The sequence below is a fragment of the Lactiplantibacillus dongliensis genome (assembly GCF_005405105.1).
Taxonomy (GTDB): Bacteria; Bacillota; Bacilli; order Lactobacillales; family Lactobacillaceae; genus Lactiplantibacillus; species Lactiplantibacillus dongliensis.
Genome location: NZ_BJDK01000001.1, coordinates 57,672 through 115,342 on the forward strand (window position 1 = coordinate 57,672; position 57,671 = coordinate 115,342).

Below are 57,671 nucleotides of genomic sequence, written 5' to 3' on the forward strand. Positions count from 1 at the left end.
TTGCGCGTCACCGGGCAGTTGTAAACTCGCTTCTGGCGTTTGGACGAGGGCGGGGGCCAAGTCTTGGACAAAATAGGCAAAGTTGGGCGCAGTATTTAAGATCAGTGTCAACAGGCTGACTTGCTGTTGATCAACTTGGGCAGCCAGGGCGTGCATTTGTTGGGGCGTGTAGACCATGGCAGTGAAATGGTCCAAGGTTGATGCGGCGCATTGTTTAGTTGGGGTAGCTAAGGTGACGTTAATCCCCAGTTTCCAACTGGCAATTAATAAGACTGGTAAAACGGCGGTGTTATCCAAACTAATCAGTAATTGTTGGCCGGCGCCGACGGATTGCTGTTGCAGGCTGGTGCGACAAAGGGCAATATCTTCCAACAGGTCACCGCCTGTGTACCAGATGCCCTGCGCTTGATTCTTGATAAGGGCAGCTTGGCGATGCAATTGAAGTTGCGTTTCGATTTGGTCGGTTAAAGTGGACATGGCGGAGACCTCCTAGGCTGTAGTCGTTAAGTGGTTATTTTGTTGGGGTGTATTTGGTTTTGCTGATACTTTCCGCGCTGGTGTCAATCGTGTCTAAGACGAGATTTTGAGTGGATTTGGCGGCTAGTTTAGTTGCCCTGGGGGTTAAGTCGTGCTTCACGATAACGGTCGATCGGGTTGCTAAGTCGGTGTCGCGATTGACGCGGGTGACTAAGGCAACTGAGGTTTGAACAGGGGCGGCTGGCTTGGTATCAGCTAAGGCTGTTCCAGTTGTGGCGAATAAAGTTCCGGCGGTCATTAAGGTAATGGTAAGTTTCTTGAATAAGTTTTTCATAGTAATCAGACTCCTTTTAGTTTAGGTTTAGTTAGTGGCTGGCATTAACCAGTCGTTTGATAGTAGTTGGTGGAACTTGCGCCCCATTGGCACCCACAGTTGGTTGCGGCATAGGTCGCGGGCGGTGTCCCAGAATAGCGGATCGCTTAGTTGGTCATCGCTTAGCTTCACTTGGAAGTAGTCACCGTCTTCGGTTTTGGCAATCACCATCGGGTAGAAGACTTTCACCAAATGAACGGCTGTGATGTTTTTAATTTTAGGATCGGTATCTAATAACATTTGCATCGCTCCTTGCTTGACTTGAATGACTATAGTTTACCGGCAAAGCGGACTGGCAACTACCGAGTTTTCGTAAGCGTTAAATAAGAATTTCTTAGAAACTAACTTATTTTTAAATAAAAACAGCCCCAAAACCTGATTTATCAAGCTTTGGGGCTGCTTAGCCAGCTTTAGTTTTTTGGCCAAATAATCGTAAAGAGACTACCGTGGGGATGATTATTGACGATTTTAATGGTGGCTTGGTTTAGCGTGACGAGTTGTTGAACGATGGCTAAGCCGAGCCCGCTGCCTTCAATTGCCTGTGAGCGTGATTGATCGACGCGGTAGAACCGCTGGAAGACGGCGGCTTTTTGGTCGTCTGGAATCCCTTCACCTAGATCAGCCACTGTCAGTTGGATCTGTTGGTCAGTTTGAGTCAGACCCAACGTAATTGGCTGGTCATGTGGCGTATATTTGTGAGCATTGTCGAGCAAAGCCACGATGATTTGTTGTAGCATTTCGGCATTGCCTTTAATGTGAATATTTGAGTCAACGGCAAGTTTTAGCGTCTGTGGCGCTAACAGCGGCTGGTAATGTTCACCTAGTTGTAAGACCAGATAGGATAAGTCTTGGTCGCTAAGTTCAATTTTGGCTCGATCTGCGCGTGAGAGGTGCAATAAATTCTCGATTAAATGTTGCATGCGCAATGATTCTTCATCAATGAAGCTTAGTGATTCGGGCACCACTTCCGGATGGGCGTCCCCGCGACGCCGAATTAAGCTGAGATTGCCGCGAATCGCGGCGATCGGTGTCCGTAATTCATGTGACGCATCCGAAATGAATTGTCGTTCGTGCTGGAGCCGTTGGTTTTGAGCGACTAACAATTCGTTGAATGCTTGGCCCAAATCCGTAATTTCGCGGGGACTATTCGGTACGGTCAAAGTCGGTTGGTCAGCTTCAGGATCGTTAGAGGTGTATTTAGTTTCGTGTAATAAGGCAATGGTCGGCGCACTTAAACGCAGGGCCAACCGATGCGCCCACCAGGTTCCCAGGGCTAACGTTGCCAGCATGACGATGATAATCAAAGCAATCAAGACCAATAAACTATTGATCAAGCGACGGAGACTGACCCAGAGCTGGTACGTATTTTGACCATCTTCTTGCGAATAAGCTAGAAAGAAACCAAATCCACGCACGTAAACCAAACTACCTAGTAACTTGGTCTGGTTTTTAGCAAAAAAGGCCTTGGACGATGGCGATGTTAAGATTGTTTGCTTGTTTTTCGTGGTGGTGGTGAGTGTCGCATCGCTGGTCGTTACGCGAATAAAGGCCGGTTGTTTTGAATTGCGGGTCGTCGTGTTGTTCCAATGAATGAAGCTGGGGACATCTTTAATATTGGCTTGGTGCAGGCTGTTCATTAAATCATGGGCTTCATGCGTGGTATTAATCGTTTGCTGGGTGCCAACGACTAGCAAGATAATGGCACTGATGGCTAAGGTAATGGTTAAAACCAAGCGCTTGACGGCTTGATTAATGAGCTGTTCATACGTTGGCGTGGCAGCTTTTTTAGTTGGCATTGGCGATCGACTCCCTTAATTTATAACCGACCCCGCGCACGGTCTTTATCAACGGGGTGGTATTGTCGTGATCGACTTTGTTGCGTAAGTAACCGACATAGACATCTACAACGTTTTGTTGGCCGAGAAAGTCCGCCCCCCAGACTTGGTCGAGGAGGTCATCGCGCGTGAAGACTTGATCGGGATGGGCTAAGAAGAATTGTAGCAAATCGTACTCACGGTGGGTGAGCTGGACTTCTTCTCCGGCACAAGTGACACGATGGGCTTTGGTATCGAGGGTGACGTCATCTAACTGGTAGATTTGATTCGGTTCAGCTTGGTTTTCAGCTCGGCGCTGAATCACCCGAATACGGGCCAGTAATTCTTCAATCTCAAACGGCTTAGTGATGTAATCGTCGGCGCCGTTATCTAGGCCGGCAACTTTATCGCCAATATAATCACGGGCAGTCATAATGATGACGGGCACTTGGTCGTGTTTACGAATACGTCGCAAGACTTCCATCCCATCAAGCTTTGGTAGCATCCAGTCTAGTAAAATTAATAAGAGGTCGTTTTTATGTTGTTCGTAGCTCGCCATTGCGGTTAAGCCATCATTGGCGACAACCACGTCAAAGTCTTCGAATTGGAGTTCTTTAGTTAAGTATCCCGATAAACTTAATTCATCTTCGACAATTAAAATCGTTTTTTTCATTGTTAGCTCAGTCCTTACTATTCACAAAGTTATCTTGAGTTTAGCATAGAAGCATGGCGTAAATGTGAAGAAGCCATCTTGAAGTCGTGAGTTGGGGACCATGCTGGTTCGTCCAGCGTTAGTGCTTAGGTAGATATAAATGAACGGTATGCTTGGTGCTAGTTGGTTTAAACCGCCACTTTGGTTGGGCCAGAATCGGCTGGAACGTGGTGGCCGCGTTTTGGGTTCAAAATGGCCCATACATTCCAGCGTTTTAGGAACCAAGCGGCAGGCGGATGTTAAAGCGGGCCAAACATTGGCCATAAAAAAAGATCTGATAGTTAATCAGATCAGTTGCTTTCAAATAATAGCGTTTTAACGGGTATGAAATTGCGGATGCAACATCTTGGGATGCTGATGGTCATTGCCGTGGTACTGAATCAGCCAATAATCATTTTGCGGTAGTGAATACCGGGCAATTACATGGGAGACCACGTAACGAACGGTATCAGCATTGGCATTGGTCCATAGACGCCAAGTGGGTAACTTGGCGGAATAGACGCGTTCCCAATCGCCTAAAGCTTGCTCGGCGGCCGATAATGCGACTAACAGGTCAGTCTGCAGGTTTCCAGTTAATTCAATTAAATAACAGTATTCTTGCTGGTGCACTGATTCGGTCTTGATCATAATAGGCAACTCCTTTGGTGTAGATTAGCCTGGCTAACCGCCTAAGCCCATAAACAATCCTTTAAATATATAGTACAACCATTTGACTAATAAGCCTAGTATTTTAATTGACTGTTACTAAAATGTAATACTTACAGTTTCAGTTTAGCTTATTTCTGAGCGCTTTCCCTTGACCTGAAACGCGTTTCAGCGGTTATAGTATAGCTATAAGAACGAGAGGAGATGCGCGTTATGGAGACCGGTATTTTAAAGCAGATTGATTTAAAAACAATGATCGAACGTTATTTTTTTGTTGCGGTTGAACGGCAGGCTGATCAGATTAAAATTTGGTCAACGCAAGCTTTTAAGCCACTGACAGTGACGTTTAATATGCATGAATTACACATTCATCGTCAACGCGCCGAAGCGGCAGTTGCGAATAAAAAATATGAATTTAATGATAATACGGGTGGCCTGGTTTCACAACTGGCGGATTGGCAGCAAGGGGTTAATTTTGCTTAGGCGACTCAGTTGAAGCCGGTATTGTAAGGTTAAAATGGTTTGTAAGGATACTTAAAATAGGCAGAGTAAGCGGTTAAAATGAACAGTTTAAGTAGAAATTATGACAGATGCTCGGTGCTAGTTGGATTAACGTGTTACGCTGGTTGACCCAAAACCGGCTGACGGTCATTTTAACTTATGGTACCTGAGATAAAAAAAGATAGGGGTTCAGAAATCAGCTAAGACTTTCTGAATCCCTATCTTTTTGTCGTGATCCCGGTAGTCGAAATTATCGGCGATCCCACGTTGGCTTAATTAGTCGTATCGGTATAAGTAATGTTGTCTAAGCCGTTCGTATCATAGTTCAAGTTAGTGATACCATCGTAGGTTGTATTGAGGGTATTTAACTTGGTTTCCATATTACTAATCGTTTCGGCTTTCAACCCCAGCTGTTTGCGAATTGCGTTAGAGGTTGCTTGAAGCTTAGCTGTGCTGGCGATCTGGTATGAACTCGTATTGATCCAAGCGGGGGTTTCAATCATTTGGTGTGATTGAATGTGCTTGGTATTGGCACGATCTTTGGTCGCTAAAGCAACTAGGTCATTGAAGCTTAAGTCAGTTCGTAAGTTGTTTTTCAGTGACCCCAATAGCTGATTATAGCGCGTTAAGGTTTTAGTTGCGGCGAGCTTGGTCAAGACGGCTTTCATGACTTGTTGCTGGCGTAATTGCCGGCCGTAGTCACCGCGAGGATCTTGGTAACGCATCCGCGTGTAAGTTAAGGCTTGTTTGCCGGTTAAATGGTGGCGCCCCTTAGTAATGGTGATATGATCATAGCTAACTTTCATCGGACTGGTGATGGTGACGCCACCGACAGCATCCACAATTTGTTTTAAACCACCCATGTTTAAAGTCGCATAATAATCAATTGGAATGTTGAGTAGCCGACTGACACTGGCTTTAGCCATCGTTGAGCCGCCAATATTATAGGCAGCGTTTAACTTTTGGACGTTGGTGGTTTTAGTGCCCACCATTTGCGCCAGAGTATCTCTAGGAATACTGGTGATCACGGTCTTTTTAGTTTGTGGATTAATGGTAACCACCATAATAGTGTCAGAATTACCTTTACTAATGCGACCATCTGCACCGGTATCAGTACCAAGTAATAAGAGACTGATTGGTTGTGACGTTTTTAGTGTACTGCTAATATTACTGCCGGTATAAATCTGATCGGCGTATTGCGCCTTGGCCTGGTGAATCATGATGCCCGCGACGATGGCGATGATGCCAACGACGAGTCCCATGATCCATAATAATGGTCGGCGTTTAGATTGTCCCATATGTTGCATGACTTGCACCCCTCTTTTTGATCCTAATCACTAGGATAACGATAAAATGGGTCATTGAAAAATACTAAAATTAAGTGTAGTTAATCAAAAAAATAAATACCAGTTATCTTGCTTGGATAAGTAACTGTCTAAATACTTGTTTAAGATTTTGAGTTTATTGGTAGGGTTGCGCTTTCATTTGGCTTATACTGAACTTGTAACTAACTGACAAAAGTGAGGTTTTGGAATTGACAGTTTTTAGAGCATTTTCAGCACAGCAAGTTTTAACGGACTTAAAGGCTGAGGTAACGGATGGTCAAGTGTTGACGGATCCAGCTACTTTGAAGCAATTTTCGTTCAGTAAAAGATTAAGTGACGATGATAGTGGCTTAGCGTTAGCTTACGTTGAAGCCCAATCAACGCAAGATATTCAAGGGGCTTTGAAGATTGCCCGTAAATACCATATTGCCGTTGTGCCGCAATCACAAACTACGAGTACTGTTATTGGTTCTGATGGGATTGCCGGCTGCTTGATTTTATCAACTGCTAAAATGAACCATATCTTAGAGATTAGTAAAGAAGATTCTGTGGCGGTTGTCGAACCAGGCGTTGTGAACGGTGATTTAGACCATGAAGCACGCAAACAAGGAATGTTTTATGCCCCCGATCCAGGTTCGAAGCCGATGTCTGGGATTGGCGGCAATGTCGCGACTAATGCCGGTGGGATGAGTACTGTAAAGTATGGCGCGACCAAGGATAATGTCCTTGGCTTGAAAGTCGTTTTGGCTGATGGGCGCGAAATTAAATTGGGCGGTCGGACGTTGAAGCAAGCCTTTGGTTATGATTTAACGCAACTCATGGTTGGTTCTGAAGGGACTTTAGGGATTATCACCGAAGTTATCGTTAAGTTAATGCCGATTCCACTAGGAACACCAGTGATGGGGGTTGCCTTCTTTGACAGCATGACGGCCTTGGCAAAAGCCGTTACTGCGATTCGGATCTCTGGTGTCTATCCAACTATGTTGGAAGCCTTAGATGGTAATACCGTGATTGCCTTGGATCGTTATGAAAAAAACCATTATGCTGATAATAATGGCGCCATGTTGATCTTTAAGTTGGATAACGGTGGCGAGGCCAGCATGAACGTGGTCAAACAGCTATTGGCTGACCAACGAGCCGGTCACGTGACGATTACCACTGATCCAACTGAACAAGCCCAACTTGAAAGGTTACGCCAAGATATGCTACCAGCCGTGTTTGCTGGACAAAACCATATTATGGAAGATATGGCCGTGCCGTTGTCCCAATTAGCCCCATTGATGGACTATATTCAAGACTTAGGTCAACGCTTGGATGTTAAGATTTATACGGCGGGACATGCGGGTGACGGTAATGTGCATCCAACATTGATCTGGCCAAAAGATGTCACGGAAGTCCCAGAAAACGTCATTATTGCGTTGCAAGAGATGTTCCATAAGACCCTTGAACTTGGTGGGACGATTTCAGGTGAACATGCTGTTGGTATGTTGAAAAATCAATGGAATAATGCTGAATTGGGTGAAGATGTTGATCAACTGCAACACCAAATCAAAGCTTTATTTGACCCGATGAATCTATTGAATCCTAAACGGAAGATTAACTAGTAAAGAGTCAGCACCGGGCGCACCATTTGTTTGTTTTGAATGTGCCAATCAATGCTGAGGTGATCGCATGATGTCGCGTTGTGGTTACTTAATGTTTAAAATGGCAACTGGATTAGACCCAGTTGGTTAATAGTTGCGCCTGATGACGATTACCGCTATCATTAGGATTAAATACGGGATGACGCGTGATAGAGGAGGAGATTATTTGGCACCAAAAAGTGCTAACATTCGGCTAGAGTTCGATGCTGAGGTGTTACGTAACGAGATTTTTGATGTCGTTGATTTTGCCAGTTTTGAGCGCTTTTGGCAACGTTTTGAACACTTCTTAGAAGATCGCAAGGTTACTGGCCATTTACATGTCTTGGAAGGACACGGCCTAATTCCGAGTGAGTTCAAAGATGTTGCCGGTAGTTTAGGTTATTTAGCTGGTGGCGAGCCCTATCAGGTTGATTACGACCAGATTATGCGTGACTGGCTAATTACCATTCAGTAGTAAATGAAGTATTGAGAGAGAAAGTTCAACCATTGGAGTGCGAAATTTAGTGAGTAAAGCAAATTCTCAAGCTGACTCAGCTGATCAATTTCTGCCAGCCCCACCGGAGTTGCTGCAAGCGGTTGACCAACTGAAAGCTTATTCGCTGCGCTATGAAGTAGCGATGAAATTGGTTTTGGATAAGTTAGAGTATATTAGTCAAGAATATGAATTAAGGTACGGTTATGCGTTAATTGACAGTAAGCAGTCGCGGATTAAGGCGCCAGAAAGTATTATTGGTAAGCTACAACGGAAGCATTTGCCATTGACGCTAGATGCGATGTTTCATAATTTACATGATATTGCCGGGATCCGACTGATTGTCCGCTTTCTGAGCGATGTTAAAACGGTCGAAGACTTATTAGCAACTCAGGCTGATTTGAAAGTCTTGCGGGTGAAAGATTATATCAATCATCCGAAACCCAATGGCTATCAAAGTTTGCATCTGATTATTGGCGTGCCCGTCTATACGGTTGATGGTCCGAATATCGTTGAAGTCGAGTTGCAGATTCGCACGATTGCGATGAACTTCTGGGCTTCATTGGAGCATGAACTGAATTACAAGAAGAATGTGCCCAACCAAGTGGCCTTACAACGGTCGTTAACGAAGAAGGCCCGCTTGATCACGCAACTGGATCAAGAGATGGACGATATTAAAGAACGCATGTATGATCAAAAAACGGATACCCATTAGAAAAACAGCGTCAGCATGGCCCCTTCGGCCTGCTGACGCTGTTTTTATGGCTAAAACTTGATGGTTATCAAGTCTCGGTGGCGCTTGATTTGTTAGATTGATAAAGGCCTAGTTAGCCAAGAATCAGCTGAACCCCGGCCAGATTCCAGAATAACGGGTCGTCGTGTTTCTGAAAACTGATTCGTATCGGCAAAGCAGATCCATTTTCAGGCTGACCAATAATTTGAAGATCGAATACTTTCACTATTTGTGCTGCCATGATATTTTTGATGCAGCGGTTATTAGCTATCAGTATATCGAATGTTTCACTTTTCGTATAAAGGTATCATTAATTCGTTCATTATATTAATGATACCAAGTAAAAATGCTGGCTCAGCCACTCATGATGAGCGTCGTTGGGCTGGTTAAGTCAAGTGGCGCTGACCCTAAGTTTCAGGTGGTAAATCCGAAATATCTTTTAGTGGTTTGCCACGGTACCACCAGTCATTAATGAAGGTGGCCAATTCTTCTGGCGATTCTTGCAGTCCGGTTTTTAGCCAGTAACGAACGACGCCGACAATGCCGTTCAGGTAATATTCGAACATGTATTGACCTTCACGAACGCTGACATTGCCAATGCGGGCCTGGTTGTGTTCTAAGATTTCCCGTTTCGTTGTTGCAATAAAGTGCATGAGAAAGTCTTGGTCCGTTGTCAGAATAAAGGAAGTTACTGCGTGACGCTTCTTTACGATTTCAAAGATCCCCGTTAAGATGGCGCGTAGTGAGTTGGGGTGCGTATGTTCATTAATCACTGCGAGCAGTTCCTTCGTCGCATCTTGTTCCATTGTATGCATACAGTCTTTGACATCTTCATAGTGCGCATAAAACGTTCCCCGATTGATGTCAGCGGCTTTGCAAACGGCGGTTACCGTAATTTCATTAATGGTCTGAGTATGCAGAAGCTCAATCAAGCTATCTTGAATGAGTCGCTTAGTCATTTGCGACCGTCGATTATTTTTTGTTCCTACCACTTTGTTTTCACCTCATTGTTTGAACAATTCACTGTTAACTGTTTAATTAATGACGAATTTATGAAAATTGTTGGTTGAAATTTCATTCATTTTCATCTAACATGTTGTTATTATTTAAACACATTGTTGATTAAATGTCACGATGTCGTTTTAAGAATCTGATTTAGGGAAGGGATACAGATTGAAAGGGAGCCGTAGACGCTTTATAATTCAGGCGATCGTTTGGTTAGTGGTAATGGTAGCGGCCATTTTCCTATTGCCAAACGTCAGCCAATTGGTCCGCGATAAGGGCCAAACGCAACTGCCAAGCAGTGCGAAGAGTCAAGTTGCACAAGTGATCCAAGATCATTGGGGGCGGAATCAAAATGATACCCGTCAAGTGGTCGTGGTCTTTAGCAATGGCGACTCGCCGTTAACTGACAATCAAAAAGCAGAGATCGATGGGACGATCCAACGCTTTAAAGTTGAAAAGTCAAAATATCATGTGAAATCAATGACAGCTGCCAGCGATAACGCTGCGGCGAAGAAGCAATTGATCTCAAAAGATAAGTCAACTGAGTTATTGCAGTTAATGGTTGGTAAGAACCAGACCGTTGAAAATATGACGAAAAACATCACAGCTGGTGCGAAAACTACCGGTGTGAAGACGTATATTACTGGGAGTGACATCTTAAATGATGACTTTACCCAGGAAACCGAAGCAGGGATTCAGAAGACCGAAATTATTACGGTTATCTTTATCTTTATCGTCTTGACCTTAGTGTTCCGGTCGCCGATAACACCGTTAGTGTCATTATTCTCAGTTGGGTTATCGTTTATCATCTCATTGAGTATCGTGATGAATTTAGTGGATAAGTTTAACTTCCCACTATCGAACTTTACGCAAGTCTTTATGGTCGTCGTCCTCTTCGGGATTGGGACCGATTATAACATCTTACTGTTTGATCAGTTCAAAGAAGAACTCAGTCATGGCGATAGTCCGGTCGCCGCGACTGGGCGGGCGTTAAAGATTGCTGGCCGGACGATTCTCTTTAGTGGGTCCTCGTTATTAATCGGGTTCTCCGCGTTAGGGTTAGCTAATTTCTCAATCTATCGTTCAGCAGTCGGCGTGGCCGTTGCGGTTGCCATCTTATTGATGGTGCTGTTAACGTTGAACCCATTCTTTATGGCATTGTTAGGACCAAAGCTGTTCTGGCCAAGCAAGAAGTTTGCGGGCGGTAGTACTAGTAAGATGTGGCATGGATTGGCGGCCAATTCGGTACGCTACCCATTGATTGCCTTAGTAGTGGTCTTAGGGGTCTCGTTGCCATTTGTCTTAACCTATAATAATCAATTAAATTATGATACGTTAGCGGAATTAAATGATACAATTCCCGCTAAGCAAGGATTCAAAGTCGTTCAAAAGCATTTCTCCAAAGGGACGGCGGAACCATCAACGTTATATATCAAGACGGATCACGCCTTGAATAACGAAAAAGATTTAAAAGTCATCGACGGCTTAACCAAGCAATTGCAACAAGTTAAGGGTGTCAAGACGGTGGCTTCCGTCACCCAGCCAGGTGGCGCGGAAGTCAGTGATTTATACTTGAAGAGCCAATTAGGCACCGTTACCAGCGGGGTGAAGACAGCTGGGAGCGGCTTAACGAAGATCGGTAACGGCTTGGATAGTGCGAACAAGAAGTTGAAGAGTTCAGATATGTCCTCTGGTGTGAGTGGTGCTAAAAAGCTCGCAAACGGGGCGAAGACCTTAGATAAAGGCTTGGTCACTTATACGAATGGTGTTTACACGGTTAATAAGGGTGTCAACAAGCTGAATAATAGCACTGGTTCTTTATCGAGCGGTGTTAATAAGTTAGCTAGTGGCGCTGGTCAAGTTAGCTCGGGACTAAGTACTTTAAATGGTAAAACGGGCACTTTAGCGAGTGGTGCGAGTCAATTAGCTACGGGGTCAAACAAATTAAAATCTGGTTTAGTGACTTATACGAATGGTGTTTATACCGTTAATACTGGCTTGAATCAGTTGAATAGCAAGACTGGGACGTTGGCTAGTGGTGCAAGCCAATTATCAAGTGGTTCTAGCAAACTAAAATCTGGCTTAGTAACTTATACGAATGGTGTTTATACCGTTAATACTGGTTTAAATCAACTTAACAATAGTACTGATTCACTGTCGTCAGGCATCAATACGTTGTCTAGTGGGACTAGTTCATTATTTAATGGGACTCAGTCTTTAACATCTGGCTTGGATACTTTAAATAGTAAAAAGACTGATATTAGTACCGGGACGGCAACGTTAGCTACTAGTGTGTCACAATTACAAAGTGGTGCGTCACAAGTTTCAACTGGGCTGACAGATCTTCAAAGTCAACTTAAAGAGGCTGAAGTTACAGATGAACAGAAAGCAGCGTTAGTGACCTTACAAGGTAAATTAACTGATCTCAATAGTCAAATGAGAAAATTAGCGACGTTAGCACCACAAATTGATAGTGGTAAGAAGTCGATTACTGATTTTTCAAGTGTATTTTCTAATAGTGAACCTAGAATCGCTACTGACTTAACAACGGCGGAAAAGGCTTTGGAAAGTGCATCCAGTGCTGATGCAGCAACGCCAAGTGCTACAAGTACAACTAGCGTTAATGCCAATACAGTTGCTGCCGCCGCAGTTGCTGCCGCTGGTTCGTCAGCGACATCTGAACAAAAATCAGCTATCAATTCTGCGGTTAATTCTGCGGTAAGCGCGCAACAAAGTTCGAATAGTAAGACGACTGCTACAACCAGAGCTGGGAGTACGTCACTTGCACAGGGTGGTTTAGATGCTATTCGTGATGCCCAAGATCAACTGACCAGCATTAATAATGCGGCAGCAGGGTTGCAAAGTGCTGGCACGCAGTTAAGTGCTTTATCTGATATTGGAACTCTAGCTAGTGGTAGTATTGCGGTTAATACGGCTTCGATGAAGACAATCACACAATTACAAACTGCCATTGCTGGAACTCAAAAAGTTGAAGCTGCTTTGGCTGATAATAATGGTCAACCTGGATTGGTCAGTGGTTCAACTCAAGTCTCACAAGGTTTGAGTAAATTGCAAACTGGTGCTGATAAATTGGCTTCACAATTGGGAACTTATACTGATGGTGTAGCTACCGCTGCCGCTGGTGCTGATAAGTTAAATAATGGTGCTTCAAGCTTAAATAGCGGTGTTAGTGAATTAAGTGCAAAGGTACCAACGTTGACGAGTGCAATCAATGCCTTAGCAACAGGTTCCAATAAATTGGTTGCTAATTCAGCATCATTAAATAATGGGGCGTCACAATTAGCTACTGGAACAAGTCAACTAAATGCACAAGTACCAGCCTTAGTTAGTGGTGTTAGCGCCTTAACGGCTGGAACGAATAAATTAGCTGCTAATTCAGCTTCACTAAACAGTGGGGCGGCCCAGTTAGCTAGTGGTACAAATGCATTGAATGCACAAGTACCAGCCTTAGTTAATGGTGTCAGCAAGTTATCAAGCGGGGCTTCTCAAGTTTCAACTGGGATGAACAGCTTGAAAGCACAAGTACCAACTTTAGTTAGTGGTGTTAGTGCATTAGCAGCTGGAACGAATAAGTTAGCTGCTAACTCTGATCAATTAACTGCTGGGGCAGCCCAATTAGCTACTGGTAACCAAACCATGTACACCACGCTCCAAAGCTTAGTTGGCCAAATGTCGACCTTGCAAAAGGGCTTGGCTACGGCTAGTGCCGGGACGAAGAAAGTCAATACCGGGGTTAAATCTGCCAATAGTTACTTAACTGGTGTGAAGAACTCCGATGCAGCGAAGACTTACTATGTGCCAAACAGTGTCTTGAAAGGGAAGACATACAAGCCAGCGTTGAAGGCTTATATGTCCGGCAATAATCACGCCACGAAATTGACGATTGTCTTAAATGATAATCCAAGTTCAAAGGCGGCGATGAACAAGGTAGCTGCGATTCAAACGCAAGCGAAGAATACCTTGAAAGGGACGTCATTAGATGGTGCTACGATTGCCATTGGTGGTCAAACTTCTGAGACTAACGATACCCAAGCGATTGCGTCGAGTGACTTTGTCCGGACGGCGGCGATTATGTTAGTCGGAATCTTGATTGCCTTGATGTTCATTACGCGCTCCGTCTTACAACCGTTCTACATCTTAGGAACATTGCTGTTAGCTTACATCATGTCCTTAAGTCTTACGCGGATGTTGAGTAACTGGTTCTTAGGCCAAAGCATGTTAACTTGGAACACACCGTTCTTTGGTTTTATCATGTTGATTGCCCTGGGGGTCGATTACAGTATCTTCTTGATGATGAAGTATCGTGAGTTCGATAACTCAGCAGCCACGCCAAGTACCCGGATTGTTCGGGCAGCGGCGGTGATTGGGGCGGTTGTCTTGTCAGCGGCCTTGATCTTGAGCGGAACCTTTGCGGCCTTGATGCCTTCAGGGGTCTTGACCTTGATTCAAGTGGCGATGGTCGTCATTATCGGGTTGATTATCTTAGTCTTTGCGATTCCGATTATCATTCCAAGTTTGATTCGCTTAACCTACCCGTTAACGGATCGGATGGAGAATGAAGCGACAGCTGAAAAGCAAACAACGCGGAAACGAAACTAAAAGTTAAATAAGCGTTAGCAGGTATGTTACTGTTAACTTACTGGCGGTGCCGGTTAGCAAGGTTGATGACGTTGCTAGCGGGCACCGTTTTTTTGAGAAAGGAAGTGGCGGGATGCAACGCTGCGATTGGGTCAGTGATAATCCGTTAATGCAAGCTTATCATGACCAGGAATGGGGGCGGCCGCAACATGACGACCACAAATTATTTGAGTTACTCTGCTTGGAGACTTATCAAGCCGGGCTCAGTTGGCAAACAGTTTTGAATAAACGGGCGGCCTTTGAAGATGATTTCTATCACTATGATATTGCGCAGGTCGCGGCCATGACTGAAGCGGATGTTGACCGCTTACTAGGGGATGCCCGAATTATTCGGCATCGGCAAAAGTTGATGGCGACGATTAATAATGCGCAGGTCTTACAGAATTGGCCAGCTGGCTCAACCTTTAATGACTGGTTATGGGCCTTTGTCGACGGTCAGCCTATCCGGCAAGCTTGGGCGCACGCCGCTGAAATGCCAGCGACCAATGATTTGGCCAAACAAGTGTCGAAAGCACTGAAAAAGCAGGGATTTAAATTCGTCGGTCCCACGACGATCTATTCTTTCTTACAAGGGGCCGGCCTGATTAATGATCATCAACGGAATTGTGATTTTGCGCCAGAAAATCAAGGATAATGGGTTAAAAGTTGTCGTTAAGCTCATTGACGGCAACTTTTTTTAATTCATTTGATTGTAAACAATTGAATTTTAGACAACTTAGATGTATTCTATAATCATTGAATGAAAGCGTTATCAAACTTAATTAAAGAAGGCTATTGTCATGAGTAAAACCATTGAAGCATCCGTTGCCATGTTGAAAGTATTAGAAGCTTGGGATATCAAACAAGTGTATGGCTATGCTGGTGGGTCGTTTAATTCAACGATGCATGCGTTGGATGTCGAACAAGCCCGGCTGCAGTATATCCAAGTTCGTCACGAGCAAGTGGGGGCTTTGGCCGCCGCGGCGGATGCCAAGTTGACGGGTAAGATTGGGGTCGCATTTGGGTCAGCGGGTCCCGGCGCGGTGAATATGCTGAATGGTTTATACGATGCTAAGGAAGATCATGTGCCGGTGCTGGCATTAGTCGGACAAGTTGCACATACAAACATGAATTATGACTACTTCCAAGAATTCGCGGAAGAACCGATGTTTAGTGATGTGGCGGTCTTTAATCGCACCATCATGACACCGGAAAGCCTCCCTTATGTGATTGATAAGGCGATTCGCGTGGCGTATAAAGAAAAAGGGGTGGCCGTTGTCACCATTCCGAATGATTTCGGTTACGTTGAAATTCCAGACGTGCCATATGATTCTGCCAGTGTCCCAGCTAATGTAGTTACGGCCCCAGCGATTCCGGCTGACCAAGTGCAGCAAGTGTTAGCGATGATTAAAGCTGCTAAGTATCCTGTCTTCCATGTCGGTCAAGGGTCGCGTGGGGCCACGGCAGCGATGATGCAGTTGGCGGATCGCCTACAAGTGCCCATCATTATTACTGGTTTAGCCAAAGGCGTGATTCCAGATAGCTTTGCTGGCAATATGGGTAGTGCGTATCGTGCCGCTTCTAAAGCTGCTGATGAATTGATGGCGATTACTGACTTGGTCGTTTCAATTGGGGCGGATTATTCGTTTGCACAGATTATGTATACGACCCATCAATTTAAGTACGTCCAAATTGAATTAGATTCCAGTAAATTTGGTCGGCATCATCATTTAGACTATGGGATTAATGGCGATGCCAAAGATTTCATTCAGCAAGCCTTAACGTTGAGCGAACCAGCAGCACCATCGCCATATTATCAAGCTGCCCAAGCTGATATGCACGCGTGGAAGCAATACTTGCAGAAGCTCAGTGATCGCACGACCGATCCATTAGAATATGAACAAGTGTATCGTGAAATCAATCGTGTGGCCGCCGCCGATGCCATCTTTGCGATGGATGTGGGTGATAATACGATTAACAGCTTCCGCTTCTTACAGATGAATCCCAAACAGAAACTGTTAACTTCCGCGTTGTTTGCCACGATGGGGGCTGGGGTACCGGGCGCTATCTCAGCGAAGATGAGTTATCCAGAGCGGCAAGCCTTTAATATTGCTGGTGACGGGGCTTTCTCAATGGTCATGCAAGATTTATTGACCGAAGTGAAATACCATTTGCCAATCTTTAATATTGTGACCTCAAATCAAACCTTGAACTTTATCAAGTCGGAACAAGAGGATGTGCCGCAACCTTATTTTGGGATTGATTTGATTGGTGCCGATTTTGCGAAGATTGCAGAAGGTATGGGCGTTAAAGGCATTAAAGTCACACACTTTGACGAACTTCATGCGGCCTTTGAAACGGCGATGGCGGAAATTAATGCAGGGCGGCCAGTCCTGATTGATTGCAAGATTACGGCTAAGCGTGGGTTGCCGGTTGAAATCTTGGATGTTGATCCTGCCAAAACGTCGGCGGCTTCAGTGGCAGCATTTAAACATCAATATGACGCCGAAGAGTTACAGCCGTTAGCCGCTTACTTTGAAGAATTTGGGGTTAAATAAGCCAAGCATCATTAAATAATCAAGTATGCTTGGTGCTAGTTGGTTTAAATTGCCACTCTGGTTGGTCCAGAATCGGCTGGAACGTGGTGGCCGCGTTTGTGAGCCGAAGAGCGGTCTCACAAGCCGGGCTTTGACTAACCCGGAAAAATCACCGGCTAAGTCAAACGACACCACTGAGCCAATTCTGGCCCGCCCGCCGTTAGTTAGTCGATATTTATAAAATGTTCAATCAATAAATTTAGCTGAGAGGTTGGTTTCTAAAATGCTCAGCCGTGTCGTTGGCCTTAGTGCGAGTGGTCTGCTCGGACTTAGGCCAAGGCCAGTTTTGAAGACCGAACTTTGGCTTCAAAATGGCCCATGGCGTTCCAGCGTTTTAGGAACCAACCGGCAGGTGACAAGTTCAACTAGTACCAAGCGTAATCAAGTCTCCAAGGTGCCAAACGCCGTGATCACGTTTGGCGCCTTTTTTGTGCGCTAAACCCGTTCATCCGAGGGTTAGGTTGAGCTGATTTAAAATAGTCGCTGGCATACCATTGAAAGGTCCTAGGAAGGTCACATTTTGGTTATTTTTATTCGGTATGTTGAGAAGTGTTCAAGACATAGCAGTACGAATACTTATTTTTAAGGAGGGTCAAGCCGTGAATTTTTTCAAACGGGCATGGCTTAATTTGACGGCGAAGAAAGGCCGTTCAATTTTATTAATTCTGGTTACGTCAGCCATCATGTTGTTTGTGTTAGCCGGTCTACTGATTCGGAATGCCGCGGATAGTGCGACGAGTAATGCCAAACGAAGTGTTGGTGCCACTGTCACGCTGTCAGCTAATCGGGCCGCAGCGTTCAAGCAGATGCGCAGTCGTTCGTCGACCAGTAAGACGAGTCGACCGAAGCTAACCACTTCACCAGTCAAGTTAAGTGATGCCAAGCAGATCGCGCAACTTAACAACATTGCTAGCTATAGTGCCACCGTATCGACTTCAGCGAATGCGACCGGTTTCGATGCTATTTCGACATCTGGGAATAGTTCGACTAGTGGTGGCATGGGCATGAAAGGTGGCAGCACTAGCGGTTCTGGTGATATTGCCATCTCAGGGGTCACGTCGACGAGTTCGACGCCAGCCTTTGAAGAAAAGTCCAGCAAGATGACGAAAGGCCGCGGAATTACGACTAGTGATGAAGGAACCAATCATGTCGTCATCGAAAGTGAACTGGCCAAACAGGATAACTTGAGTGTGGGTGATTCAATCAAGTTGAAGGCCACGACTGGGACGAAGAAGACCTATACGATGACCATTGTTGGGATCTATAAAGCCTCGTCTAGCACGAGCACGCAACAAGGTCCTGGTGCCACGGACCCCTCGAATAGTGTCTATACGTCTTATACGTTTGCGAATACGGTCAAAGGGTCGAAGTATCAAAACACCGCTGATTCGGTGACATTTAAGGTATCGAATCCAGCTAAAGTCAGTGCCGTGAAGACGGCGGGTAAAAAGCTGATCAATACGTCTAAATATTCATTAACGACAAATGATAGCAGTTATCAAACGGTGAAAGCGTCGATGGCTAACGTCAAGTCATTTGCCGATAAGATCGTTTGGTTAGTCACCATTGCCGGGACAATCATCTTAGCGTTAATTGTGATTTTGATGATTCGCGAACGGCGTTATGAGATTGGCGTTTTGCTATCACTCGGTGAAGCACGCTGGAAGATTGTGGCGCAGTTCTTCGTTGAAATGGTGATGGTCTTAGTCGTTTCGATTGCAGTTGCCGGTGTCGGTGGTAAGTTTGTTGGCAATCAACTTGGGCAACAATTAGTGTCACAACAGGCGACCACCGCGACAACTAGCAGTACGGCAACGCAGACGAAAGGCGGGCAACCTGGTGTCGGTGGTAGTGCGCCAAGTGGCAATCGTAAGCCTAGCGATAATATGAGTGGCGCCCCTGGTAGTCACACGAGTGGAACGACCACACAAAAGCAAGCCGAATTAGATGTGAGTGTCACCGTCTTCGACTTAGTTGAACTTGGTGGCTTCGGGTTGGCTATTATGTTCTTGTCGATCATGTTAGCCGCCGGTGGGATTCTAAGATTACAGCCGAAGAAAGTGTTGATTGATTAGGAGGACAGGATGCTAAAAACAACTGATTTAGGCTATTGGTATGATCGCCAGGAAAATAGCCTGTTCGAGCACGTTAATCTCGAATTTAAATCCGGAACATCGTATGCGATTGTCGGTCAAAGTGGTTCCGGGAAGACAACGTTCTTGTCATTACTAGCCGGCTTGGACAAGCCTCGTGCTGGTCAGATCGAACTAAATGGCGAACCAATCAATAAAATTGGCCTGAATAATTATCGGAAATCGCACGTGGCGATTGTCTTTCAATCGTATAATCTGTTCAATTACATGTCACCGTTGAATAACTTGTTAACTGCGATGGCGGTGACTGACTCTAGTCATCGTGGTGATAAAGCTTTTGCGGCCGCGATGTTGCATAAGCTCGGGATTACGGATGCACAGATGACTAAGAATGTGCAAAAGCTATCTGGTGGGCAGCAGCAACGCGTGGCGATTGCGCGCACGATGGTCTGTGACGCCAAGTTAGTCGTTGCCGATGAACCAACCGGTAATTTGGATGAGGAAAACACCAAGTATGTGATTGAGCAGTTCCAAAGGATTGCCCATGACCAACATAAATGTGTGATTATCGTCACCCATGAGTCCGATGTGGCGAAAGCTTGTGACCACTCGTATCGGTTGGCGAAACATGAATTTGCCTTAGAAGGTTAAGCATTAGGGAAGCATCTTGATGACCGGTTACGCGGTTGTTGAGGTGCTTTTTGTGTAAAACTAAGCGTTATTTTAATAATGAAATACGGTGACGTTCTGGCTAGAATTAAATGAGTTTAGGTCATTTATTGTCACTAGCAGGAGCGATTATGTGGCATCAGCGTTGGCTGAGGCTAAAGTTATAGTAAGGATGGTTAAGCCAGTGTTGGTAACTGCCTTGATCGTGAGATATGGTTATCAGTGGATCGATAGTGAGGGATTCTTCACTAATGATCAAATCAGATCTGATTGAGGTTGACGATGAAACTCATAAAAATCATTATTTCGAGTCTAGCATTACTTTTTTGTCTTTACGTCACAATCATGTTTGCAGCAGATACGGTGCCGGATATGACCAGAAGGCTGCTATTATTGATGGCTGTCTACTGGTTCATTTTTCCAATATTAATTTGGATACCGATCTTTAAACGAACGGGAGGGCTAACCTTTACCGTCATAATTGGGATGATGGTGATTATGGCAAGTTACCTTATTTTAGGTGATGAGAATTGGCCGCTCTTAATCATGCAAGTGCTGTTATTAGGAAGCCTAAGCTGGTTAAGTTATCCCCATGTGCATAACCAGTAGTTGTTAGTCGTTGTTAACTTGTGGAAAAGTCCTTAGCATCGAAAAAGCACCAGTTATCAACAAGATGAATTGTTGATAACTGGTGCTTTAGTAATTTTTAATTTAAATTAAGCTTGGTTTTAGTACCAGCCATTAGCCAACCAGAAGGCTTTAGCTTTATCCCATGACCCATAACGAGATGCAACATAGTTATTCGCAACTTTTTCTTGGTTAGCTGCGGATAAGTCACCGCCTAATAAGGACTTGGTTAATTGGTATTTACCATAGTAGTTACCGTTAGCAGCGGTGTATGACCCACCGGATTCTTTGCCGGCAATCCAAGCTTTAGCTGAACTGTCATTGGTATTAGTCGTTGTTGCAGTGGTGCTAGTTGTCGTTGTTGCGGTCTTAGTAGCAGCTTTAGCCGCGGTTGTATTAGTGGTAGTCCCACCGACTTCAAGTTTGTCACCAACGTAGATCATGTTAACGTTTGAAAGGCGGTTGGCTTGCTTGATAGCTGCCACGCTCGTGTTGTGAGCACTGGCAATCTTGGCCACAGTATCACCGGATTTAACAGTGACGGTTGATGCGTTAGCTGCGGTAGCAGAAACGGCAAATAAACTAAAAGCGGCGATAGTTGATAAAACGATCTTCTTGATATTCATAAAATTAATTCACTCCTATAAGTTGCAGTGGGTTTCCAAATGGGACTCAAACGCTCGAGTCCACGCGACTTTGACTAGCATTAGTTGAAACGCGCTAACCAAACAATACTGACTAGTATAGCGACCCAGTGTTGCAACTTAATCAATAGGGCGTTACATTTTTTGCTGCAAACTGTAATAAACCGCCGTTTTCGTAATGTTTTGTAACATTTTCAGCAAATTTTCATCTTAATTGTAAAGTTAGGATGTTGAAACCTTTACATAAAAGTGACAGCTTAATCACCAAGAACATACATTCGATTGTTAAGCTAGGATTACTTTAGCAGGGAGGTGGCGGCATGAATTGGACTAGTTTTTCGACGTTGGCAGGCAATGGGACTTGGCAGAGCTTTAAAGATGTTTTCTACTTATTATCCTTGGTGGTTGCGCTACTATTATATCGTGACCATCTGGGTAGCCGGTCATTCGATCGGACTAACTTGTTGTTGGATTATTTTGAAGGACAGGTAGCTAATCAAATTGCTTACTTTAATCATGCGTTTGATCGGGTTTTAAGTGATGGCGATTACCAGTTACTGCTTAGCTATTATAAAGATCATCTTTACCAGGGCGGCCTGGACTCGTTAAATGACCATCATAATGAAGTGACTATTTTCAATTTAGGACAACAATTAGAGGCATTTTCAAAAGAGACAGCCGTCATGATGATTAAAGATTTGGCAAATGTGGACACTATGGTAGACAAACGAGTGGCAGATGATATGCTTAATCAAATAGCTATAAAGTATAGCCAGCAATTAGTCAATAAAGTAATCAGTGAGCGATTTGAACAATTGGATTTTGATTACGATGGCTTATTAACGAAGTTGAATCGGTTAGGATTATACATGACAATGTCTAAACGTATGATTAAATGGTCATTAGTGAGCGATCAGATGGCCGTTATTTTAAAGGGCTTTTGGTCGATTCCTAAGTATCAGGTTATCTTTGAACAGTTGGATAATGGGATTGATTTAAAAGGTGTCAAATTTCTCAAGCACAAGTTTGCCTAATTCTTGAACGGAGGGTTTAAGCCATGATTGAACATAAAGAAGAGGCGTCCCAAATGCCAGCTGATGTTAGGATTAAACGTCAATATACCGCAGCAGAGTTAGCTCGCATTTCAGAACTGACAAAGCCATTGGAGGCACGCTATCGTAATAGCTCAAAATCACCAGCAGAAGTTGACGCCGAGTTATGGGCGGCAGTACGTTCAAAAGGAACGCCAATTGCACATTTTAGCGAACGGAAGCTTTCTTTAAGCGAACGTCTGCGAATTGCTTGGCATCTCTAAATTGAAAAAATGAAGTGGTGATGGCGAAGCGGCTTGGAAGTCAGGACCATTTTGGGGATTCTTCTAATGCTGAGGTCTAAAGATCACTGACCAGTTCTGAATAGGGACTGGTTATTTTTGTGCACAAATCAAAAAAGCACCGCCGCAGCGATGCTTTAAAAAATTGAATTCAGTTTAGTACCAACCAGTTGATTCCCAGTGGGCTTTGGCTGCTGACCATGAACCATAACGGGAGTTAACGTAGTTGTTAGCCACACGTTCTTGGTTAGCGGCGGAGTAGTCGCCGTTTAAGTAGCCGGCGCTTAATTGATATTTACCAATATATTGGCCGTTACGGGCACTGTACGAGCCACCAGATTCTTTGTTGGCAATCCAAGCTTTAGCTGAACCGTCCGCACCAGTTGTGTTGCTAGCGGTCGTTGTAGCTGATGCTTGGGCTTGGTTATTTTGGGCTGTGGTTGCTGATTGATTTTGGGTCGTGGTACTTGGTGTTGCCGTGTTAGCAGGCGTTGTGGTGCTAGAAGCACTCACTGCTGCTTGATGATTAACGGATAACTTTTGACCCACAAAAATCAAGTTAACATTCTTTAAATGGTTAGCTTTTTCAATGGCAGAAATGGTTGTTTGATGAGTTCGCGCAATCTTTGAAACGGTATCGCCGGCTTTAACTGTCACAGTTGCTGCGTTAGCAGTCGCTCCAATGGCAAAAAGACCGGAAGCCGCTGCAACGGTTGATAATAATGCACTTTTAATTTTCAAAGTCATGTACACTCCTGTTTTTTATTCCGAATTTTTTGCTTAGCCCCCGAGTTACCTGCTAAGCATCTTAACTGGGAATAGTATAACTGGTTAGTGTGACAAATGAATAGCAGTTATTTTACGAAATAACTGGCTTTTTGTAATATAAGCCGTTTCTTGTAACATTCTGTAATATTTACCAGTAGGTGGTTGAATAATCATGCTGTGAACAGTTAGTTTTCGGCATTTTAGTTACGGTTATTAAACTGAGCAAACCAACTCATCTCCGTTATGACGGGACCGATAAAAAACCACCCGACCGGTAATTATTGTCGATCGCGTGGTTTTTAGTGGTTTGTGAATTTATAAAAAGCATAAAAATCGTGATAATTGCTGGAAATGTAATCGATTACACTAACAAAATAACACTTACTTTTAGTAATTGATGTGTTCAAGGATTAATCGCCTTTAAGTTCAACAATCCAGTTATCAGCGAGTTTATTCTGGCTAATCTTTTCAGGATGTTGTAATAAGTCGTCATTATAGGCTGTCACGGTACCGCCAACGGGGACTTTAAAGGTTTCCACGGCTTTGCCGCCTTCGAGATCAATCAAAGGATCCCCAGCGTTCAAGTGCGGGGTCTTTGTTGGATAGTCGATAAAGGTAATGTCACCGATATCTTCCTTGGCTTGGTCAGTCAGGCCCAAGATAATGCGATTATGAGACTTGGTTCGTAACCAGATGCCGTCATAAGTCGTGGTAATTGGTGTATGTCGTTCAATCCAGTAGTTCTTCCACCATAACCAAGTGACTTTTAATGCTGAAGCCATGTGTTCATCTCCTGTCTGTAAAGCTATAGTATACCACTTAACCGCTTACAAAAAGGCATTGTTTTTCAAAAATTATCGTCCTATCATAGGGTTAATCATGAACAACTCAAAGGAGGGCTTGCCATGTTCTTTATCGATACCTCGCGCAACGGAAAACCAGTCTATGATCCGATTGTTAATCAGTCCTTGGATAATTATCTCGTTAATGATTTGAAATTACCAGGTCATGGGCTAATCATGTATGTCAACCAGCCGGCTGTGATTGTGGGTGTGAATCAGAATGCATACGCGGAAGTGGACTTACCGTATTTGAAGGCTCATCAAATCAAACTTGTACGGCGAACTTCTGGTGGGGGTGCCGTTTATCACGATTTTGGTAATGTTATTTTTGAAAACATTGTGATCGATGATGACCAATACTTTGGCGATTACCACCACTTTGCCCAACCGATTATCGATGCGCTACACGATATGGGTGCGACGACCGCTGAATTACGAGGTCGCAACGATATGGTGATTGGCGATCAGAAGTTTTCCGGAATGACGATGTTTAAAGTTGGTCAGTCTTATGCGGCCGGCGGTACCTTGATGTATAACTTGGATATGGATGCCGCCAATCAGGTTTTAACGCCAGCCAAAGATAAGTTAGCCTCTAAAGGGGTTCAGTCAGTACACAGCCGGGTCACCAATGTGATGCCGTTTTTGAAGCCGGTGTATCAGCATTTAGCTATTGAAACCTTTAAGCAAGAACTTTTGAAGCGACTATTCAAGGTCGATTCACTGGACCAGATTGAGACGTATCATTTAAATGATCATGATTGGGCCATCATTGATGAACGACTGCAAGGCAAATATGATACCGATGCGTGGAATTATGGGCGTAATCCTGGTTATGACCAGTATGTGTCTAAGCACTATCCTATTGGGACGGTCAGCTTTAACTTCACGGTTACTGCTGGCAAAATCAGTGCGTTGAAATTATACGGTGACTTTATTACGGGCGGTGATATTACCGTTGTTGAAAGGGCCTTAATGGGAACTGATTTTACCGCTACGGCACTGTCATCAGCGTTAGCGACAGTTGATTTACCAGCAAATCTAGGCCAAATCACAGCGGCGGAATTAGTGGCACTGTTGATGAGTGCTAAGTAAGCTTGAATTAGTAGGGATCATTAAAAAGTATTTGATGTTAGTTGCATTAAATGGTCACGCTGGCTGGCCCAGCATTCTAGAAACCGACCAGCAGGCGTCAAGTTAACTGACACAAACGCAAAAATAACCGATCACAAGTTAGTGGTCGGTTATTTTTAGATTTAATAGCCGGTGCATGAGTTGCAGATGATGCATTAATGACAACTTCTTGATCGTACCTAATCCGGGAAATTTGTCGTGATCAGCGAAGGCTAATAGTGTGCGTAAAGCCGGCGTCTCATTGAGTCCTTGCAAGTGTGCGGGTGCCCAAGTCACTAATTTTGTGAGGGCTTCGAAGAATTTCTGTTTTTGACCGCGCATGCTTTCGTTACTATCCGAGACAAAGTGATGTACTCGCAAGTGACCATCTACGGTGACATAAATTAAGTGCAGTGCGATGGCGCGGGAAGGCATGCCCTTGTCGAAGTAGTGACTGCCGACCATCGAATAGTCGCCAAAATACTGACCGTCAGCCAATCGGCCATACCAGTAAGCCGGAGCGAAATAGTCATCGGTTAAATCCGCATATTCGGCCACGTGGGGAATAAACGGCATGGGATCGGTTAACAGGACTGCTTTGGTGCCAGCCAAGGCTCGTAAACGGGCTTCATCTGGTATTAGGACCTTATCGACTTGGCGCAGGACGGCCGTCTGATGATAAGCCTTGAGTAGCGGGTAATTACGAGCAATCAGCAAGTTGGTCTGGCCAGGCGTGGTTGTTAAGAAGTCGCGACTAAAGTCAGCTGCGAGAATGGCACTCGGCTGGAAGAATGGCACTTGGCTGAGATCGGGTAACGGGTACAGTTTTGTATCGTTTAGCCCGTAAACACTGACTTGCGGATTGGCAATGACACTGAAAGGCTGTTTGGCGGTAATCAGAGCGGCAATGGTCTGTTGTAGTTCCTTTGAATCACGAACGGGTTCAATGATTGGGACAATCTTTGGGCCTAGAGCGTGCTGCTGGACTAATTCCTTTAACGCCAGTAAGTCGTACATTCGGCCACGTAAGTATGGGTAATAAGTGGTCATAGACGGTCCTCCAGATTAGGTGCTAATAAGGCTTGGTACTTAAGTTGTAACGCTTGATATTCAGCGTTGCGGGCGTCGAGTTCGGTCTGTAACGCAGTTACGGCATCATGCTGTAACTCATCGACGAAGCGGTCATAGAGGTTGTGATCAGGGTCATAAATATCATAGCCAGCTTGGCCGCGTTTTTTGAGTTCTTTATAGAGTTGGTCATCCGAATAAAGCTGCAGGCCTTTTTTGACTCGTTTGGCTTTATCAACCTCTCGAAATAAAGACGCGACAAAGTGACTAGTCAGGGCCGTTTCGTCGACTTGCAAGGCTTGATGCTGGGCTTTCTTAGCGACGGTTAAAAAGCCAGGTGCCCGTAATGGTTCGGTTGCCAGCGCCACTGCTCGCTTGTCAAAAGCGCGGTAGATCAAGACCCCAATGTGTTCGGGAATCTCATCAGCCACTTCAGTGTACAGGGCTTGGGGTAAGACGAAATAATTATAATGACCGATAAAGGACAACTTGGCTTTGGAGTGAAAGTCGGCTTTAGTGACCTTCAATTCGTAGCAGCGCCATTCGATTTGGCCATCGGGTAGCTGCTGATAGCTTAATGTGTCGACGATGCCTTTTTTGTCAGGCATTGAGACTTCTTCGACGACATAACTGCCTTGCTCGAGGCAATATTGGTAAAGGGTGCTTTCGAGTTGTCGGGTTAACTTAGTTTTCATGTTGCGGGTCCTCCATTTGGTGCCAAAAGTTCGCGATGGTTGCGCTGAGTTGTGGAACTGAACGGATCGTTTGATAGTATTGCCAATGAGCTGGAAATAGACTCGTATAGCGTCGACTGGCAAATCGTTGGTCGAGTAATAAGACGATGCCAACATCGTGACTACTGCGGATCAAACGCCCAGCGGCTTGTAAAACGTTGTTCATCCCGGGGAGTTGGTAGGCGTAGGCAAAGCCTTGGCCGTTGGCATGGTCGTAGTAATCACGAATTAAATTCGTTTCGGCATTTAATCCGGGTAAGCCAACGCTCACGATGGCCACACCAATCAGCCGATCGCCACGTAAATCGATTCCTTCAGAAAAAATACCGCCAAGAACGCAAAAGCCGACTAGCGTCTGAGTGGTATCAGCTTGAAATTGGTCTAAAAAAGCTTGACGTGCAGCGCCGTCCATTGCATTGGCTTGAGCGGTCGTCTGAATATCAGGATTCGCTAACTCAAAGGCCGCTTTAATCTGGGTCAGGTAGCCATACGATGGTAAAAAGACGAGATAGTTACCCGGCTTAGCGGTGACTAAGGCGGTGAGACTGTCAATAATGGCGCCTTCACTACGGGCGCGTTCATGATAAGTCGTTTGTACATATTGCGTCACTAGAATCGCTTGGTGCTTTGGTGGAAATGGCGAGGGTAACTGATAGGCTAGGCTGTTATCAGTACCGCCCAAGACATTTTGGTAATAAGTCATCGGTGATAGCGTCGCTGAGAATAAAACCGCGCCGGCACCGCGACTTAAAGATTGGTCTAGAAAGTCACTGGGATCTAAGCACAATTCTTTAACGGTGACATGATGGCCATCTAGGACAAGTCGAGTCTGATAACTGCCATCGAAGAGGTCGCCAATTTTGACGAAAGTCAGGCAGTCAAAAAAGTAATCACGCACGGCTGTTAACAGGTCCGACGGGTCTTGCTTTTGCATCCAGTCACCGACAAATTCGTTAAATTGCCGTAAGGTCGCCAGTAATTTTTCCGGTGGTAGCGGGCCAACCTGTTCGTTGACACCGTCGTCAGTCAGAACGCGGCTGATGCGCGTAAAGCTGCGTCGGACTTTTTTGAGCTCACGTTGTAGATCATCACTCGGTTGTGTTTTATCGGGCTTAGCAAGCTTCAATAAGCCGGCGATGGGGGCATCACTAATGGCTGCCGAATACATATCGCGGGAGCGACTGACGAGGTTGTGGACTTCATCAACAAGAAAGAAATTGTCGGCATCGTCTTCGCTAAAGAATCGTTGCAAGTAGACTAATGGATCAAATAAATAGTTATAATCACAAATAATGACATCACAAAATAAGGACGCATCTAATGAAAATTCAAAAGGATCGAGGGTATGCTTTCGGGCGTATGTTTCAATCACGGTACGAGTCAACTGATCTTCGTGCGTTAGAATGTCTTTTAACGCCGGTTTTAGCCGGTCGTAATAGCCAATCATAAATGGGTTTTCTTCCGGTGGGACATCTTGTTCTTCTGGAAAGCGAATCTGGTCTTTGGCCGTTAGCGTGATACTTTTTAGTTTAAGGCCATCCTGGCTCATTAAGGCAACCGCTTCTTCGGCCACGTGGCGAGTACTTTGTTTGGCGGTTAAGTAAAAGAGGCGTTCGACCAAGTCTTCACCGAGGGCCTTAACGGCTGGAAATAGGGTAGAGATGGTCTTACCCGTGCCAGTTGGTGCTTCCACAAAAAGCCGTTTTTGGAGCCGAATCGTTTTATAAACCGCCACGGCTAATTCATGCTGGCCGCGACGATAGTCTGGAAATGGAAAAGGTAAGTCGACGATCGACGCGTTGCGGCGTTGGCGTAAGTCCGCACGTAGCGTGAGCCAATACTCATATTCAGTGACGAGTTGTTGAAAAAATTGTTCACTTTCGGCGCGCGTCAGAACTTTTTGCGTCTTAGTGATCTTTTCAGTGGCGACTTGGTAATAGGTTAGTTGCAAGGTGACTTTGTCGGTGTCAGGCTGGTCTTGCATCAGAAGGTAGCCGTAGACTTTAACTTGTCCCCAATACAAATCATGAGTATTGTCCGTGAGATCTTCAAAGGCTTGATCCGAGGTCTTGATTTCTTCAATCAAGACGCCGTCATCAGTTGTTTGAATCCCATCAGCACGCCCAGAGATGACGTAGTCGGTACCGTTCATGGTGACCGTCTTTTTTAAGTAGACTTCACTTTGGTAAGCGTCGGAGCGGCTGCTTTGCAATTGGCGATGAATCTTAGCGCCCATTAGCGCGGTATTTTGACTATTTTTAACTTCATTCAAATCCCCTTTACGCAGGACAAACTCAACTAACTGTCGAATTCCAATCTTTGTGGGCAAAGCCGCCACCTCCTTACAAATGTCGAATAAACAAATCCTTTTAAGTATAAAACAGACGTTCTAGTTTGTCTGCAAGTTAGGTGATTAAATTGTCACTCTGGTTGGCCCAGAATCGGCTGGAACGTGGTGGCCGCGTTTTCGAGCCGAAGGGCGGTCTCGAAAGCCGGGCTTTATCTAAGTCGAAACCCACGACTAAGATAAACGACACCACTGAGCCAATTCTGGGCCGCCCGCCGTTAATTAACGGAAATTAATGACTGTTCATTGTCGACCACACATTTAGCCGAGCCGTTGGTTTCTAAAATGCTCAGTCGTGTCGTTGGCCTTAGTGCGAGTGGTCTGATCGGACATAGGCCAAGGCCAGCTTTGAAGACTGGGCTTGGCTTCGGAATGACTCATGGCGTTCCAGCGTTTTAGGAACCAACCGGCAGGCGGCAATTTCAACTGGCGCCAAGCATGCCTGTCTAGTTACACTCGACCAGGCAAGCAACTCATCCAAACAAAAAACAACGTCCAGCTGGAAACTGACCAGCTGTAACGTTGTTTGAAAATCACGGATGTTAAGTTCACTTAATTAATGGGACCAAGAACTGTGGCGCCGCCGTAATGCCTGCCGCAGATTAAAGCCGTAGCTTAAGATGGCCACCATCATGACGATAGCAACTAGTGCGCTGAACCAAGAGTGAGCACTGAAGTAGGTCGCATAACCAGCACTGAGACTAATTAAGCCAATCATCGGTGCCAAGATGGTTACCGGTGTTGGATGCAGGAAGACTAGCCCAGCTAAAAGTAAGACGCCGGCGGTTACCGCTGCCTCGACGCTCAAACGAGTGCCAAAGCTTGTAATCAGCAACCAAAGCAGTAAGCCAATGCCGACAACTAATAAGAGGGCCGCGAACAAGTTACTTAATGTCCAATCAAAACGTTTCTTAGTCATGATAACCGCCTCACTTTCGTTACCTTTATTATACTGCGAATCAGGCTGACGAAAGAAACGATATGCATGCGGTTCACCTTGTTTTTTAATGAAAATGTGGTCGTTTTCAAGAAAAACGGCGACTTTTTCATTCAGTCCTTGAAAGCGCATCCATTATTGGTTACACTTACAGTAAGCACAGTTGATATGGAGGGAAAGACACATGGCAAAAGTATTAGCAATCAATGCAGGCAGTTCAACTTTAAAATGGAAATTATTCAGTTTACCCGAAGAAACGGTGATCGCATCCGGGATGGTCGATCGCTTAGGCTTACCAAATTCGAAGTTCGTGATTAAAAAAGCGGGCGGCGAAAAGTATTCCGAAACCAAAGACTCCATCGATGCGCAAGAAGCCGCAGCGATGGTCTTGACCCGTTTGAAGAGTGATGGCATTCTGGAACATTTGAGTGAAATCACTGGGGTTGGTCACCGGATCGTTGCCGGTGGCGAAAAGTTCAAGGATTCGGTGGTGATTACGCCAACAACCTTGAAACAAATCAAGGACTTATCCGAATACGCGCCGTTACATAACCCGACGCAAGCTTATTACATCGAAGTCTTCCAGCAATTGTTGCCAAAGACTGTCCAAGTGGCTGTCTTTGATACCTCGCTGTATGCCACGATGCCAGAAGTCAATTACTTATACAGTATTCCTTACGAATACTATGAAAAGTTTGGCGCCCGGAAGTACGGTGCGCACGGGACTAGTCACCGTTACGTTGCCCATCGGACTGCGGATATTTTAGGCAAGAAACTGGAAGACTTGAAGTTAATCACCTTGCATCTAGGATCTGGGGCGTCAATTACCGCCTTTGATCATGGTGAAGCGATTGATACCTCGATGGGCTTCACGCCATTAGCCGGGATTACGATGAGTACCCGTTCTGGGGATATCGATGCGTCTTTGATTCCGTTCTTAATGCGGCATCTCGGAATTTCCGACGTGCAAGACTTTATCGATATTTTGAATCATAAGTCAGGGTTACTCGGAATATCTGGCGTATCACCAGATATGCGGGACTTGGATGCTGCCGAAGCTACCAATCGCCGGGCGAAGTTAGCCTTGGATGTCTTTGCCAACCGAGTTGTTAAATATGTCGGTAGTTATATCGCTGAAATGGGCGGCTTAGATGCCTTAGTCTTCACCGCGGGCGTTGGTGAAAACTCCGTTGAGATGCGGGCTCAAATTGCCAGTCAATTAGGCTACTTCGGTGTGACCGTTGATGACGACAAGAATGATGTTCACGGTCAAGAACGGATGATTAGTAAAGATGGGGCACCAGTTGATGTCTTAGTTGTGCCAACCAATGAAGAATTAATGATTGTTCGTGATGTGGCGCGTTTAACTAAGAAAGCACCAATCAAGTAAAAAAATCAAACGACTAAAAGTGAGCGAGACCCGTTAAGCGGTTGCGTTCACTTTTTTATTGCGCTGAGGTCGTGGCTGAAAAGTTAACCCCTGGTCAGCAGCAAGTCTTATTTGAAGATTTATTGATAGTGGCCACCAATGTTGAACAGCGGTTGTCTTAAACGGTCACTGAAGTAACTAAGTCGCCAGCGACCGTCATACGCGTTGCCCCCCTTATAATGACGGTATCAACAGAAGGGGTGGTCGCGATGACAGTTAATCAGTCACGCACTAAACTACAGATTGGCTTCGCCATATTAGTGGGTGGTTTATTGTTAGTTAGCCTGATGATTACCGCAAAATGGGTCTTAGCTGGCTTAGCATTTATTAGCTTACTGGTTTTAAATGGTCAGTTCATCGTGTTTCCGGTAACTTGGACGTCAGATTGGTTGAATCGAGCCAGTTTGATTGGGACTTTAGTGTTAGTGGTGCTCACCTTGATCAAATTCTTAGTGCTGTCATCATTGTGACTAGTACGGAACTGAAAAAGGACGACCTTAATTCGGATTAATCCGAACTAAGGTCGTCCTTTTTTGAGCTAAGCTAAGTCGCGGCGATTAAGTAGATAGACGCCAACAATTAATGGCAAGGTGAGGCTCATCACTGGATAGAGCCAAGCCCATGGTAAGACGGTCGTAATGACCCCGGCTAGCATCGGACCGACTGACATGCCGAGGTCGACACCGATGTAAAAGGTACTGTTGGCCAGGCCGTGGTCGGCTTCGGGAACGAGGGTCAAAGACTTGGCTTGGCAGATGGAAAACATTAAACCGTAGCCGGCCGCTAACCCAAAGGCCCCCACAATCAGCATGAACCAATTGCTTAAATCAGTTAGGCCAATTAGTCCAAGTAAGTTAAATCCTAGACAAATCCAAATGAATGTTTTAAACGGCACGTGGTCAAAAGCATCGCGTAAGACTAGCCGCATCACGAGTAAAATAATGGCATAAACTGGAAAGAAGATGCTGGCCGGGACACTGAAGTGGCGGTTGGCGATGTAGCTGACGATATATGTTTGCGTCGCAAAATACGGCAAGGAAAAGAGCATTAAAATGATGGCAACGGGGATGACTTTAGGTTGCACTAAACGTAGCTTGCCAGGCGTCTTATTGGCGCGATAACTTAGACTGGGTACCCCTTGATTACCGACAAATTGAATTACCGCTAATAGTAATAGACTGAAGCCGGCCGCGAGCCAGAAGACAGATTGGTAACTGTAGTGTTGATAGAGGTAGACACTGACGGCCGGACCAACTGCCATCCCGAGGGCGTTGGCTAAGCCATAAATCCCCATCCCAGAACCGATGCGGTCGGGTGGCAGGAGATTAGCCATCCAAGTGGCCATACAGACGGAACACAGCGTATAGCCCAGCCCGTTAATCACACGACAAATCATGATTAAAGCGATGTTATCAGTTAAACCATAGCCTAAACTGGCGATTAACAGTAAGAAGCCGCCGACAAAGGTTAGATGGTATTTGGGGACACGATCAGTTAAATTACCTGCTAAAGGTCGCAGCATTAGTGAGGTCAGATTGGTTAAGCCAGCAATGATTCCCGCTAAAATGCTGCTAGCCCCGATACTGCTGGCGAACCCGGCAATAATTGGGTTAACGAGCATTGGACTCATTAAGAAGAAGAAACTAGCTGCCAAGACTAGTTTGACGTCTTTGGTGTATAGACGTGTTTTCAAAAGATTTCAGGTCCTTTCTTGGCTAGATTGTCACTAGCACGCCGTAGTAATGTTAACAGTTGGCGCTGTTCTGTTGGTGTGAAGTCGGCAAATAAGGTGGCACTAGTTTGCCAGATATGTTGTTCAAGCTCAGCTTGTTTTTCTAGGCCGGCTACCGTGAAGTGGACTAATTTAGCACGGCCATCAGTGGGACTGGGCTGCAAAGTAATCAGCCCTTTTTGAACCAAGCGGTGGACAATCAGCCGGGCAGTTTGATGGGTAATTTCCTCAAAAGTTCGGAAGTCCGCAATGGTCTGTTGCGGATGGTCGGCGAAAAAGCGGATTGCATCAGCTTGTTCGCTGGTTAAATCTAAGTTTCGACTGTATAAATTGCGGCGATGTCGAATTTTACGACCTAAAACAACGATTTGACGTGATACTAAATCATCGTCAGTCATGTGATCACCTCTCGATTAAAGTATACAGCTTACTGTATACTTTTTAAAGTGGTGCGACTAAATTAGCCGGTAAAAAAGTCGCCATAGCTTAGTATGACGACTAGTAGGGTTATAGTTCAGTTTTAATTTTGATGCCTTTAACTTGGCGACTAACGACTACAATCGCCACAATTAACAGTAAGAAATAAAAGGCAGCGACCACGGCTGAAATTACGGGCGAAATATTAAAATTATTGAAGTTATTCGGATGGTCGATTAATTGCGTGACTAACGAAATATCAGTAATCGCATGCAGGCCAATCGTCCAAGCCAAGTTCTGGGTGCTGACGTACAGGCCGGCAAAAAAGGTTCCCAGCGCCATGGCGAATAAAATCTGCGGCAAGACGTAAGTCCAAGACATTTGCGAGGTGTTGATCAGATGCAAGCCGCCGAATAAGGCACTATCTACGATAATGACTGCTAATGGATGATTTGGCATCGACCGCGCTAGTAATGGAATTAAGACGCCACGAAAGACAAATTCTTCCGTCAGGCCAATTAAGATGACATACCCAATATAGAAGAGCATTAAGGGTTGAAACTTCATTTGAAAGAGCTGCGTTAATTTCGCCAGCGCTAAAATGGCGACTAGAATAATTGACGGGACAGCGAGGTGAAATTGATGATCTAAATCACGTGGATTCCACCAGTGAATCGGAACACGGGTCAAGTAGTGGTTATACAGCCAAGCGCCAATGACGACGATACCATCTTGAAATGGCCCGGATAAATTAGTTGGTAAGCCGGTGAGCTTGACGATCCAGGCCGCGGCAAACATCATGACAGGTACTAAGATGAATAGTAGCAAGGCCGCGCCCCAACCGCGTCGAAATGTTTTCATGAGTTAATTCCCCCTTATGTTAGTCATAGTTTAGCATTGATTGGCCGGTCAACGGAACCTAAATCCTTCAAATGTTAATTAGGTTGTCACGCTGGTTAGCCTAGAATCTCAGGTAACTCGTCACTTTGTCGGGAGTTCCTGGCATCTAAACTAACTGAAAAGCACGCTAATCATTTTGCGATGATTAGCGTGCTGGTTTAAATGTAGACTGAGTGATTAATGATGCATCTTGAATTCCAGATAACGATCATTATAGAGCCCCACAAGTTCTGGTGATAAGTCTTGATAAATCTGTAAATGACTGATTGTCCGATTATCAGGGTAGAATTGCCGGTCATTGCGAATGGCTTTAGGCAATAAGGTTTTAGCCTTTTGATTAGGCGTGGCATAACCGATATACTCAGCATTCTTCGCCGCGTTTTGCGGTTCGCTCATGAAGTTTAGAAACGCATAGATGGCTTTAAAGTGCTTGGCCGTCTTCGGAATGACTAGGTTATCAAACCACAAGTTACTGCCTTCAGTAGGGACGACGTAATGTAAGTGTGAATTGCCAGCCAACATTTCTGCAGCTTCCCCGGACCAATCGACCGCAATGGCGGCTTCGTTTTGAATCATATACATCTTGATTTCATCAGCCACCACGGCTTTGACATTCGGTGAGAGTTTATTCAACTTGTTACGGGCTGCTAGTAAGGTCGCCGGATTTGTAGTGTTCATCGACTGACCGTTAGATGCTAGGGCAAAGCCCATCACATCGCGGGCACTGTCAATCAGCATAATCTGATTGCGATACTTCTTTTGCCACAACTGATTCCAATGCTGAATACTGCCGGGCTGGACGAATTTGTCGTTATAAATGATACCCAAGGTGCCCCAGAAATAAGGCACGGAGTACTTGTTATGACGGTCAAAAGCTAAGTTCATAAAGCGTGGATCGTAATTCTGCATTCCGGTTAGTCGTTTTTTATCCAAAGGCAAGAGTAACTTAGCTGCTTTCATCTTTTCAATCATGTAATCACTGGGCACGGTTAAATCATAACTAGTCCCGCCTTGCTTGATCTTGGTGAACATGGCTTCGTTGCTGTCAAAGGTTTCCACGTTAACGTGATAACCGGTTTGCTTTTGAAACTTTGTCAGCAGACTGGGATCGATATAATCGCCCCAAGTGTATAAGTTCAAGATTTTGCTGCCGTTACTGCCGGAACTAGCTTGCAAGTTGTGCGCACCAAACGCCAATAGCGCACAGACTGCTAATAAACCGATAATGGCACTAATGAGCTTTTTCATGACCGACGCCCCCTTGCTGCGGCACGGTGGCGACTACTGTATTGGTTAATGAAGTAGTACCCAATCACTAAGATGAGGGCTAACAAGAACATTAGGCCAGATAAAGCGTTGATCTCCAGGTTAATGCCTTGGCGGGCCCGCGAATAGATTTCAACAGACAAGGTCGTAAAGCCGTTGCCGGTGACGAAGAAAGTGACCGCAAAATCATCCAGAGAATACGTCAAAGCCATAAAGAACCCCGAAAAAATTCCCGGCATAATATAGGGCACAATGACTTGGCTGAGTAGTTGCCAATTATTAGCGCCTAAGTCGGACGCCGCATCTAACAAACTTGTGCCCATTTCTTGAATCTTCGGTAAGACCATCAAGACGACAATGGGAATCGAAAACGCGATGTGGCTAAGTAAAACCGAGCCGAATCCCAGCGGAATCTTTAAAGCGGTAAAGAAGATCAAGAAACTAGCCCCGATAATAACATCGGGGGAGACCATTAAGATATTGTTTAATGACAGGATCGTGTTGCGCGCAACCGGCCGGGTCGTGTTATTGATCCCCAGTGCGCCCAACGTCCCAATGGTTGTTGCTAAAACTGATGATAGCAAGGCAATCAGTAGGGTATCCAAAAAAATGGCAATTAACCGGCTGTCGGCGAACAAATCTTGATAATGGCTCCAAGTAAAGCCATGGAAGTTATTCATGGTTGTGCCAGCACTAAAAGAATAAACCACTAAAAAAATGATTGGCGCATATAACACGATAAAGACTAGCCATAAGTATAAGTGCCGCCATTTGAATTTACGGGTCATTTCGTCAACCCCTTTCGCGGCCGTCGTTTACTCCCGCCAGTCAGCCACATAATAATGACCATGGCGATGATTAAGACGACGCCAATGGTCGAACCCATCCCCCAATTCATCGTGGTGAGGAAGTGTTCTTCAATCGCCGTCCCTAAAGTGATCACTTTGTTGCCGCCAATCAGGCGTGTCAGCATGAAGAGTGATAGTGAGGGAATAAAGACGGCTTGAATGCCAGCCTTAACGCCCGGTAACGTGAGTGGGAAAATGACACGACTAAATGTTTGCCATGGCGTGGCGCCTAAGTCACGACTAGCGTTGACGTACGACGGATTGAGCTCACTGACGGCGTTATAAATCGGCAAAACCATAAATGGAATCTGAATATAAGCCGCGACAAAAATAAAGCTGAAATTGGTAAATAGCAATTGCTTGGGACCAATCCCGATGAAGCTTAGAAATTGATTGGCGATGCCGACTTGACTGAAGATTCCAATAAACGCATAGGCTTTCAGCAATAAGTTAATCCAAGTCGGCATAATAATCAGTAACAACCACAGTTGTGGATGCTTGGTCTCATTTAATAAATAAGCCGTGGGATAGCTGATCAGTAAGGTTGCCAAAGTAATTAAAAAGGCGTACCACACGGAGTTTACCGTCATCATCAAGTAGGTGCTTGAGGTGAAGTAAGTCTGATAATTTCCAAGGGTGAACTGACCATCGATATTGAAGAAAGATTGATAGATCAACAAGATCACTGGTGCAATGACGAAGAGCACGATCCAAAGGGTATAAGGGACAAAGTAGGCCGTGTTCCGAGTTAATTTTTGTTTCCGTTGCATGCGACCGGCCTCCTATTCGTCATCATCTTCGTAGCGTTCCAACCGAGCATCAAAGGCTGCTTCGGATTCATTTAAGCGCATAACATGAATATCTTGCGGATCAAAAGTCAGTCCAATTGGCGTGCCTTCATCAGCGGGGTTCGTTGAATGGACGAGCCATTCGTTATGATCGTTGTCATAGGCCACGATTTCAAAGTAATTGCCACGGAAGAGTTGTGAGTCGACCGTGACGACTAACTTACCTTGGTCAGCGGCGACAATATCCAAGTCTTCGGGTCGTAAGACGATTTCAACGGCTTCGTTTGGCCGCATCCCGGCGTCGGCGCATTCAAACCGTTTACCCACGAATTCAACTTCAAAATCTTGGCGCATCTTGCCAGGGATAATATTACTTTCCCCAATAAAGTTAGCTACAAAGTGATTGATTGGTTCATCGTAAATATCTACCGGGGTGCCGCCTTGTAAGATTTCACCGGCTTTCATGACGAAGATCTCATCACTCATCGCTAAGGCTTCTTCTTGGTCATGAGTGACGAACAAGAAGGTAATGCCTAGCCGTTGCTGCAGATCACGTAATTCGTACTGCATATCTTTACGTAACTTGGCATCCAAAGCGGAGAGCGGTTCATCTAGTAGTAGGACTTTCGGCCGCATGACAAGTGCGCGCGCGATGGCCACCCGTTGTTGCTGTCCCCCGGAAATCTCACTGATTTCACGGTCGCCAAAGTCAGCCAATTGCACAAGCTTCAAGGCTTCTTGCACGCGGGTCTCAATTTCAGCTTTGGCAACTTTATGTAGTTTTAAGCCGAAACCCACGTTTTCCGCGACATTCAGATGGGGGAAAAGGGCGTAATCTTGGAAGACGGTGTTTAATTGGCGCTGGTTGGCCGGAACATCATTAATGACTTGACCATCGAAAAAGACTTGTCCCGCGGTTGCGTCCGTAAAGCCAGCGATGGTCCGTAAAATCGTGGTTTTTCCACAGCCAGATGGGCCAAGTAAGGTATAAAATTTTCCGGCTTCGAGTTCTAAGTTAATGTTCTTGAGAATTTGAGTATCCCCATAGCTTTTACAAATATTGGTTAACCGAATAATCGGTTGGTTATTAACCGCCAATTCGGATTCCTCCTTTTAGGGTCTTTATTAGTTGTTTATATTGGTGAGGTTGCCGTCTCCGTTGACCAGCAGGTTCGCGGTGGGGCAGACCTGCAGCCGAAAAGCGGTCTGCAGGGCGCTTTTAAGCCGCAGGTCACGTCTTAAAAGTCGACCCAGACACTAACCTGGGTTAAAGCGCCCAGCTAAGTGTCTCGACACGGCGAACCTGCTGGTCACTGCGACTTTAAGCAATGTTGTCAGTTAGGTTTCACGTCTCATAGTTTCATTTTTGTATGGGACTGTTTGACAATGAGATTGTTAATTAGCGCAGGGTGGGCTGGATGATGCTCAGTGGTGAAATTTGACTTAGCCGAGTGGTCTGCTCGGGTTAGTCAAAGCCCGGCTTGCGAGACCGTTCTTTGGCTCGCAAACGTGGCCACCACGTTCCAGCATCAATCCAGACCAACCGGAGCGGCAAAAATAGCAGCATGCTTTATAGATAAGACGCTGTGGTGACTAAGGTAAAGGTGCAGGGCGTCTGACCGGCATTGCTGACTTGGTGGTGCTTAGTTGCGTGAAAGTACAATGTATCGCCTGCCTGCGCTGAATATTCCTGGGCACCGAGTTTTAGGGTTAAGCAGCCAGCTTGGACGGTGATGAAGGTCTCAGCTGGCGACGGCTCAAAGGGTTTGAAGCGACCGTTGGGAGCCAGCGTAATGGTGACCGGCTCGAGCGCATTGTCGTTCGATGCCGGTACTAGCCATTTTAGCTGATAGCCCAGGGCTTCATCGTCAAAAGTGGTTTGTTCAGCGGGATGATAAACAATCTGATTCGCTGAATTTTCCGGCTGGAAGAAATCGGCGGGCGATTCACCTAAGACCGTTAAAATTGCAAAAAAAGTTTCCATCGAAGGTGAGGATTGATTATGTTCTAATTGCGAAATATAACCTTTAGAAAGATCGGCGCGTTCGCCGAGTTCTTCTTGGGTCAATTGCTTTTGAATTCGTAGATTCCGCAGTTGTTGACCGAGATTAATGACCGTCACCCCCTTTAGCAAGTTTTGTCTGAGTAAACTTTAAGTTTAGTCCGAACAATTAATTATAACGGATTTTTTAGTCGTGACAAGCTGAAATCTAGCGGGTAATCTTGGTGATTAAAAAAACGGACTGGGACAGCTGTCCGTAAGTCCGTTTTAAAAGCTTATATTTGGGTTAATCCGCCCGAAAGACGACTTTGAAGACTTCACTGACCATCGGGGTATCTGGATTTAAATGATGACCATGTTCTTCAAGCGCTGGCGTAAATTCAGCCGTTTTGAGCTTGCGCCAATCACCGATTGACCCGTCGCCATCACCTTCATGATAAGCGTGTTCAGCAGAGATACGGTAGAACGGAATCAATTCCGAAACCACCGTTTTAAGCACTGCGACGGGCTTTAAGTCGCCGTTAAATAAAATGTTGTAGTCGCCAACTTGTGGAATGGCCACTTGTTCGGCGGTATAACTATCTAGGGGTGTCGTCGTGGCCGTTTTTTGACCAGCCAAGATGGCATCGGTAGCGGCTTGAACTTGTTCAGGTTGGTTTTGGTCACCAAACCACCGCGTCTGATATGAGGCACCATGAGTATCGGTCGTTTCATTAAAAGCTTTCCATAATTGTTCGGCAGATTGTGCTGGCATTGGCGTCACCTAATTTCTATAGATTTGCTGAATTCATTGCATTGTAAACGAATTCACAACTTAAGTATAGCATTTCTATTTAAAAAGCGACATGTCGTTGACCATTTTGTTCCCAAAAAGGTCATGAAAGGCTGACCAAATCGGTTAATTACCCGAAGCATCAGCCAGGACTCTGCTATAATGGCCAGTAACTCAATGAACGGGAGTAACTAATATGAAACTATCAGTTTTACAAAGTGAATTACCTAATTTTAAGATTCGCCTCTTAACGGCAGCTGATCAACAAGCTTTATTCGATCTCGAACGCAGCAATCCGGGTTACCGGGAGTCGCTTGGGGCTGGTGAATTAACCTTAGCCGAGATCCAGTCAGACTTAACGGCCCATCCAGAACAAGTCAGTGCGGATCAAAAGCAAGTCTTTGGGTTCTACTTGGCGACGCATTTAGTAGCCGTTTTAGATATCTTGAATCAGTATCCCGAACAGGATTTCATCTTCATCGGTTTACTGATGGTCGGCGCCCCGTATCAACGGCGGTCAGTTGGTAAAGTAATTGCGACGGGGTTGATGCAGGCGGCCTTAAAAAGTGGCATTCATTGTCTACAATTAACCCGCGTCACAGCAGATACGGGGGTCGCGGCCTTTTGGCATCAGTTGGATTTTGAAGATGGTGATCAATTGTTCTTGCCGTTGAAGAATAACGGCCGGTTAGCCGTGACGACCATGACGCGACTCCTTGTCTAAACTGTTGTGCAATCGCTGCCAAACTATGAGCGCATTTCTAATCTAATTCTTAGCCTAATCCCGGATAAACTGATGGGGTTCGTGTTACACTCGTTACGACAAAATAAATGAAATGAGGTTGTATCGATGATTAAGCACTGGGCGAAGGCGGACACAGCCATGTTGATTGCGGCCATGGTATTATTGGCAGTTATTTTCTATTTCTTTGAATTAACAGCGAATCTCATGGTTAGTGCGATTGCTTTCCCGATTAGTTTGATTGCGCTGATGGGGATTATGGAATATGCGGCCAGCGAATTGCGGCGAAAATAAAATAGGTTCTAAAAGGCGTCTTGGCAACTGTTGTCAGGGCGCCTTTTTAGCAGGAGATTTAGACCTTAACCAAATCTTACACTACTAGGGGAACGGGGGGTACTCGTAGGCTTAATCAAGCCGTCGTTTGTCAGGATGACTGAGTTCAATTTGTCAGTTAAATGCGTGCTTGCTATAATACACCATAGTACAGTCACCGAAGTCAGGAGGTTACGACATGGTTATGATTGATCACCAAAGTACACAGCCATACTATGTGCAGTTGGTGGCTGGGTTGAAGCAAGACATTCAGCACGGTCTGTTACAGCCACACGATCAGTTACCATCGGTTCGCGCCATGGCTAAAGCCAATTTGTTGAATCCGAATACGGTGGCCAAAGCATACAAGCAATTGGAAGCGGAACAAGTGATTCGCACAGTACCGGGGAAAGGGACTTACATTAACGTCACGGATCCGCAACTGGCGCAACAAGAAGTACAGCAACAGTTAAAGCAACTGGTCACACAAGCTAGCCAAGCGGGAATTCCGGTTAGGACGCTAATCGAATGGTTAGCGCAAATGGATGAGGGGGACGCGGTATGAGCTTACAAATTAAAAATTTATCAAAAACGATTAATCAACAGCCAACATTAGATCAGCTTAGCTTTGAGGTCCAACCAGGCCAGATTGTTGGCGTGATTGGCCGAAATGGGGTCGGCAAAACGACCCTCTTTCGAACGATTAATGGTCAATATCTACGAACAGGCGGGCAAGTCTTAGTTGATGGTCACGAGGTAGCTGATGACCCAAGTGTGCGGCCGCAACTGAGCTTTGTCGATCCACAAGCGAACTTCTTTAAGACGATGACCGCCCAACAAGTTGCTTGGTATTATCAAGCGGCTTATCCGCAATTTGATCAGGCGAAGTTTGACCAATTATTGGGCCGGTATCATTTAAAAGCTGATCAAAAGTTACGGCACTTTTCTAAAGGTATGTTTGGCTTGTTTACAATCATACTGAGTGTGGCAACCCAAGCGACTTATCTGTTTTTGGATGAGCCGTTGGACGGCTTAGATGTGATTGTTCGCAAGAATGTCTTGAACATCTTAATTGATGAAGTTGCTACCGGGCAGCGGGCAATCCTGATCGCCTCGCATAATCTTGGCGAACTGGAAGGCATTATTGACCGGGCCTTAATGTTAAAGCAGGGTCACGTGATTCACGATTACCAATTAGAAACAATGCGAACCAAGGCTCGTAAGCTACAACTCGTTTATCGTGATAAACAAATCCCAGCTTTACTCAAGACTAACGGTCACATTGTGAGTGTGTCGGGTCGGGTAATTGTCGTTGTCTTTGAAGACTTCACGCCAGAATTGCAAAGCCAATTAGCTGCAACGAAACCGGTCTTTCAAGAGACCTTACCGTTATCGTTAACTGATTTATTTATGGCGAACTTAACGGATGAACACGATTACGAGTTGCTATCTTAGAATGGGGGAATGGACGATGACAACGACAACGTTACGCCAATTATTGTGGCGGCATTACCGCGGGATGCTATTACCGGTTTTAGTGATTATGGGCTTAACCGGACTTAAAGCCGCGACTAATTTGACACAAAATAGCGGGAAGTTATTTAATAACGCTGGTTATATGGCATCAGATAGTGATTTATTAATGTTAGCCGTGAGTGTGGTAATTGCGATTATTTTAGGTTGGCTAATGTTTACTTGGGACAACTATACGGCGTTTAATCATTATTTACTGGCTTTGCCAGTGACTCGGAAACAAATTTATCGTGCTAAAGTCAGTATGTTTACTGGTATGTTTATTGGTGGCTACGTCTTGATGCAGGCGGTATTCTTAAGCCTATTAGTCTTAATTAAGCGGTCAGATGCGATTTATAATTTAAATTGGAGCGTTGACTTGCGCTATTTATTGAGTCAACTCGCCTGCCTGATTGCGGCAATGAGTGTTAGTGCGGTGTGGGGCTTATGGCTCGGTCAAACGGTTGGTAGTGCAATTACGACGTTTATCTTTATGTGTAGTTTGCCGTTTGCGTTTGATGGGTTAATGAATATTTTGGCATATCTGACAGGGCAAAAGCCATGGACAATCAATCCGTTAAATGAACTGGATCAATCGACTTGGCTGGGCTTTAGTGTTTTAATTGCCGGCAGTCTGGTCATTTGGTTAGGCTGTACTTATTTGAACCGGTGGGCTTTTGACCACTTGTCCTTAGAAAGCACTGGCGACTATTTCTTGTTCCCCAAGTTACGTCCAATTTTTCTGTGGGGTGTTATTGCGTATTTAACGGTCGCCGTTAGCTTCTCATCTTTCGGCATGCTACTGGTCGAAATTGTGACGACTCATTATAATCAGACGATTCCTTGGTATCAAAGTGTGATCATGGCCATTCTGGTGGCTTACTTAACATGGAGTATCGGTCGCTGGATTCTCTATCGGCCAGATAAAATTCGCAATGCCTTTAAGTTTAAACGGTTAACAAATTAGCTTGCCACTCTGGGCGGTTCAGAATTGGCTGGAACGTGGTGGCCACGTTTGTGAGCCAAAGGGCGGTCTCACAAGCCGGGCTTTGACTAACTCGAGTAAAAGTCACTCGACTAAGTCAAACGACACCACTGAGCCAATTCTGAACTGCCCGGCGTTGAATATGCTTTATGTATTATTGAAGATAAAAGATGTAGGTGATCTAAGTGTAGCTAGGCAGGCATGGTGTCCCGTGTCGATACAGTTAGGCAGAGTCCTTTGCTGCCTTACTGTATGGGGCGACCTCAAAGACGTGGGCTTTCGGCTTTGAGGCGAGGTTATAGACCGCCTTTTGGCTATGACCGGTCCCCACCGGATACCGTGCCTGCCTAGCGAAACGATAAGTAAACACTATAGCAACCTAAAAGGCGCCGTTACTAGCAAGGATAACTTGCTGAGTGACGGCGCCTTATTTGGCGGCAAATTCTATAACATCTGTTTGAAGGTTTTAACGAATTTTATTTAAGCGCTTGGCAACGGTCTTGACGTTTAACAGATCCCAATCTTCCAAGTTGTGCGAAATTGAGTTATGGCCCCAAGTGCCACAGCCCAAAGTCAAGGATGGCGCAACGTTGTCGTATTTGAATCCAATGGCACCTTGTGAAGATGGCACATTGATCAAGGCCCGGCAAGCAGTCATTTCGATGGCGAACTTATTCATTACGGCATCGTCAGTCGTGTGTAAGACGGCAGTGTGACCTAAGCCACCAAGAGCCAATGTCCGCTTCATTAAGTTGAAGCCAGTCTGGGTGTCTTTAGCATGGACAACGCCTAAAACGGGGCATAACTTTTCCCGTGAGAGTGGTTGATCGCCACCGACATCCGGTAATTCAACAGCCAAGACTTTGGTGTCAGCCGGAATATCGAAGCCCGCCCATTTGGCAATCTGCCATGGCGTTTGACCAGCGACTTTCGGGTCAACAGACTGTTTCTTTAAGTTAATGACGGTGCTCGTTAAGGCATCGACGTCAGCCGGCTTGGTGAAGTAAACGCCATTGGCACTTAATTTCTGTTTAACATCATCATAAATGCTGTCATCCACAATTAGGTTTGATTCAGCGGCACAAATCATCCCATTGTCAAATGACTTAGAGGTGATAACATCATTAACGGCTTGATCGACGTTAGCTGATTTTTCAATGAAGCAAGGCACGTTACCAGGACCGACACCCAAGGCTGGTTTGCCAGTAGAATAGGCTGATTTAACCATGCTAGAACCACCCGTTGCGATAACGGTTGCAATCCCCTTATGATTCATCAATGTTTCCGTCGCGAGCAGGCTAGGTTGTTTGATCCATTGCATCCAGTCTTTCGGCGCACCGGCGGCAATGGCAGCATCGCGAATAATGCGGCCAGTTTCGACACATGACTTTTGGGCAAAAGGATGGAAACCGAAAATAATGGGGTTCCGCGTTTTTAGAGCAAGCATCGCATTAAAAATCACGGTTGAAGTTGGGTTAGTCACTGGCGTTACCCCGGCAATGATACCAACAGGTTCCGCAACCTTGGTAATCCCGCTAACGGGGTCGTCGTTAATGACACCAACCGTTTTATCGTCTTTAATGTAGCGATAGATGTTTTTAGCAGCAAAGTCGTTCTTTGAAACTTTATCGCGATAGTTCCCGCGACCAGTTTCTTCCACGGCCATGGCCGCCAACATCCCGCGCGCAGCATGGGCGGCGTGGGCCAGAGCGGTCACTGCAGCGTCAATCTGATCTTGATCCATGACTTCTAACCGGTTGGCCGCCAATGAGGCATTTAAAACGAGGCGATCAATTGATTGTTTAACTTCAGTTTTTTCATCAATTTCTTTCAACATATGCGTGATTCCTCCTAAACGAACGATACTTGTTCTTTACTTCACAAGTCCATTATAAACACTTCTTCACAAATGTAAATGGGAAATCAAAAATTACATTCAAAAATAGAGATAGTTCTGAAACGCCGGTATTGATGGAATCTATTTTGAAATACAAAGAAAACGCTTACATTATTAAATAACGGCTATTGTGTTATTTAATTCACAATTAAAACAAACTAGCCTACTGCATTTTAAACTGGTGGTTGGGTTCGTTAATGGATGCCGACGACTAACCCCACGGTCACCGGCTCTGCCATTTTATAAATATGCTTATATTTGTGTAAGGGCTTACAGTTCAAACAACCCGGCCGGCTACGGATTTAACTGGGTTGTGTTCCTTAATAAATATCGTAAATCGGTTATCACTCGGAGGTAAAGTATGCTAAAATGAATGTGATTCAAAAATCGTATCTCTTAATTAACCTAGGAGGGTTATTTTTATGTCATTTGTAAATGCTGTTGATATGACACAAGACGCATACAAGAACCATTACGCTATTGGTGCGTTCAACACTAACAACCTTGAATGGACTCGTTGCATCTTAAAGGGTGCTCAAGAAACAAACACCCCAGTTATTCTTCAAGTTTCAATGGGCGCTGCTAAGTACATGGGCGGTTACAAGCTCGTTATGGACTTAGTTGCTGATACTATGGAAAGCATGAACATCACTGTTCCTGTTGTGATGCATTTGGACCATGGTAACTACGAAGCTGCCAAGGAATGTATCGAAGTTGGTTTCTCATCAGTTATGTTTGATGGGCATGACTTACCATTTGCCGAAAACTTAGAAAAGACTAAGGAAATCGTTAAATTGGCTCATGCTAAAGGCATCTCTGTTGAAGCCGAAGTTGGTTCAATTGGTGGTGAAGAAGACGGTATCATCGGTGAAGGTGAATTAGCCTCAGTTGATGAAGCTAAGACTTTAGCTGCTACCGGCATCGACATTTTAGCTGCTGGGATTGGTAACATCCATGGTAAGTACCCAGAAAACTGGACTGGCTTACACTTCGATCGTTTACAAGAAATCTCAAACGCTGTTAAGATGCCAATGGTACTTCATGGTGGTTCTGGTATTCCTAAGGACCAAATCGTTAAGGCCGTTGAAATGGGTATCAGCAAGGTTAACGTTAACACCGAAAACCAAGTTGCATTTGCTAATGCTACTCGTGCTTACATCGAATCTGGCGCTGACCAAATCGGTAAGGGCTACGACCCTCGTAAATTATTGGCACCTGGTAAGAAAGCCATCGTTGATGTTATCACATCACGTATTGGCTGGTTCAAGACTCCAGCTGTTAAATAATTGGATTTTTGATTCCGAAAAGTCGACTTTGGTCGGCTTTTTGTTTGGATTTAACTTATATAAGGTAATGATCGACGTCACAGTGAAGCTTGCTGTGGCGTTTTTTTTGTTTGGATTGGTTAATTTGTTGATTGGGTGAGATTAAGTCACTGAATTGGCACGCTGGTTGGCCCAGCAATGGCTGGAACTTGATGGCCGCGTTATGAACCAAAGTGATCGCTTACTGGCCTGAATCAGCTTAGAGTTAACCATTTAGTTAGTATTGAATGAGTACGATTGAAATGAAAAAGCATCGGCAAGAATTTTGCCGGTGCTCTTTTTAATGGTCACTATTATTTACAGTCTTTAATAATTTTTCTTCATTATAGAATAACAAGACGATAAACATCACGAGGTACAAGCCTAATGGCAACCAAGCGTAGTTTAACGTAATCATATGTTGGGTGGCGGCGTTTTGGGATTGGTTGGCAACGTAGCCGGATAAGTGGAACAAGCCAGCGGTAATTAAACCACCTAAACCTAGTCCAACATTAACCCCAAAATCATCCGTCGATGCAAGAATGCCTTCAGCTTGAATCCCCATCGTCATGCCGTAACGAATCGTATCGGCGATCATGATTGAAACCAGCCCGATGATTAAACCGTTACCGATTGAGTTAATAAACGTGCCGGCAAAGATGACCGGAAGCTGATTGGTCAGTGCGCCAATGGCTAAGATGAGTTGGCCCCCGGTGGCGATGCCGATCCCGGTAAGCATGGTTTTCTTTTTACCAATGTGTTTAGCCGCCGAGACGATTAAGACGACCCCAATCAGGGCAGCAAAAGTGAAGCCGTTAACGAGCGGGACTAATTTTTCACTGTGTTGTAAGTATTTAAAATAGTAGATCGTTGTTTGGTTTTTAATGGCCGTTGTTAACCAATACAACAGAATAACGACCGAGATAATGAACCAGGGCTGATTCTTTTTAAGCATTTGCCAAACATCTTTTAGCGGTTGATGCGCGGCTTCTGGTTGACTGAAGCGCTCGTGGACCCGGAAAAAAGTATTCCAGATCAAAGCCAATGAGATAATGCCGAATAAGATGATAGTCAATAAGAAGCCGTGCTGCTGGTTACCATGACCAAAGAAGGCGACTAACGGTAGGGTGAAGACAGCAACGATAATCTGAACTGAACTACCAAAGAACTGGCGAATGACGCCGAGTAAAGTCAATTCTTGTTCATTTTGTGACATAGTTGGCAGAATCGATGTAATCGGTAAGTTCACTGCGGTATAGAAGAAACCTAATCCTAAGTAGGTGACATAAGCCCAAATGAGTTTACCGGTATCACCGAAGTTAGGGGTCACGAACGTTAGAATTGCAAAAATGACATAGGGCAAGGCGTACCAGAGAAAGAACGGTCGACTTTTGCCGAAGCGTGAGTGCGTATGGTCAATCATGATGCCGATAATCAAGCTTTCGACGACATCCGCTAACCGGGCCACGATGAATAAAATCGCTGCTGCACTGGCTGATAGCCCATAAACATCGGTATAGAAGAATAGTAGGTAGGTCGTCATCATTTGAAAAACTAAATTGTCAGCTGCATCGCTGAGACCATAACTGATACGTTCTGGCCAAGCGGTTTGCCAAGGTTGTTTCAAAACATCATCCCCGATTTGGTTTAATTTTGCATGGTTCAATTGTACACCAGTTATGAATTAACTTATATTCAAGCAACTTGGCTGGCGGCCGACAAAAAAAGCCTGGAAAGTTCCAGACTTTGATTAGTGACTATTTAGTCGTTACTTGGCCTAGTTTCGTTAACGCTGGAATCATGCCTAAACTATCGATGGTCTGGTTAGGCATGACCACGGTATTCGCATCGCTGTTAGCCAATTCTTTGAAGGCTTCAATATTTTGAAAGATAAAGTAGTTGTCAGAAGATTTGCTGAGGGCTTCGTTCAAGATGCGCATCCGATAAGCATCGGCATCGGCTTCCGTCTGAATCGCGGTGGCTTTAGCAGTCGCGCTATTAACCAAGGCTTGGTTTTGCGCCGTGTTGGTTGCTAGTAACGCTTGGTTATTAGCTTCATTTTCCAAGGTGATTGATCGACTTTTCCCTTCAGCAGTGGCAATGGTTGCGTCCCGTTCCCGCGTTGCTTGTAGTAACTTATTCATCGAAGCTTGAATATCAGCGGAGGGGTTAACCGAGTCGATGTTGACCCGGTCAACGTTTAAGCCATAACCAGCAGTCACTGATGAGATTTCTTTGAACAACGCTGCGTTGATTTCTTGCGTGCCGTTCAAAACTTCATTTAATTCTTTATTCCCAATAATGCCCCGTAAGGCCGCGCGCGTATCTTGAATCATACTGCGGACGGAATCTTCATTTTTAAAAACAAAATCTTCAATATTCGTCACATGGTATTTCAAAGAGATTTTGACTGAGATTTCGGCATTATCTTTGGTGATAACGACTTGTTGATCCAGGTCGACGGGCGTTTGGGCTGTGTTCACCACGATAACATGGGAGATGAACGGCTTAATAACATGAAACCCTGAACTTAAAACCCGCTCGAACTTCCCAAAAGTTAAGACGACGCCTTGGTTAGGCTGTGTGATGATGCGGATGGCTGCCAGTAACAAGGCGACCACTAACAAAACGATGATAATTCCAATAATTAATCCCAACATGTGACCCATTCCCCCTATTGGTGGCGCGTGATAACGGTGACAGTTAAACCGTGAGCATCAACGTGAGTGACTTCGACTAAGTCCCCGACATGTAACGAAGTCGCCGCTCCTAAATGATAAAAGATGCCGTAGAAGGTGACGCCATCCAACAAGTCGGTTGCCTTAATGGTAAATCGTTGTCCGATTAAACGTTGATCTAAGTATCCTTCCATTTATGATCCCACCTTTTTATTTGATAAGGTTAATTATAGGCGGTTTAGATTTGAAATGATAGAGGGGTGTTGTGAGTGGTTAGTTGACTAACTGTTGGTTGGATTGACTTTTCCACGCTGGCCCGCCCAGCGTTAATCATTATCAGTAGACGTAATTGGTAATTTATTTTTAAGCACAAAAAAACCTTCGTACGGGAATACGAAGGTCAAAAGGAGTAGGTCAACCGACAATTGGGGAATCATCGGTTGAGAACTTAATGAGCGTTTATTCATATAAGCGGGGGGACGTTCACATGCCGCTCATTAAGCTTGTCAAAGTTATTCACTTTGACGGATTTCATTACTTTGGAGGAGTAAATGAAAAGAATGTTAATTGTTATAACAGCAATCTCGGAGGGGAATCCTTAATTGCTATGAGTATATAATAGCAACGAATTATGAAGAAAGTGTGGCGATGGTTTTTCAAAATTAAGAATTATTCATTAAAAAGAATGAATTTTACGTATTTCAGTTAATTAACTATGGTTATATCGAGACCAGAACCGTTATTTCTTGGTTGATTATCATGCTTATATTAAGGATGACTGTCAATGTTGAAAAGCTAACTGCTGCTAATCTTATTAGTTTAAAATGAATAACCGTTAATCTATAGATATCCATTCATTAACGCCGGGCGGGTCAGCATTGGCTCAGTGGTGTCGTTTGACTTAGCCGGTGATCTTTCCGGGTTAGTCAAAGCCCGGCTTTTGAGACCGCCCTTCGGCTCAAAAACGTGGCCACCACGTTCCAGCCGATGCTGACCCAACCAGAGTGGCAATATTAATTCCTACTATTTTGTGAGCAAAACAACTCATCAACGGAATTAAAATTGCGTAAGAATTATTTGATAACGCTTCCGCCTGCCTAGCAATTTTGGCTATAGAGTGTAGAATTAAAGGTGTTAAAACGGATTCATAAACTGAAATAGAGGAGTTGTTTGCATGTATGAACAAGCTTGTACCACAATTTTAGTCGGGAAAAAGGCTACGGTGGATGGCTCCACCATCATCGCCCGCAACGACGATACCTTTATGCCGATTACCCCCCAAAAGTTCATCGTTCATCCCGCCGTTCACGGCCGGCATGAAACGTTGACTTCCGGTAAGAATGGCTTTACCGCACCCTTACCAGCTGATGGTTACCGCTACCAAGGGGTCCCTAATATCGAAGTGGCTGAAAAAGGTGTCTTTGAAGAAAACGGCTTTAATGAAAAGAACGTCGGCGTTTCTTCGACTGAAAGTGTTTATGGGAACGAACATACATTGACCTTTGATCCATTTGTTAAAAATGGGTTGGCGGAAGATTCCTTACCAACGATGGTCACCCCATTTATCGATTCTGCTCGCGAAGGGGTCACTTATTTAGGACAATTAATTGCCAAATATGGGTCACCTGAAGGGAACGGGGTCTTGTTCAATGATAAAGACGACGTTTGGTATATGGAAATTGTCACTGGCCATCATTGGGTCGCACAACGAATTCCCGACGATGCCTATGCTGTTGCTGCGAACCAAGTGGCCATTCAATGGGTCGACTTTGATGATCCGGATAACTTTATGTGGTCAGATGGTATTCAAGACTTTGTTGCCGAACATCATTTGAATCCTGACAAGGAAGGCTTTAACTTCCGGCACATCTTCGGAACTGACAATGAAAAAGACCGCCATTACAATACGCCACGGGTTTGGTATGGGCAACGCTACTTCAACCCCGAGATTGAACAAGATCCACAATCTAGTGAATTGCCATTTATCTGTCATGCGGCTAAGAAGATTTCCGTAGCGGATGTCGAATATGTCTTGGGCTCACATTACAATGAGACCAAGTACGATCCGTTCACTGATTCACCAGAAGCCAAGAAATTCCGGCCAATCTCAATGAACCGGACGCAAAATTCACACGTCATGCAGATTCGTAACGATGTGCCTGCTGACCAAAGTGCGATTATGTGGATGACCTTTGGGATGCCGGCCTTTGCGCCATTCTTGCCATTCCATGCGAATATCTCTGAAACTGATCCTAGCTTTGCAAATACGCCATTAACGTATGACCGCAAGAGCGCTTATTGGTTGTATCGGACCGTGTCGATGATTGTGGAATCCCACTATGCAGACTTCGTTCAAGATGATATTGATTATTTGAAGGAATGTCGGATCGAATTGGCTCAATTTGTCGCCGCAACTGACAAGCAAGCGGCCCACTTATCTGGTGATGAATTGACAGCGTTCTTGACGGCACAAGATAAAAAGATGGTTGCGCAAATGCGTGACAAAGCTGAAGACTTGATTGGCCGGTTGATCACTAAAGGGTTAACGCTTTCGAAATTAACGTATAACGTGGATATCAACCTTTAAATTATCGGTATGGTCACAATCTGTGTATAATATAACCATAGAAGTCCTAATCCAAAGGGAGTGATCTGAAATGGATGAAAATGTTTTATTCAATCCGGGCGATGCGATTTCTGAAGCCCATGATTATAATGAAGCGTTACGCAGTGCTGATATCTATAATGCACAACAAGGTCGTAAACGTGGTATTTTAATTGCTAAGCCGCTCAATGAGGATCAAGGGTATTCGATTTTTTATGCCGATGACCTGATTCCCGCGGATCGGTCGCAAATGGATGCCAAGAAGTATCAAGTTACCAAACGTTTTGATCAAGATAAAAAGTCATAACGACATACAAAAGGTGCGCCAGCTCAGTTGAGTTGACGCACCTTTTGTATGTGCCTATAAATCACCAGTATCTTTAAGGCGTTTTTCAAGTAAATAAGCATCCATATAACCAAAGGAGAGTTCGACGACTTGGTCTAGGTCAATCAAAGTGCCGACGCGATTCAATTGATTATCATCTTCTACATTATAGAAGATAAAATGATCATTCGTGAGTTGCCCGGGATAGCCAGTCATATCTGGTAATAACGTATTGTTAGTCGTTAAGTGCAGCAGGGTGTGGAAGTTACCAGCTTGCCGCAACAAACTTTCAAATAAATCAGTCGTGCCGTCAAATAAACGTTCATCATTTAAGACGGGTTGGACATTTAATTCGTATTGTCGATTTAATTCAATAAAGCCACGCATTGTCTGTAAGTAATCGGATTGGATCGTCACCGATTCAATCAAGGAGCGCCGGCATAACGTATATCCGCCGAATTGGCCCGTCATATCAACCAAGTTAATGAGGACACTATTAGCATTCAACGTATTAACGAAGCCGACGAAGAACATATCAGAACCGTCCGCCGATTGAATGGCAATTAGCTGATGCGTTGCTTGTGCGTGGGTCAATGTTTCGTCAATTGCCGTTGGTCCGGTGGCTTTAACCGCATCAACGTGCTGGAAGTCGGTCTGGACATAGGCACTTTCAAGTAACAGCTCATTTCCACGAAATTCAACGATATTGATCGCTTCATAGGCTAAGGTTTGCGTTGCATGATTTTGATAATTGAACTTATCAAAGGTTTTAAACGTGAATTGGTGATCTGCCAGCATCTGAACTTGACCTTCTAAGTAGTTGTCGTTGTCGGCGGCGACTAATAAGATCACTTGCTTAGTGGTTAAAGCTTTGGCTAGAATCTGTGGTAACTCACCTTGTTCGGCGTTAAAGTGAACTGGCGCTTGTGGAACTGTGGTCAGGCCTTCTTGGTCAGCATTGGCAATTCGAAAAGCCATATTGTCTAAATCTTCACTCATTGTTTCAACTTCATCAATTACCTGGTAGCGCATGAAGACGGCACCATCTTGAAGCCCGGCGTCATCGTAAGTATTTACGACCACGCCATCGGGTGCCAGACTATCGATATAGCCTGTATAAACGACCTCACTATCGGCTTGATAAAGATTGATGAGATTAGCTTGGCGTTCTGCCAATTGTAAATCATCGATAATTGAACTCATCTGGTCTAACCCCCTTCATTCGTATCGTTCCATGATAGCACGTTTTACTAGTGAACCGGTGCTTTTAGCCTACGATTTAGCGGAAAACTAACTTAGTGAAAAGTTGAGTAGGCGTTGTGACGCATCGCTATTGATCAGCAAAATTCGTGGTGACCAGCACTATAGTCAAAGGACGGTCTGCAGGGGGCGGCCCACAGCTTAAAGGTCGGTTCAGATACTAGAGACCAACTGTTTTGACACGGTGAGCCTTCAAATTCTAATGCTTAGTACTAGCAAAAAAGGTTTGGACCTGAGTCCAAACCTTTTGCGTGCACTAGCCGCGAAAATAATCATAACTGCCTAAAATCGCGAGTACATAACCAGCTGCCAAAGCCAGTGACCATAACATGCCACTGATCTGACTGAATCCACGGGCCTTGCAAAACCGTAGACAGCCGCTAGTTAAGCCGGCAAGTGCCAAACCAAGTAGCGTAACGCTAATGGCGCGGCCCCATTTACCGAGTAGTGCACAGCCAATACTAATCACCGTTAAGCCGACAATAATCAGCCAGCGGTAGCGTTTAGTTAGTGGTTGTTGCATGTTAATCATCCCATCATAGATAGTGAACGCCTTGAATAATCTGCTTAGTAAAATTCTACCATTGCAACCCATAGTTTGGCAATTGGGATGGGATAGATTTAATAAAAAGACTAAGTCTAATGGGCGACCGGCAATAATTGAGATATAGGGTGATAGGTGACTATTTTACTGAATTTGATGGATTGAAATAGTCGTGGTTACAGCTTTTTGTTATAATATAATCGTCTATTATTGGTTGATTGAAATTAGCCGATAAATGACTAATGATTTTCAGTTAACCAAACCAACGCTAGTAGTCTGGAAAGCACCGCGACGGGGGTGCGACTAGCTAGTCAATCGGGTTAGCCGTTCACAAGGCGGATAACAGATGGTCAGGCAACATAGATCTTGATGCAAGCGAACTTGCTGGCTAGCAGTATCGGTTGTTTGGTCAATAAAGTCTAACCAAGCACCGGTTTGACGGGCCGCTCGTTTTTTAAGGCCTAATTGATCACTAATAAAGATAATTTGAGCTTGGTAATCATACTTGCGAATCATGGTGGCTAGCTTTAGCCCGCGCGTCTTGGAATCGGGAAAGCTGATGGCCAGCAGATACAAGTTTTTTTGTCCCGTGTTATAGGTCAGGTAAGTTTCAACTTCAGCCGGTTTAGCGGTAGCTAAGGTAATATGAATGGCTAGTTCGGGATGTTCTTTTACATAGTTTTTAACAATTAAGCGATGGGTTGCTAAGATGGTGGGGTCATCTTCGCATATTATGACATTTAACATATTATACTTCTCCATAAAAGTCGTCAGTAGTAGTTGATCAGCGTATAAATAGCTGGTTTTATGATTGTTAACCAGGCTTAAGAATTAATGGTTCGTTTTTATCATCAAATTTTGAACTTACAGTTAGGTGTGACTACTCGTTAGTCATTACCGTCGAAGGGGATTCAATGATATGTTTCTTGGAACAAGAATTTATGAACGCCGTCGTCAGCAAGGCTTAACGCAGACCGAACTGGCTCACCAGATTTGCACGCAAAATACCATTAGTAAGCTTGAAAAGCATAACGTGGCACCAACCGTTAATATTTTGATCAAGTTGTGCCAACGTTTGAATTTAACTTTGAATGATGTCTTTGACGATTTTGATGCCAATACGTCTTCAGAAGAACATCAATTATTAACAAATCTGGAAACGCAATTATTATTACAAGAGGCCACGCCGAAAACTTTGGCCACATTCAAGTTATTACGACCGGCTGATATGCAGCCCACCGATCACTTGCAGTATGCGTTAGTTAAGTCGATGCTAGAGTTGCAACAAGGTCAGTTGGATGATGCGCAATTCACGCTGGACCAAGTCTTACAACTGACCAAAAATGATGCCACTAATGTGGATACGGTCTTGGCCTATATTCTGAAAGGCGAAAGTTATGCCGAAAAGCACGTTGAACGCATTGATTATTATATGCAGCTGGCCACGCATGCGGTGAAAGAAAAAGTCTCTTTGCCAGCCGCAACGTTAGTTGAACAACTTTTTATCTGCCAGGCGTTAGCGGCGTACCATTACCAACAGCAGGCGCAAAAAGTAGCATTGCATTATTGTCAACAAGGTTTGAAATTAGCCCAGGTACACCATTCAACGATGTTTATGGGACCGTTGAGTCGCGTTTACGTCGACTTATTGCGTGATGATCCGGCTAAACGGGCGACTTTTGAGAATTATCAAAAGATTGTCACCCTGTTGGCCAAAGTCGATATCTAAATTAGCCCATTTATGTTTGGTATTAGTTGAATTCGGTGGCCGCTGGCTGGTTAAACTGACAGCTGGAACTGTTTATTAATGATCGCCCAACTAGCATCAAGCGGGTAACTTATTTAAATTATTGCTTATTGATCGGCTCAGCCAAATTTGGCTGGGCCTTTTTGGTTAGCTACTAGCGAGTTGGCGCGGATTATCGATTTGTGCGGGTAGATAAACCGGATTCAGATAGAGTAATTCCAAATTACCAGGACTATTTTGAATGACCACTTGGGCGGTCTGATAGTTAGCAACAATGAATTGGGTCTGGGTGGTTTGTTGCAAGTAAGTTGTCAGTTGGGCACTGTGCGTGTAGGTCGCAGAGATAAATGGGACGGCCTTGATCTGCGGCTGTTGCATCAACTGTTGATAAGTGTCATTTTCTAATAGTCCGACCATGGCGCACGGTTGCGGTAAATAATGGGCCAACCACCAAGTTGTAAACGTCGCAGTATTAGTAAACGTATTCGTTTGAATGCCACTACTATTGAATAACTTGACGTTGACTTGCTGGCCAGCTTGATAGTCAACAATGAGACTGACCAAGCCGTCAAGACGGTAATATTGTTCTTGGGTTAACGTGCCATCAGCATCAAACAGGGCGTTAGCGGCCAATAAACCGTGTTGATTAAAGAAACTACGCTTGATTAAATGCCCATTAGTTAAATAACTAATGGCTTTGATCCGCGTATCATCATCGGTTTGGTAGTCCACTTTCAGTTGTCCGCGGTTGTCTGTTAACGTGACTGTTCGGACGTGATTGGCGGCGTCCCACTGCTGATCAGCAATGTTGGTCGGCAATTGAACCGGTTCACCCGTTGCAATCCCCTGATTTTGAAGCTGATAAAGTGGATTGATAATCGTGAGCTGTTGTTGGTCTAACTGGTTTTGGTCGGCCCAGACTTCGAGTTCAGCCACTAAGTTGATATCGAATAATGCCGAATACAGGCCGACTGTCGATGCGCCCGCAGCTAGTAGCCGGGTGACCGTCTGGACTAAGGCATCTGGTTGTTGTGGCAAAAAGCTATCAAGGGCAACGACATAATGGTGCTCGTTATCAGTATTCAATTGGCGAACTTGATGTGTCGTACCAAACCAATCTAATAATTGTTGCTTAGCAAGCTTGATGTGCGTATTGAGCTTGGCTAAATGGGCCGTGGCGCGCTGTTGATTGGCCGTTAGCTGGTCGAGCTGCGTCGCGAGGTCGGCGAGTTGTTGGCTTTGCTGGCCAGCCCGTAGCTGAATTGCTTGCTTGGCAGCCATTTTGGTGGCTTGGGCCGCTGCTAATTGTTTTTTGAGCTGCTGTAATTGCTGCTTATTGACATTGGTCGCAGTGGTTAATTGCGTCTGCTGCGCCCGAGTGGCGGTTTGTTGGGCGCTGACTTGTTGCAATTGGCCCGCTAACTGTTCTAACTGAGTACGATAAGTTTCAACCGCTGCTAAGAGTTTTAAAGGATCTTGCTCCGCATGTAAGGTCTGAA

Annotated in this window: 56 protein-coding genes (2 of these 56 cut by a window edge); 24 read left to right on the forward strand and 32 right to left on the reverse strand. The window is 44.8% G+C overall.

Annotated features, from left to right (window positions below; all coding sequences use genetic code 11):
- The 6 genes from FFM80_RS00285 to FFM80_RS00310 all read right to left on the reverse strand — a co-directional run.
- Positions 1-477 carry the 5' portion of a hypothetical protein gene (locus FFM80_RS00285; RefSeq protein ID WP_137638977.1) on the reverse strand. The gene continues 150 nt to the left of window position 1, outside the view, so the window shows 477 of its 627 coding nt (coding positions 1-477); it begins with the start codon at positions 475-477; the stop codon falls past the left edge of the window.
- Between the two features lie 34 nt (positions 478-511).
- On the reverse strand, positions 512-811 hold the full coding sequence (locus FFM80_RS00290; RefSeq protein ID WP_137638978.1) for a hypothetical protein: 300 nt from the start codon (positions 809-811) through the stop codon (positions 512-514).
- 27 nt (positions 812-838) lie between these two features.
- Entirely contained in the window at positions 839-1,090 is a 252-nt protein-coding gene (locus tag FFM80_RS00295; RefSeq protein WP_137638979.1) for a hypothetical protein, read from the reverse strand.
- A 170-nt stretch (positions 1,091-1,260) separates the two neighbouring features.
- Positions 1,261-2,646: a sensor histidine kinase gene (locus FFM80_RS00300; RefSeq protein WP_137638980.1), complete on the reverse strand. Its 1,386-nt coding sequence runs from the start codon at positions 2,644-2,646 to the stop codon at positions 1,261-1,263.
- Positions 2,636-3,337 (reverse strand): response regulator transcription factor, encoded by a 702-nt coding sequence (locus FFM80_RS00305; RefSeq protein WP_137638981.1) that lies wholly within the window; start codon positions 3,335-3,337, stop codon positions 2,636-2,638. The genes FFM80_RS00300 and FFM80_RS00305 overlap by 11 nt, the downstream gene beginning before the upstream one ends.
- A 354-nt stretch (positions 3,338-3,691) precedes the next feature.
- A complete protein-coding gene (locus tag FFM80_RS00310; RefSeq protein WP_137638982.1) occupies positions 3,692-4,003 on the reverse strand; it encodes a hypothetical protein in 312 nt (103 codons plus the stop codon).
- A 231-nt stretch (positions 4,004-4,234) separates the two neighbouring features.
- On the opposite strand from FFM80_RS00310, the gene FFM80_RS00315 reads away from it, so the two are divergent.
- Positions 4,235-4,504, forward strand: a complete 270-nt coding sequence (locus FFM80_RS00315) for a hypothetical protein (RefSeq protein WP_137638983.1) — start codon at positions 4,235-4,237, stop codon at positions 4,502-4,504.
- A 290-nt stretch (positions 4,505-4,794) separates the two neighbouring features.
- Here FFM80_RS00315 and FFM80_RS00320 read toward each other — a convergent pair whose 3' ends face one another.
- Positions 4,795-5,829 (reverse strand): LCP family protein, encoded by a 1,035-nt coding sequence (locus FFM80_RS00320; RefSeq protein WP_137638984.1) that lies wholly within the window; start codon positions 5,827-5,829, stop codon positions 4,795-4,797.
- A gap of 227 nt (positions 5,830-6,056) precedes the next feature.
- On the opposite strand from FFM80_RS00320, the gene FFM80_RS00325 reads away from it, so the two are divergent.
- The 3 genes from FFM80_RS00325 (at position 6,057) to FFM80_RS00335 (ending at position 8,677) form a co-directional block, all read left to right on the forward strand.
- Entirely contained in the window at positions 6,057-7,451 is a 1,395-nt protein-coding gene (locus FFM80_RS00325) for an FAD-binding oxidoreductase (RefSeq protein ID WP_137638985.1), read from the forward strand.
- 205 nt (positions 7,452-7,656) lie between these two features.
- Positions 7,657-7,944, forward strand: coding sequence for a hypothetical protein (locus FFM80_RS00330; RefSeq protein ID WP_137638986.1), 288 nt, complete (start codon positions 7,657-7,659; stop codon positions 7,942-7,944).
- A 49-nt stretch (positions 7,945-7,993) separates the two neighbouring features.
- Positions 7,994-8,677 carry a GTP pyrophosphokinase gene (locus tag FFM80_RS00335; protein ID WP_137638987.1) on the forward strand — a complete coding sequence of 228 codons (684 nt, stop codon included), beginning with the start codon at positions 7,994-7,996 and terminating at the stop codon, positions 8,675-8,677.
- Positions 8,678-9,102: 425 nt separating this feature from the next.
- Here the strand turns inward: FFM80_RS00335 and FFM80_RS00340 are convergent, their stop codons facing one another.
- Positions 9,103-9,687, reverse strand: coding sequence for a TetR/AcrR family transcriptional regulator (locus tag FFM80_RS00340; RefSeq protein WP_137638988.1), 585 nt, complete (start codon positions 9,685-9,687; stop codon positions 9,103-9,105).
- Between the two features lie 181 nt (positions 9,688-9,868).
- On the opposite strand from FFM80_RS00340, the gene FFM80_RS00345 reads away from it, so the two are divergent.
- From FFM80_RS00345 to FFM80_RS00370, 6 genes are all read left to right on the forward strand, one after another.
- Positions 9,869-14,320 carry an MMPL family transporter gene (locus FFM80_RS00345; RefSeq protein WP_137638989.1) on the forward strand — a complete coding sequence of 1,484 codons (4,452 nt, stop codon included), beginning with the start codon at positions 9,869-9,871 and terminating at the stop codon, positions 14,318-14,320.
- A gap of 112 nt (positions 14,321-14,432) precedes the next feature.
- Complete coding sequence (locus FFM80_RS00350) at positions 14,433-14,993, forward strand: DNA-3-methyladenine glycosylase I (RefSeq protein WP_137638990.1); 561 nt, start codon at positions 14,433-14,435, stop codon at positions 14,991-14,993.
- A gap of 145 nt (positions 14,994-15,138) precedes the next feature.
- Positions 15,139-16,896, forward strand: coding sequence for a pyruvate oxidase (gene spxB / locus FFM80_RS00355; protein ID WP_137638991.1), 1,758 nt, complete (start codon positions 15,139-15,141; stop codon positions 16,894-16,896).
- Positions 16,897-17,534: 638 nt separating this feature from the next.
- Positions 17,535-19,010, forward strand: a complete 1,476-nt coding sequence (locus FFM80_RS00360) for an ABC transporter permease (RefSeq protein WP_137638992.1) — start codon at positions 17,535-17,537, stop codon at positions 19,008-19,010.
- Between the two features lie 9 nt (positions 19,011-19,019).
- Positions 19,020-19,679, forward strand: coding sequence for an ABC transporter ATP-binding protein (locus FFM80_RS00365; protein ID WP_137638993.1), 660 nt, complete (start codon positions 19,020-19,022; stop codon positions 19,677-19,679).
- 300 nt (positions 19,680-19,979) lie between these two features.
- The gene (locus FFM80_RS00370) at positions 19,980-20,306 is read left to right on the forward strand and encodes a hypothetical protein (protein WP_137638994.1); all 327 of its coding nucleotides are present in this window, start codon (positions 19,980-19,982) and stop codon (positions 20,304-20,306) included.
- Between the two features lie 119 nt (positions 20,307-20,425).
- On the opposite strand, the gene apf (FFM80_RS00375) is transcribed toward FFM80_RS00370, so the two are convergent.
- Positions 20,426-20,950: an aggregation-promoting factor gene (gene apf, locus FFM80_RS00375; RefSeq protein ID WP_137638995.1), complete on the reverse strand. Its 525-nt coding sequence runs from the start codon at positions 20,948-20,950 to the stop codon at positions 20,426-20,428.
- A gap of 338 nt (positions 20,951-21,288) precedes the next feature.
- Between apf (FFM80_RS00375) and FFM80_RS00380 the strand changes: the two genes are divergently transcribed.
- Together FFM80_RS00380 and FFM80_RS00385 are read left to right on the forward strand one after the other, a co-directional pair.
- A complete protein-coding gene (locus tag FFM80_RS00380) occupies positions 21,289-22,002 on the forward strand; it encodes a hypothetical protein (RefSeq protein ID WP_137638996.1) in 714 nt (237 codons plus the stop codon).
- Positions 22,003-22,025: 23 nt separating this feature from the next.
- Entirely contained in the window at positions 22,026-22,283 is a 258-nt protein-coding gene (locus FFM80_RS00385) for a hypothetical protein (RefSeq protein ID WP_137638997.1), read from the forward strand.
- A 174-nt stretch (positions 22,284-22,457) separates the two neighbouring features.
- Here FFM80_RS00385 and apf (FFM80_RS00390) read toward each other — a convergent pair whose 3' ends face one another.
- Positions 22,458-23,042, reverse strand: coding sequence for an aggregation-promoting factor (gene apf, locus FFM80_RS00390; protein WP_137638998.1), 585 nt, complete (start codon positions 23,040-23,042; stop codon positions 22,458-22,460).
- Positions 23,043-23,479: 437 nt separating this feature from the next.
- Positions 23,480-23,851 carry a glycine cleavage system H family protein gene (locus tag FFM80_RS00395; RefSeq protein ID WP_137638999.1) on the reverse strand — a complete coding sequence of 124 codons (372 nt, stop codon included), beginning with the start codon at positions 23,849-23,851 and terminating at the stop codon, positions 23,480-23,482.
- Positions 23,852-23,974: 123 nt separating this feature from the next.
- On the opposite strand from FFM80_RS00395, the gene FFM80_RS00400 reads away from it, so the two are divergent.
- On the forward strand, positions 23,975-25,003 hold the full coding sequence (locus FFM80_RS00400; protein WP_137639000.1) for a lipoate--protein ligase: 1,029 nt from the start codon (positions 23,975-23,977) through the stop codon (positions 25,001-25,003).
- 138 nt (positions 25,004-25,141) lie between these two features.
- On the opposite strand, the gene FFM80_RS00405 is transcribed toward FFM80_RS00400, so the two are convergent.
- The 4 genes from FFM80_RS00405 to FFM80_RS00420 all read right to left on the reverse strand — a co-directional run bounded on the left by FFM80_RS00405 (position 25,142) and on the right by FFM80_RS00420 (position 30,089).
- Positions 25,142-26,071 carry a sce7725 family protein gene (locus FFM80_RS00405; protein WP_137639001.1) on the reverse strand — a complete coding sequence of 310 codons (930 nt, stop codon included), beginning with the start codon at positions 26,069-26,071 and terminating at the stop codon, positions 25,142-25,144.
- Positions 26,068-26,784: a hypothetical protein gene (locus tag FFM80_RS00410; RefSeq protein WP_137639002.1), complete on the reverse strand. Its 717-nt coding sequence runs from the start codon at positions 26,782-26,784 to the stop codon at positions 26,068-26,070. Before FFM80_RS00410 ends, FFM80_RS00405 begins: the two co-directional genes overlap by 4 nt.
- Positions 26,774-29,152: an ATP-dependent DNA helicase gene (locus FFM80_RS00415; RefSeq protein WP_137639003.1), complete on the reverse strand. Its 2,379-nt coding sequence runs from the start codon at positions 29,150-29,152 to the stop codon at positions 26,774-26,776. The genes FFM80_RS00410 and FFM80_RS00415 overlap by 11 nt, the downstream gene beginning before the upstream one ends.
- Positions 29,153-29,726: 574 nt before the next feature.
- On the reverse strand, positions 29,727-30,089 hold the full coding sequence (locus FFM80_RS00420; protein ID WP_137639004.1) for a hypothetical protein: 363 nt from the start codon (positions 30,087-30,089) through the stop codon (positions 29,727-29,729).
- Positions 30,090-30,291: 202 nt separating this feature from the next.
- On the opposite strand from FFM80_RS00420, the gene FFM80_RS00425 reads away from it, so the two are divergent.
- Together FFM80_RS00425 and FFM80_RS00430 are read left to right on the forward strand one after the other, a co-directional pair.
- Complete coding sequence (locus FFM80_RS00425; protein ID WP_137639005.1) at positions 30,292-31,497, forward strand: acetate/propionate family kinase; 1,206 nt, start codon at positions 30,292-30,294, stop codon at positions 31,495-31,497.
- 248 nt (positions 31,498-31,745) lie between these two features.
- Positions 31,746-32,006, forward strand: coding sequence for a hypothetical protein (locus FFM80_RS00430; RefSeq protein WP_137639006.1), 261 nt, complete (start codon positions 31,746-31,748; stop codon positions 32,004-32,006).
- A gap of 68 nt (positions 32,007-32,074) precedes the next feature.
- Here FFM80_RS00430 and FFM80_RS00435 read toward each other — a convergent pair whose 3' ends face one another.
- The 9 genes from FFM80_RS00435 to FFM80_RS00475 all read right to left on the reverse strand — a co-directional run bounded on the left by FFM80_RS00435 (position 32,075) and on the right by FFM80_RS00475 (position 40,243).
- The gene (locus FFM80_RS00435; RefSeq protein WP_137639007.1) at positions 32,075-33,229 is read right to left on the reverse strand and encodes an MFS transporter; all 1,155 of its coding nucleotides are present in this window, start codon (positions 33,227-33,229) and stop codon (positions 32,075-32,077) included.
- Positions 33,226-33,666 carry a MarR family winged helix-turn-helix transcriptional regulator gene (locus FFM80_RS00440; protein ID WP_137639008.1) on the reverse strand — a complete coding sequence of 147 codons (441 nt, stop codon included), beginning with the start codon at positions 33,664-33,666 and terminating at the stop codon, positions 33,226-33,228. The genes FFM80_RS00435 and FFM80_RS00440 overlap by 4 nt, the downstream gene beginning before the upstream one ends.
- Before the next feature lie 109 nt (positions 33,667-33,775).
- A complete protein-coding gene (locus FFM80_RS00445; protein ID WP_137636352.1) occupies positions 33,776-34,546 on the reverse strand; it encodes a CPBP family intramembrane glutamic endopeptidase in 771 nt (256 codons plus the stop codon).
- Between the two features lie 216 nt (positions 34,547-34,762).
- Positions 34,763-35,833, reverse strand: a complete 1,071-nt coding sequence (locus tag FFM80_RS00450; RefSeq protein WP_137639009.1) for an ABC transporter substrate-binding protein — start codon at positions 35,831-35,833, stop codon at positions 34,763-34,765.
- Positions 35,830-36,639 carry an ABC transporter permease gene (locus FFM80_RS00455; protein ID WP_137639010.1) on the reverse strand — a complete coding sequence of 270 codons (810 nt, stop codon included), beginning with the start codon at positions 36,637-36,639 and terminating at the stop codon, positions 35,830-35,832. Before FFM80_RS00455 ends, FFM80_RS00450 begins: the two co-directional genes overlap by 4 nt.
- Positions 36,636-37,469 (reverse strand): ABC transporter permease, encoded by an 834-nt coding sequence (locus FFM80_RS00460; protein WP_137639011.1) that lies wholly within the window; start codon positions 37,467-37,469, stop codon positions 36,636-36,638. Before FFM80_RS00460 ends, FFM80_RS00455 begins: the two co-directional genes overlap by 4 nt.
- Positions 37,470-37,481: 12 nt before the next feature.
- Positions 37,482-38,585: an ABC transporter ATP-binding protein gene (locus tag FFM80_RS00465; RefSeq protein ID WP_137639012.1), complete on the reverse strand. Its 1,104-nt coding sequence runs from the start codon at positions 38,583-38,585 to the stop codon at positions 37,482-37,484.
- A 472-nt stretch (positions 38,586-39,057) separates the two neighbouring features.
- Complete coding sequence (locus tag FFM80_RS00470) at positions 39,058-39,600, reverse strand: helix-turn-helix domain-containing protein (RefSeq protein ID WP_137639033.1); 543 nt, start codon at positions 39,598-39,600, stop codon at positions 39,058-39,060.
- 175 nt (positions 39,601-39,775) lie between these two features.
- The gene (locus FFM80_RS00475; RefSeq protein WP_137639013.1) at positions 39,776-40,243 is read right to left on the reverse strand and encodes an ASCH domain-containing protein; all 468 of its coding nucleotides are present in this window, start codon (positions 40,241-40,243) and stop codon (positions 39,776-39,778) included.
- Between the two features lie 214 nt (positions 40,244-40,457).
- On the opposite strand from FFM80_RS00475, the gene FFM80_RS00480 reads away from it, so the two are divergent.
- The 5 genes from FFM80_RS00480 to FFM80_RS00500 all read left to right on the forward strand — a co-directional run bounded on the left by FFM80_RS00480 (position 40,458) and on the right by FFM80_RS00500 (position 43,794).
- Entirely contained in the window at positions 40,458-40,985 is a 528-nt protein-coding gene (locus FFM80_RS00480) for a GNAT family N-acetyltransferase (protein WP_137639014.1), read from the forward strand.
- A gap of 126 nt (positions 40,986-41,111) precedes the next feature.
- Positions 41,112-41,297, forward strand: a complete 186-nt coding sequence (locus FFM80_RS00485; RefSeq protein WP_137639015.1) for a hypothetical protein — start codon at positions 41,112-41,114, stop codon at positions 41,295-41,297.
- A 217-nt stretch (positions 41,298-41,514) separates the two neighbouring features.
- Positions 41,515-41,880 carry a GntR family transcriptional regulator gene (locus FFM80_RS00490; RefSeq protein ID WP_137639016.1) on the forward strand — a complete coding sequence of 122 codons (366 nt, stop codon included), beginning with the start codon at positions 41,515-41,517 and terminating at the stop codon, positions 41,878-41,880.
- On the forward strand, positions 41,877-42,770 hold the full coding sequence (locus FFM80_RS00495; protein ID WP_137639017.1) for an ATP-binding cassette domain-containing protein: 894 nt from the start codon (positions 41,877-41,879) through the stop codon (positions 42,768-42,770). The genes FFM80_RS00490 and FFM80_RS00495 overlap by 4 nt, the downstream gene beginning before the upstream one ends.
- A 16-nt stretch (positions 42,771-42,786) precedes the next feature.
- On the forward strand, positions 42,787-43,794 hold the full coding sequence (locus tag FFM80_RS00500) for an ABC-2 transporter permease (protein ID WP_171000997.1): 1,008 nt from the start codon (positions 42,787-42,789) through the stop codon (positions 43,792-43,794).
- Between the two features lie 484 nt (positions 43,795-44,278).
- Here the strand turns inward: FFM80_RS00500 and FFM80_RS00505 are convergent, their stop codons facing one another.
- Complete coding sequence (locus FFM80_RS00505) at positions 44,279-45,649, reverse strand: aldehyde dehydrogenase family protein (protein WP_137639019.1); 1,371 nt, start codon at positions 45,647-45,649, stop codon at positions 44,279-44,281.
- 482 nt (positions 45,650-46,131) lie between these two features.
- On the opposite strand from FFM80_RS00505, the gene fba reads away from it, so the two are divergent.
- Entirely contained in the window at positions 46,132-46,995 is an 864-nt protein-coding gene (fba, locus tag FFM80_RS00510) for a class II fructose-1,6-bisphosphate aldolase (RefSeq protein ID WP_137639020.1), read from the forward strand.
- A gap of 319 nt (positions 46,996-47,314) precedes the next feature.
- Here the strand turns inward: fba and FFM80_RS00515 are convergent, their stop codons facing one another.
- From FFM80_RS00515 to FFM80_RS00525, 3 genes are all read right to left on the reverse strand, one after another.
- Positions 47,315-48,640 (reverse strand): MFS transporter, encoded by a 1,326-nt coding sequence (locus FFM80_RS00515; protein ID WP_137639021.1) that lies wholly within the window; start codon positions 48,638-48,640, stop codon positions 47,315-47,317.
- Between the two features lie 130 nt (positions 48,641-48,770).
- Positions 48,771-49,673, reverse strand: a complete 903-nt coding sequence (locus FFM80_RS00520) for an SPFH domain-containing protein (protein WP_137639022.1) — start codon at positions 49,671-49,673, stop codon at positions 48,771-48,773.
- A 14-nt stretch (positions 49,674-49,687) separates the two neighbouring features.
- A complete protein-coding gene (locus tag FFM80_RS00525) occupies positions 49,688-49,885 on the reverse strand; it encodes a hypothetical protein (protein ID WP_137639023.1) in 198 nt (65 codons plus the stop codon).
- A gap of 980 nt (positions 49,886-50,865) precedes the next feature.
- On the opposite strand from FFM80_RS00525, the gene FFM80_RS00530 reads away from it, so the two are divergent.
- Complete coding sequence (locus FFM80_RS00530) at positions 50,866-52,278, forward strand: C69 family dipeptidase (protein ID WP_137639024.1); 1,413 nt, start codon at positions 50,866-50,868, stop codon at positions 52,276-52,278.
- A gap of 70 nt (positions 52,279-52,348) precedes the next feature.
- Complete coding sequence (locus FFM80_RS00535; RefSeq protein ID WP_137639025.1) at positions 52,349-52,603, forward strand: hypothetical protein; 255 nt, start codon at positions 52,349-52,351, stop codon at positions 52,601-52,603.
- Between the two features lie 54 nt (positions 52,604-52,657).
- Here FFM80_RS00535 and FFM80_RS00540 read toward each other — a convergent pair whose 3' ends face one another.
- The 3 genes from FFM80_RS00540 to FFM80_RS00550 all read right to left on the reverse strand — a co-directional run bounded on the left by FFM80_RS00540 (position 52,658) and on the right by FFM80_RS00550 (position 55,172).
- Positions 52,658-53,824, reverse strand: coding sequence for a hypothetical protein (locus tag FFM80_RS00540; RefSeq protein ID WP_137639026.1), 1,167 nt, complete (start codon positions 53,822-53,824; stop codon positions 52,658-52,660).
- A 313-nt stretch (positions 53,825-54,137) separates the two neighbouring features.
- Positions 54,138-54,404, reverse strand: a complete 267-nt coding sequence (locus FFM80_RS00545) for a hypothetical protein (protein WP_137639027.1) — start codon at positions 54,402-54,404, stop codon at positions 54,138-54,140.
- A gap of 324 nt (positions 54,405-54,728) precedes the next feature.
- A complete protein-coding gene (locus tag FFM80_RS00550) occupies positions 54,729-55,172 on the reverse strand; it encodes a response regulator (RefSeq protein ID WP_171000998.1) in 444 nt (147 codons plus the stop codon).
- Positions 55,173-55,344: 172 nt separating this feature from the next.
- On the opposite strand from FFM80_RS00550, the gene FFM80_RS00555 reads away from it, so the two are divergent.
- Complete coding sequence (locus FFM80_RS00555; protein WP_137639029.1) at positions 55,345-56,154, forward strand: helix-turn-helix domain-containing protein; 810 nt, start codon at positions 55,345-55,347, stop codon at positions 56,152-56,154.
- A 165-nt stretch (positions 56,155-56,319) separates the two neighbouring features.
- Here FFM80_RS00555 and FFM80_RS00560 read toward each other — a convergent pair whose 3' ends face one another.
- Positions 56,320-57,671: the 3' portion of a hypothetical protein gene (locus FFM80_RS00560; RefSeq protein WP_137639030.1), read on the reverse strand. 538 nt of this gene lie beyond the right edge of the window; the window shows 1,352 of its 1,890 coding nt (coding positions 539-1,890); its start codon lies beyond the right edge, outside the window; the stop codon is at positions 56,320-56,322.

Bases quoted from the DNA above. Each gene is read 5' to 3' on its own strand.
- FFM80_RS00290 (WP_137638978.1), bottom strand. From the start codon at position 811: ATGAAAAACTTATTCAAGAAACTTACCATTACCTTAATGACCGCCGGA.
- FFM80_RS00295 (WP_137638979.1), bottom strand. From the start codon at position 1,090: ATGTTATTAGATACCGATCCTAAAATTAAAAACATCACAGCCGTTCAT.
- FFM80_RS00300 (WP_137638980.1), bottom strand. From the start codon at position 2,646: ATGCCAACTAAAAAAGCTGCCACGCCAACGTATGAACAGCTCATTAAT.
- FFM80_RS00305 (WP_137638981.1), bottom strand. From the start codon at position 3,337: ATGAAAAAAACGATTTTAATTGTCGAAGATGAATTAAGTTTATCGGGA.
- FFM80_RS00310 (WP_137638982.1), bottom strand. From the start codon at position 4,003: ATGATCAAGACCGAATCAGTGCACCAGCAAGAATACTGTTATTTAATT.
- FFM80_RS00315 (WP_137638983.1), top strand. From the start codon at position 4,235: ATGGAGACCGGTATTTTAAAGCAGATTGATTTAAAAACAATGATCGAA.
- FFM80_RS00320 (WP_137638984.1), bottom strand. From the start codon at position 5,829: ATGCAACATATGGGACAATCTAAACGCCGACCATTATTATGGATCATG.
- FFM80_RS00350 (WP_137638990.1), top strand. From the start codon at position 14,433: ATGCAACGCTGCGATTGGGTCAGTGATAATCCGTTAATGCAAGCTTAT.
- spxB (WP_137638991.1), top strand. From the start codon at position 15,139: ATGAGTAAAACCATTGAAGCATCCGTTGCCATGTTGAAAGTATTAGAA.
- FFM80_RS00365 (WP_137638993.1), top strand. From the start codon at position 19,020: ATGCTAAAAACAACTGATTTAGGCTATTGGTATGATCGCCAGGAAAAT.
- FFM80_RS00370 (WP_137638994.1), top strand. From the start codon at position 19,980: ATGAAACTCATAAAAATCATTATTTCGAGTCTAGCATTACTTTTTTGT.
- apf (WP_137638995.1), bottom strand. From the start codon at position 20,950: ATGAATATCAAGAAGATCGTTTTATCAACTATCGCCGCTTTTAGTTTA.
- FFM80_RS00380 (WP_137638996.1), top strand. From the start codon at position 21,289: ATGAATTGGACTAGTTTTTCGACGTTGGCAGGCAATGGGACTTGGCAG.
- FFM80_RS00385 (WP_137638997.1), top strand. From the start codon at position 22,026: ATGATTGAACATAAAGAAGAGGCGTCCCAAATGCCAGCTGATGTTAGG.
- FFM80_RS00395 (WP_137638999.1), bottom strand. From the start codon at position 23,851: ATGGCTTCAGCATTAAAAGTCACTTGGTTATGGTGGAAGAACTACTGG.
- FFM80_RS00400 (WP_137639000.1), top strand. From the start codon at position 23,975: ATGTTCTTTATCGATACCTCGCGCAACGGAAAACCAGTCTATGATCCG.
- FFM80_RS00405 (WP_137639001.1), bottom strand. From the start codon at position 26,071: ATGACCACTTATTACCCATACTTACGTGGCCGAATGTACGACTTACTG.
- FFM80_RS00410 (WP_137639002.1), bottom strand. From the start codon at position 26,784: ATGAAAACTAAGTTAACCCGACAACTCGAAAGCACCCTTTACCAATAT.
- FFM80_RS00420 (WP_137639004.1), bottom strand. From the start codon at position 30,089: ATGACTAAGAAACGTTTTGATTGGACATTAAGTAACTTGTTCGCGGCC.
- FFM80_RS00425 (WP_137639005.1), top strand. From the start codon at position 30,292: ATGGCAAAAGTATTAGCAATCAATGCAGGCAGTTCAACTTTAAAATGG.
- FFM80_RS00430 (WP_137639006.1), top strand. From the start codon at position 31,746: ATGACAGTTAATCAGTCACGCACTAAACTACAGATTGGCTTCGCCATA.
- FFM80_RS00440 (WP_137639008.1), bottom strand. From the start codon at position 33,666: ATGACTGACGATGATTTAGTATCACGTCAAATCGTTGTTTTAGGTCGT.
- FFM80_RS00445 (WP_137636352.1), bottom strand. From the start codon at position 34,546: ATGAAAACATTTCGACGCGGTTGGGGCGCGGCCTTGCTACTATTCATC.
- FFM80_RS00450 (WP_137639009.1), bottom strand. From the start codon at position 35,833: ATGAAAAAGCTCATTAGTGCCATTATCGGTTTATTAGCAGTCTGTGCG.
- FFM80_RS00455 (WP_137639010.1), bottom strand. From the start codon at position 36,639: ATGACCCGTAAATTCAAATGGCGGCACTTATACTTATGGCTAGTCTTT.
- FFM80_RS00460 (WP_137639011.1), bottom strand. From the start codon at position 37,469: ATGCAACGGAAACAAAAATTAACTCGGAACACGGCCTACTTTGTCCCT.
- FFM80_RS00475 (WP_137639013.1), bottom strand. From the start codon at position 40,243: ATGCCAGCACAATCTGCCGAACAATTATGGAAAGCTTTTAATGAAACG.
- FFM80_RS00480 (WP_137639014.1), top strand. From the start codon at position 40,458: ATGAAACTATCAGTTTTACAAAGTGAATTACCTAATTTTAAGATTCGC.
- FFM80_RS00485 (WP_137639015.1), top strand. From the start codon at position 41,112: ATGATTAAGCACTGGGCGAAGGCGGACACAGCCATGTTGATTGCGGCC.
- FFM80_RS00490 (WP_137639016.1), top strand. From the start codon at position 41,515: ATGGTTATGATTGATCACCAAAGTACACAGCCATACTATGTGCAGTTG.
- FFM80_RS00495 (WP_137639017.1), top strand. From the start codon at position 41,877: ATGAGCTTACAAATTAAAAATTTATCAAAAACGATTAATCAACAGCCA.
- FFM80_RS00500 (WP_171000997.1), top strand. From the start codon at position 42,787: ATGACAACGACAACGTTACGCCAATTATTGTGGCGGCATTACCGCGGG.
- FFM80_RS00505 (WP_137639019.1), bottom strand. From the start codon at position 45,649: ATGTTGAAAGAAATTGATGAAAAAACTGAAGTTAAACAATCAATTGAT.
- fba (WP_137639020.1), top strand. From the start codon at position 46,132: ATGTCATTTGTAAATGCTGTTGATATGACACAAGACGCATACAAGAAC.
- FFM80_RS00520 (WP_137639022.1), bottom strand. From the start codon at position 49,673: ATGTTGGGATTAATTATTGGAATTATCATCGTTTTGTTAGTGGTCGCC.
- FFM80_RS00525 (WP_137639023.1), bottom strand. From the start codon at position 49,885: ATGGAAGGATACTTAGATCAACGTTTAATCGGACAACGATTTACCATT.
- FFM80_RS00530 (WP_137639024.1), top strand. From the start codon at position 50,866: ATGTATGAACAAGCTTGTACCACAATTTTAGTCGGGAAAAAGGCTACG.
- FFM80_RS00535 (WP_137639025.1), top strand. From the start codon at position 52,349: ATGGATGAAAATGTTTTATTCAATCCGGGCGATGCGATTTCTGAAGCC.
- FFM80_RS00540 (WP_137639026.1), bottom strand. From the start codon at position 53,824: ATGAGTTCAATTATCGATGATTTACAATTGGCAGAACGCCAAGCTAAT.
- FFM80_RS00545 (WP_137639027.1), bottom strand. From the start codon at position 54,404: ATGCAACAACCACTAACTAAACGCTACCGCTGGCTGATTATTGTCGGC.
- FFM80_RS00550 (WP_171000998.1), bottom strand. From the start codon at position 55,172: ATGTTAAATGTCATAATATGCGAAGATGACCCCACCATCTTAGCAACC.
- FFM80_RS00555 (WP_137639029.1), top strand. From the start codon at position 55,345: ATGTTTCTTGGAACAAGAATTTATGAACGCCGTCGTCAGCAAGGCTTA.